Origin of the sequence: Halovenus anhuiensis, assembly GCF_037080055.1 — an archaeon.
Lineage (GTDB): Archaea > Halobacteriota > Halobacteria > Halobacteriales > Haloarculaceae > Halovenus.
Genome location: NZ_JBAOJI010000002.1, coordinates 388,099 through 443,456 on the forward strand (window position 1 = coordinate 388,099; position 55,358 = coordinate 443,456).

Here is a 55,358-nt window from a genome sequence, read left to right on the forward strand (position 1 = left end):
GAGCCCGTCCAGCAGTTCGTCGGCGTACTCTGTAATCGAGAGGAACCACTGGTCGAGTTCCCGCCGGCCGACGGGGGTGTCACAGCGCCAGCAGAGATCCCCGTCCTCGTGTTCGACGACCTGTGCGTCGGCCAGCACCGTCTCGCAGTCCGGACACCAGTTCACTTCGGCGGCCTTGTACTCGACCAGCCCCTCTTCGTAGAACTTCCGGAAGAAGTACTGATTCCAGCGGTAGTACTCCGGCTCACAGGTCGTAATCTCGCGGGACCAGTCGTAGCCGAAGCCGAGCGTTTCCATCTCCTCGCGCATCTGGTCGATACAGGCGTCGGTCCAGGACTCGGGATCGGTGTACCGCTCGTGAGCGGCGTTCTCCGCGGGGAGGCCGAAGGCGTCCCAGCCCATCGGATGGAGTACGTCGTCCCCGCACATCCGACGGTAGCGGGCGTAGGCGTCCGTGATCGCGTAGTTTCGGACGTGCCCCATGTGGAGTGTTCCCGAGGTGTACGGGAACATTCCGAGGACGTAGGTCGGATCCTCAGTCTCGGTCAGTTCGTAGACGTCTTCCCGATCCCACGCGTGTTGCCAGTACTCTTGGACCTGCGCGCTGTTGTAACTGCGTCTCGACATCGGTCGTTGTCGGAGATGCGTGCGGCGGGCATATGATTGTTCGGCCCCCGCGCCGGTCGTGCCAGCAACTCCCACGGACACGTAGCTATATAACGGATATATCTTTTCGTAATCACACATGGCGACACAGCCGAACATTCTCTGGATCAGTCTCTGAGTGTTCGTTCCGTTCACATCTCTCTGAGCGACTACGACCGGGGGACGACGCCGCCAATTCACAGTATCTACGGCGCGGGCGGGTACGCTCTCACCGACGACGTTGCGACGCTGCCGGAGTTACTCCCCGAGGAATACACCACGACGAGTATCGTCTCGAACCCGAATGCCGGCCCGGCGAAGGGACCCGACCGCGGATTCGACGACGTGCGATACGTCACACCGTCGACGATTCGGGAAGACGCCGGTTGCGGACGATGCTCAAATCGATCCCACAACTGTGGTCACACGGCGGTGGACTGACGACGGATATCGAGCGCCACGAGGGACTGCCCTCGCACATGATGGTCGACATCGTCAAGCGACTGCTCGCCGAACACGACGAGGAGATCAAAGACCACCTCTCGGATATGGGCTAACTCGTGTAGGCTCGTCTCGACGGCTGCTCGGTGAACGTGTGATCGTTCGACCATATACCGGTCAGTATCGCCAACTCTTTAGCTTCGTAATCGAGTATCAGGATATATGTCTACGGGTGAAACTGACGCCTTCTCCGTCGCTGCGCTGCGCGAGCGACTTCCGCTCGTGTTGTTCGGCGTGCTCGCACTCCTGTTCTTTTTCGACCTCCTTCGGCGGCTGTTCGTCGGCGCCACCCCACCCCACCGCCTTGGGGTGTTCCTCTGGGAGGGGCTCGTCTTCGGGATGGCCATCGGACTCGCAGGAATCGGGCTCGCGATGACCTACAGTATCCTCCAGTTCGCGAACTTCGCCCACGGTGATCTGATCACCGCAGGCGCGTTCGCCGGCTGGAGTGTCACGTTCGTGATGGTCGGACTCGGCCGGTTCGCGGCCGAAGCACTGGTTCTGGTCGGCGAACCGGCCAGCATCACGAGCGATCTCGGTATCGCCATCACGACTGAACCGCTTGCGATTCTCGTCGGACTCGTCGCCGCGTCGGCGTTTGCTGCCGTTCTCGCGCTCGGAATCGACCGCGTCGTCTTCCGACCGATGCGCACCCAGAGCGGCATTGCGCTGCTGATCGCCAGCGTCGGCGTTGCACTCGCCTTGCGGCAGTTCATCCGGATCGTCTACCAGCCGACGACACCGCCTGTCGTCAGTAGCTCCGCAGTCCCGTCGGTGTCGATTCCGCTCGGCACCGGCACCGTCTCGGTCAACGCCCACGAGGTGACGCTGTTCGTCGGGGCGGCGATGCTGATGGTTGCTGTCCACGTCCTTCTGCAGTATACGAAACTCGGCACCGCGATGCGCGCAATGGCCGACAACGAGGACCTCGCGCAGGTGACGGGGATCCCCACCGAACGCGTCGTCTTCTACACCTGGCTGATCGGCGGCGCGCTGACCGGGGCTGCTGGCTATCTCCTCGCCCTGGAACAGGGCTTTCTCGACCTGACGCTCGGCTGGGATCTCCTGTTGGTGATCTTCGCCGGCGTCATCCTCGGCGGAATCGGCTCGGTCTACGGCGCGATTGCCGGCGGACTCGTCATCGGTATCGTAAGTGAACTCTCGACGATCTGGATTCCTGCCGAGTTCACCACTCTCGCCGCGTTTACGATCATGATCGTCGTCCTGCTGGTGCGTCCGCAGGGCATCTTCGGAGGGGTGACCTCCGTATGAGCACGGAGTCCGCCAGCGACCGGCTCTCGGCGTGGGTCATGGCCAGCGACCGTCGCCTCCTCGGTACCGTCCTCGTCGTCACGTACGTGGTTTTCACTACACTTGCGCTGTTTTCCACGTCCAGCGTCGATGGCGTCTTCAGCACGGTCCGGCGCATCTCGTTTTTCGCGGCGGTCTATACGCTGGTCGTCCTCGCGCTGAATCTCCAGTGGGGTTACGCCGGCCTGTTCAACATCGGCGTCGCCGGATTCATGGCAATCGGCGTCTACACGATGTCGATTCTGACGATGCAGATCGGGCTCCCGTATCCGGTCGGCATCGTCGGCGCGGTGCTCGTCACCGCAGCGTTCGGTGCGGTGGTCGCGCTGCCGGCGTTGCGACTCCAGGCGGACTATCTCGCTATCGTGACACTCGCCTTCGCCGAAATTGTCCGGAGTATTCTCTCCTCGCAGCAGTTTTCCGAGTTCACCTTCGCCGGCTACGATCTCGGCTTCGGCGGTGCGACCGGGCCGGAGGCACCGCCAGATTTCCTGAAATTTTTCATCTACGAAGAGCCGTACAGCCTCGTCTCCGAGCCGAATGCGATCGGTGAGTTGTACTTCTCGCTGTTCGCACCGCTCGGCGTCGACGACTCGACCGCGGAGGCAATTCTATACGTGCTCTTGCTGGCCGTCGCCATCGGATTGTTCTACCTCCTGCTCGACCGCCTCGGCAAATCGCCCTTCGGCCGCGTACTCAAGGCGATCCGCGAGGACGAAACCGTCGCCCGAGCGCTCGGCAAGGATACCCGGCTGTTCAAGATCAAGGCGTTCACCCTCGGTGCTGCGCTGATGGGGCTGGCGGCGACGCTGTGGTATCTCGAAAGCGGCGGCGTCAGACCGGACAACTTCCGGCCGGAGACGACGTTTTTCATCTTCGTGGCGCTGATCATCGGCGGCGCGGGCTCGAACCTCGGGAGTATCGTCGGCGGCATCGTCTTCGGCACCTTCCTGCTACAGGGGCCGGAGATCATCGAACGGATCATCAACCAGCAGTTCAACCCCTCGGCGAGTCCCGAGACCATCTTCGACGCCTTCGGCGGACTTGATCCGCTGCTGGCCTTTACCGTCGAGAACCTCCCGTCGATCCGGATCATCTTGCTCGGGCTCTTCCTGATCTATCTGATCCAGCGACGGCCCGAGGGACTGGTCGGGGATCGCAAGGAGATCGCATCGAGCATCGACCTCGAAGACCGCGGAGGTGAGAACTGATGGCAACTGCACAACAGAACACCGAGACGAGTGCTGACGAGAAGCAAAACACGATCCTCGAAATCGAGTCGCTGCGCAAGACCTACGGCGGCGTCGTCGCGGTCGACGGCGCTTCCTTCGCTGTCGAGCGCGGGACGATCACCGGACTGATCGGACCGAACGGGGCTGGCAAGTCGACGACTTTCGATTGCATCACCGGCACCCAGCAGCCAGATGGCGGCACAGTCCGGTTCGACGGGGCCGATATCACGCGGCTCCGACCCGAACAGATCGCACAGCAGGGACTGCTCCGGACCTTCCAGATCGCCCGCGAACTCAGCGAGATGACTGTCCTCGAAAACGTCATGCTCGCTCCGCAGAATCAGCAGGGCGAGAAACTCTACCGCTCGGTGCTGCCCGGCCTCCGGGGTCAGGTGACCGAACAGGAGACCGAACTCCGCGAACAGGCCTGGGAAACCCTAGAGTTTTTCGAGATCGACCACCTCGCCCGCGACTACGCCGGCAACCTCTCGGGCGGCCAGCGCAAACTGCTGGAGATGGCGCGGGTGTTCATGACCGACCCCGAGATGGTGCTGCTGGACGAACCGCTGGCGGGGGTCAATCCCACACTCGAAGAGAAACTGCTCGACCGGATTCACGAACTCTCCGACCGCGGACACACCTTCCTGCTGGTCGAACACGACATGGACGTGGTGATGAACAACTGTGATCCGATTGTGGTGATGCACCAGGGACAGGTGCTCGTCGAAGACTCGGCCGAGCAGATCACCCAAGACGAGCGTGTCATCGAGGCCTACCTCGGTGGGGAGGTCGAACAATGAGCGACGAACGCGGCCAGCTCTCGGTCGAGGATCTCGATGCCGGCTACGGCGACCTGCAGGTGCTCGACGGCGTCGATATGGAGGTCGACGACGGCGAATACGTCGCCATCGTTGGCCCGAACGGCGCGGGAAAATCGACCGTCATGAAATCGGTGTTCGGGCTGACTGATCACATGGGCGGGCAGGTTATCTTCGACGATGAGGATATCAGCGGCCTCGATCCCAGCGAGATCATCACCCGAGGACTCAACTACGTCCCGCAAAACGAGAACGTCTTCGGCGGACTGACCGTCCAGGAGAACCTCGAAATGGGCGCGTACATCCTCGACGACGTGCCACAGGACCGACTGCAGGCGGTCTACGATCGGTTCCCGATCCTCGAAGAGCGCAAAACGCAGAAGGCCGGTTCGATGTCCGGTGGCCAACAGCAGATGGTCGCGATGGGCCGGGCGCTGATGCTCGATCCGGATCTGCTCTTGCTCGACGAACCGAGTGCCGGCCTCGCGCCGGATCTCGTCGACGATATGTTCGATCGGATCGACGGCATCAACGACGACGGGACGGCGGTGCTCATCGTCGAACAGAACGCAAAAGAGGCGCTGCGCCGCTGTGATCGGGGGTACGTCCTCGTGCAGGGACAGAACCGACACGAAGACACCGGCGAAGCCCTGCTGAACGATCAGCAGGTCCGAGAAGACTTCCTCGGCGGTTAGAGCTGGATCGTGTCGATCTCTTCGAGGCCGTCCTCGGTGAAGCCGAAGTACTCGTAGGCAATGTCGGCCTGATCACCGTTTTCGTCGTAGCTGATCTCGCCGGAGACGCCGCGGTAGTGAATGTCGTCGCCGTCGTTGGCCATCTCTGCGCCCTCGACGAGACTTTCGGGCGTGACTTCCTCGCCCGGTTCCTCGGTGACGTTTCTGATCTGATCGCGGATCGCCACGCCATCACTCCGATCATCGGCTGCCGCTGCTGCGAGTACCAGCGTCGCCGCAGCGTCGTAGGACTGCCGGACGAACGGTTTGCCGGCTGGCTCTTCGTCGTAGCTGTCCGCGAACAACTGCTGGAAGGTGTCGACTCCCGGACCACTGCCGATCGGTGCGGTCCCGCTCACGTCGCTCATATCGTAGCCGACGTCCTGGGGCAGACCGGAGTCTTGCAGGCCGTCCGAGACGAGGATGTCTACGTCGGAGTCGAACTCGCTGTAAAAGTCCGAGAAGATCCGAACGCCGTCTTCGGGGAACCCGACAACCAACAACACGTCCGGATCGTCTTCGAGCGCGTTCTCCAGCTGGGTGGTGTAGGAGGACTCGCCCTGTGCGAAGATGACTGGTTCGGATGCGCTTCCGCCCTGATCCTCTCGGAAGGATTCGACGAACGCACCTGAGAGGCCCTGCCCGTAGGCGTCATCCTGACCCATCGCTGCGACACTGTCGGCGTCGAGTCGCTCGGCCGCGATCTGTGCGAGCACTTCACCCTGGAAACTGTCCGGAACTGCCGTCCGGAAGGTGAAATCGCCTTCAAGTTCGGAGTATCCTGGGGCAGTGCTCGCCGGCGACACCATCGGAATCTTTTGCGGGATCGCCACGTCCTCTGCGACCTGCAGGCTCACGTTCGACGCCAGTGCCCCGACAATCGCCGGATAGCCGGCATCGTCGAGCGCTTCGGCACCGCTGACGCCGGTGCTCGCATCCGATCCGGTGTCCTCGAACTGCGTGTCGAGCGAGAGATCCGTGTCGGCATCATCGAACTGTTCTGTGACCAGCATCGCTGCGTCGCGGATGTCCGGACCCAGTTCCGACAACCCCCCGGAGACACCCATGAGCATGCCGATGCTAATTTCGTTTTCGCCACCGCTCGAAAGACAACCGGCGACAGCAACTGCACTGCCTGCGCCTGCCGCCTTGAGGAAATCGCGTCGACTTGGTCTTGTCATATCTACTGTGACAATTCGATACCAACGAATTAAATGTTTGTGTATTCTGTACCGCTCCGTCGCTAATTTTCATTAGAAAAGATGATATGTAAATTTGACTTGCTTGGATACGATTGTCTTCCGGGTGAAACCTGTGGCTTCTCGGTTTACTGAGCTATCGGACTCCTTTCGGTACCGTGCTCGGAGACAGACGGCAGCGAACCACTGGATAGCAACATTTTCACCCGCCTATCGACGAGTACGGGTATGCTCGGTATCGTCGTCTCCCGTGCCGACTCTGCCTCTGTCCACATCGGCGACCAACTGCGAGCGGTCGCCGACTGGGAGCAGTTCACCGACGAGAGCGGTCCCGACGCCGGCGGCGGCGGGACCGTCTACCGGACCGACGGGGCGGTCATCCGTGAATTCGAGGAGTGGCACCTCCACCTCGACCGTCCCGCAGCGATCTTCGACGATCCGGACCTCCTCGTCTTCGCCTCCCGACACAGCGGCGAGACAGGACCGCTGCTGACGGCTCACCACACCGGCAACTTCGGGCCGGCCGACCACGGCGGTGAACCCAACGCCCTCGCCCGTGCCTGTCCGAACGCCCACGATGCCGTCCTTGACGCGCTCCGCGAGCACGCTCCCGAGCGCTACGAGGTCGGTATGGAGTGTACCCACCACGGTCCGACGACTGTCGGCGCGCCCTCGATGTTCGTCGAGGTCGGCAGCGCACAAGCGCAGTGGGATGACCCCGAGGCCTGCCGTGCGGTTGCGAAGGCGATTCTCGACCTTCGCGACGTTTCTTCCGATCAACCTGCCGGCGACGGATCGACAGTCGACAGCGATCGCCGCCATCTCGTCGGTTTCGGCGGCGGCCACTACACTCCGCGATTCGAACGGATCGTCCGCGAAACTGGCTGGTCGGTCGGCCACATCGCCGCCGACTGGGGACTCGACGCCATCGAAGACGACAGAGACAGGCCCGCTGTCATCGAGGAAGCCTTCCAGCAGAGCGCGGCCGCCTACGGACTCGTCGAGGGTGACAAGCCGCGTCTCACCGAGATTATCGAGGAATACGGCTACCGCGCCGTCACCGAGACGTGGGTTCGCGAGACCGATGGCGTCGATCTCGATCTGGTCGAGGCCATCGAAGACGAACTCGGACAGATCGAGGAGGGGGTTCGCTTCGGCGACCGAGTACCGTCACACGAAGGCACCGATTTCGAGGTAACCTCACTCCCGGCGGAGTTGGTCGACGAAGCCAGTGGCATCGACCGCGAGGCAGCCTCCGACCGGATCGCAGCGCGGACGCTGGCCTTCCAGACCGAGGAAGGTGGCACCCGTCCGACCGAGACGGTCGTCCTCGCCGACGACGCCGAGCGCGCGGCGATCATCGACGATCTCGTCGAGATTCTCGCCGAGCGCTACGACGAGATCCACCGGAAGGACGGTCGAATCGTCGCTCGAACCGAGCAGTTCGACCCCGAGAAAGCGAAAACATTCGGACTCTCGGAGGGGCCGGCGTTCGGCCGCCTCGCTAGCGGCGAGGCTGTCGAAGTCGACGGTCGGACGATTCCGCCGGAAAAAGTACAGACCGAACGCGAAGTCAGCTTCGAGTTATAGGTCGAAATCGACCGGTGGCGTCGGGAACGATCCCTCGTCACTTCCGGGATTGTAGCCCTCGATGGCGGCGCTGACGATTTTGAACACGCCCTCCTGACTCCAGCGGGCGGTGTTGATGTGCAGATCGTAGAACGTGCGATTGTCGAGATCCAGATCGTAGTAGGCCTCGTAGCGGCCGGCCTCGTTGATCTCCCGGACGCTCATCTCGGCTGCGGTCTCCTCGCGGTCGCTGATTCGATCTTTGCGCACCTCTTCGGGTGCGTCGAGGTAGATTCGCAGGTCGGCACGTTCGCCGGCGAGCCAGCCTGCGAGCCGTGACTCCAGCACGAACGGCTTGCTCGATGTGCCCCACTTCTCGGCAATCGAGCGCAGGCGGCGATCCAGTTCGCGGTCGATTTCGTCGGACTCCTGAGCCTTCGCGGACAGTTCCGTCAGCCCCATCCCCCGTTCTTCGGCCAGTTCGCGGAAAATCTCCCCACCGGAGACGTACGGACAGTCGAGTGCGTCCGCCAGCCGGCTACACAGCGAGGTTGCCCCACAGCCCGGCGGCCCCGACACTGTCACGAAGAGGTTTGCATCGATCGGCGACACCTGAGTACCTTGCTCGACCATACCCTGCGGTCACACGCCAACAGTAAAAGCCGGGTGTTCTCCACTCGCTGTGGTGGGTGTTGACACGACAGCGCGGGTGCCCCGTTCCGATCCGAGATTTTCGCTAACGCTCAGAACTCGCTGCTCGCGGCGCGCTTCGCTTACCGCTTCGTTCCGATCCGAGATTTTCGCTGACGCTCAAATCTCGCTGCTCGCGGCGCGCTTCGCTTACCGCTTCGTTCCGATCCGAGATTTTCGCTGACGCTCAAATCTCGCTACTCCTCGAACCCGTCCTCAAACCGGAAGGTCCCATTCCGCTGGACGACTTCACCATCCACTTCGATCCGTGAATCCTCGGCCATGTCGACGATCATGTCGACGTGGACCGCGCTCTGGTTCTGTTCGTTGGCCTCACCGACGGTGTCTCCGTAGGCCCGGCCGACGGCCATGTGGACGGTATCGCCCATCTTCTCGTCGAACAGCATGTTGTAGGTGAACTGGTCGATGTCGCGGTTCATCCCGATGCCGAGTTCGCCGAGATACCGCGCGCCGTCGTCGGTTTCGAGCACTTCCGTTAGCACGTCTTCGTTCTTCTCGGCGGCGTGGTCGACCACCTTGCCGTTCTCGAATTCGAGATACACGTCGGTCACTTCCCGGCCCTGATGGTACAGCGGCTTGTCGAACAGGACTTCGCCGGTGACGCTCTCTCTGACCGGCGCGGTGAAGACTTCGCCACCGGGGAGGTTCTTTTCGCCGTAATCGTTCAGCGTTGGATTCCCGCTGATGTTCATCGTCACGTCGGTGGTGTCGCCGGAGACGATTCGCACCTCGTCGGCGGGGTCGAGAATCTCGACCATCTGCTGTTGGTGCTCGCGGACCGCCTCCCAGTCTTTGTTGATGGCGTCCCAGACGAAATTCTCGTAGGCGGCGGTGCTCATCTCCGCTAACTGGGCGTTTGCCGGGGCGGGATACTGCGTGAGACACCAGCGTTTCGAGAGTCGTTCGTTGAGAATCGGCTGTTTGGCCTGCGAGTAGTCGGCGTTGGTCTGTGGACTCACGTCGCTTGTTTCGGTGACGTTTTCGTTCGCCCGGATGGCGATGAACACGTCTGTCTCTTCGATCAACGCGAGTTCGTGTTCGGGCGTCTCGAAGTCCTCTTCGCGGGAGCGCAGATACGCACGGCTGAATCGGTCGTTGCCGTTCAGGGCGACGGGATTCGCGCCGTGGTCACCGATCACTTCGTGTAACGCGACCGCCAGATCGTCGGCCGCTGGCGGCGCGGCAATGACGACGTTGTCGCCTTCCTGCAAATCGACGGAATGCGTTGCAATAACATCTGCGTGTTCACGGACGCGTGGATCCATACCCGATGCAGGACCGGCAGCGCCAAACCGCTTTTGGGTCTACTTCCCTTCCATCCCGCGTTTGAACTCCTGTGTCGTCCGTCGGAGCATCAGGAAGACGAAAAAGATGAACAACAGAAACAGCCCGAGAATCGACATGACGATGATCGCGTTCATATCTGAGTATCTGTCGGCAAAGAAAAAAGAGGTTACGACCGCTGATTAGTTTCCACCAAGTCTCTCGCTGATCGCCGTCGAAACGTCTGAGAGATAGACGCCGCCCCAGATTGCGACGATCACGCCACCGATCGAATTGAAGGTGAGATCCTTGAGGGTATCCTCGATGCCGTACTGTGTGAGAATCCCCCGCGTCTCCAGCAGGTCAGCCGTGACGCCGATCGCGAATTCGAGCAGTTCCCAGAGCACACCGAACGCAAGTACGAAAATAAGGAGCACGACGCCCATGTACCTCCCCGGAATCGAGACCTCCTCGGAGTGCAGATCGACCGCTCGAACGGTCGCGTAGCCGGCCGCCGCGACGACCGACGCCGACAGCGAGTGTGTGAGGTGGTCCCACCACCATAGTGAGGTGTACAACGACCGACTCACGCCCGGAATTCCGACGATTCCGATCCCGTGCAGGAACGCCGCCGCCGTGATCCACAGGACCAGTTGGGGATCCATCGTCACATCGTAGTTGCGTTCGAGAATCGCCGGCAACTGGACGACGACCAGCGAGGCGGTCGTGTTGACGATGATCCCGGTGCTCCCGCGGTCGATACCGATGAAGAGCAATCCGACCAGTAGCAGTTCCATCCCACGGCTCAGTTGGCGCTGGCGTCGCTCGTTCGGCAGGAGCCGACTAGTTATCGACATCTCTCACCTCCTCGATGGTGTCTTCGAGTTCTTTCGGCACCCGCTTGGTCGGGGAGACGTATCGCCTGAAGTAGGTGCGGAACGTGACGGCCGCCGCGAACCCGGCCAGCGCGGCGTAGAGGAACTCGATCATCAGTTCGTCGTTCGTGAGGCCGAAACCCCGGTCGAGTAAAATCGCCGCGTACCATTCGAGCATGGCCCACAGTGCCGAGGCGGCCATCGTCGATGCGACGACGAGCACAATCGCAAATCCCGGCGACATCCGGATCGACGTGAACGAATCCAGTTCGACGACGATCACTAGCCCGACCGCCGCGATGGCGAGATAGCTGATGAACTGACTCGACAGTCGGTCTGCGCCGAGTGCGATGCCGATCAGCGGTAGCACCGCCATCGCGAGCACCTCCCACGGCAACATGATGTACCGTGAGCGATAGGCAATCGGAGGGATCAGGCCCAGAAGCACGATTATGACCGCGAAAAACGACCACAACGGCCCTGTCACGATCACACCCCCGACCCCAGCGAGTGCTGCGAGTCCGAGCAACAGCCAACTAATCGTCGCGTTCCGCTGGCGATCGGCCAGCAGATCAGACAACGCAGTACTGGACATAGCTGTCCATTCGACCGGCCTACGTTTAATATTGTATGTGCTACTCGTCGGGGATTACCCGACCAGCAGATAGACCACGCCGTAGCTCAGGAGTGCGATCGCAATCGCGGCAAGCGTCGTCAGCACGGTCCGTAACGCCCGCTTTGAGGTTCCTGCCAACCGATCGATAGCCGTCCTGACTGGATACCACCCGCGGACGGACGGGTGGCCGATCCCGCAGACGCCGCCGACGGCCAGAATCGATCCGACGAACTGGTAGGAGAGATGGATCGTCGGCGGTGCCATGAACACCGCGGTGACACCGTAGACGGCTCCGATGAGCGCCCGGCGGTCGACGAGTCGGTGTGGTCGGTAGCCCGCCTCCCGGGCGACGACAACCGCGGCCAGCGCCACCACTGCCAGTTCGAGTGCGAACGCACCGAGCAGGTGTAGCGTCGGATCGGAACTCAGGACGATTCGTTCGCTCAACAGCGACACCTCGAAGGGATAGAACAGCGCTGGTGGCTCGCCGGTGACCAGATCGCCCCACGGATGGGAGGCGATTCCCGCCGTCGCCGCGAGCGCGAGCAGACCCGGAGAAAGGTCGAGTCGCGACTGGGAGAGCTCCGCGATTCCGATCCCGACGAGGACGAAGGCACCGACGACGAAGGCTCCGATCAGCCCGCTGGCCTCGGCGGCCACGACGACCAGTCCCGCCAGGACTCCGGCCCCGAGGACCGCTCCGCCGCGTCGCCAGCCCGTCGCCGACCGGAGTGTCCAGAGGGCGAAAGCCGGACCTGCAAGCGCCGCGACGACCAGCGAGTGGGTCATCAGCCGGTGGGCCTCGTTGGCCGGTCCCCAGAACGCCTCGGGCTGCACGCCCGTGCTGGCCACTAACTCCGTGGGATTGGCTGCGACGGCGGCGTACAGCACGTCCACGTCCGGGAGTGCCGCGAACGCACCCGCGACGAGTCCCAGCGCAAGCGCCTGCTGGGAACTCAAGCCTCGCCACTGTGCGATGAGGGCCGCGAGGGCAAACGCCAGGAGTGCATGTCCGATGAACAACGTTTCTTGAATTACACAGCGAGTAGATATAAGTCTCGCGGCGAAACTGTGGTGTGTTCTCGTGGTACAGTCTCTCTACTCTACGAATCGACGATGTACGCCTCTAATCGCTGCCCGTGGCCTGTTTTTGTCTCATTTGGCACGGTTTTCCCAGTTGCTTGCCGGCCGCGTTGCGACCGAATCACATCGCTTAACGCCGTGGCCCGGCCAGTAGCGGCATGCACGTTCGGGAAGGGGCCGTCGAAATCGAGGTCCCCGAACAGGAGGAGGGCGTCGGTGACGGGGTCTTTTTCAACCCCGTCCAGGAACTCAATCGGGATCTGACTATCGCCGTCTTGCGGGCCTACCGCGAGCGCGAACCCCGCGCAGAGACGTATCTCGACGCGATGGCCGCCAGCGGCATTCGCGGCGTCCGCGCCGCCGCGGACGACTGGGAGGTGACCTGCTGTGATGTCGACGACGACGCGCTCGACCTCTGCCGGGACAACCTCGCGAGAAACGACCTCGACGCCGAAACAGTCCAGCGGGATGTCAACGCACTGTTGCACGAGGACTACTTCGACGTGGTCGACCTCGACCCCTTCGGCACGCCGATTCCCTTCGCCGATGCTGCGTTTCAGGGTACGCGCAATCTGCTCTGTGTGACCGCGACCGACACCGCGCCGCTGTGTGGCGCACACTTCGAGAGTGGTGTCCGGTCGTACAGTGCGGTTCCGCGCAACACCGAGTACCACGCTGAGATGGGCGTCCGGATTCTCCTCTCGGGGCTGGCCCGGACCGCCGCCCGCTACGACATCGCCATCCGGCCGGTTCTGACTCACGCCACCAACCACTACGTGCGGACCTATCTCGAACTGGACCGCGGCGCGCGAGACGCCAATGCGGTCGTCAAGGGACTCGGATTCATCTATCACTGCCGGCACTGCCTGCACCGCGAGACCGAAGCGGGACTGCTCGCCGACCCGCCCGAGGAGTGTGCCAACTGCGGCAGCGAGATTACGACCGTCGGCCCGGTCTGGCTGGATCGGACCAGTGATCTCGACTTCCTGCCCGACGTTCGTGAGGCAGTCGACGACGAGATGGGCACCGCCGACGAGGCGCGGGACCTGATCGACCGCCTCGGCGCGGAACTCGATCAGCCGACGCACTTCGATCAGCACCGACTCTGCGAGGAGTGGGGCGAACCAGCACCCGCAATGGACGACTTTCTGGAGGCGCTCCGTGAGGCTGGCTACGAGGCCTCCCGAACACACTACGGCGGGACGACGCTCAAGACGACGGCGTCGGTGGCCGAGATGCGGACCGCCACTGAACAGCTCTTTTAAGCGTTTCTCGCCGGGAAACACGGCCGAGTCGTTTTTGTGGTCGAACTGATATCAGCGGATATGTCAGGCCAACCGGCCGGTGTCGAGGACAGTGGAACCGAGGAACTCAGCGAGAACGTCCGCAGACTCATCGGTGTCGCGTCGAGCGTCGGCAACTTCGTCGCGCTGACGGCGGTCAGTTACTTCATCTTCGAGAGTAACTGGCTGGTCTTCGGGCTGGCGATGGGGCTGCTCTCGGGGGCCGGCTCGTTCTTCCTGATTCCGTGGATACTCCAACAGCAACAACCGCAACACGAATCGGACACCGACGAGTTCGAGGAGGAGGTTACGGCGACACACCGTGAGGACGACTCCAGCGGCGCCCGGACGGCCGCCTTCGGGGCCGGACTGGAAGCCGCCGCTATCGGTATGCTCACCGGTCGCCTCGTGCTTGAAGACGTGTTGCTCGGCGGTGGCGTCGGCGTCGCGGTTGGGCTCGCCGTATTCCTGCTCGCGTCGGTTCTCTTCGAATACGCGGGCTAACACCGATCCCTCGCGACCGCCGTTGCTCTATTTACTCCTTCTCGGGGCTTGGCACTACGCGAAGAAAATCACAAACAGACCGTCGTTATTCCTCCTGTGCGTCGACGACCGCCACACCGGCAAGATTGACGATATCTTTGACCTCGTCGCCTCGCTGGAGGACATGAACCGGCTTGTCCATGCCGACGAGCATCGGGCCGATGGCCTCTGCGCCGCCGAGGCGCTGGAGCAGTTTGTAGCCGATGTTGCCCGAATCCAGATTCGGGAAAACGAGCACGTTCGCCGGTTCGTCCAGTTCCGAGAAGTCGTAGGTGTCGTTGAGGATGTCCTCGACCAGCGCCGTGTCGGCTTGCATCTCGCCGTCGACCGGGAAGTCGACTCCCGGGTCGTCTCGCAGTGAGGCGGCGGCCTTTCGGATACTACGGGGTCCGTCCGCGCGAACGCTGCCGAAATCGGAGTACGAAAGCAGCGCAGCACGGGGTTCGATGTTGAACCGCCGGGCCAGTTCGGCGGTGTGTTTCGTGATTTCTTCGTAGGCGTCCTGATCTGGGTTCTGGTTGACCGTCGCGTCTGCGATGAAGATGACGCGATTCTTGAAGGTGAGCATGTAGACGCCCGCGGCGTAGTCCGCGTCCTCGGCGGTGCCGATGATCCGCAGCGGCGGGCGCAGCGCCGACGGGTAGTGATGCATCAGCCCGGAGAGGAGCGCGTCCGCATCGCCCATCTCGACCATCACGCTACCGAGGTGGTTGCCGTCTTCGATGAGGTCTTCGGCCTCACGACGCGTGACACCCTCGCGTTTGCGGAGTTCGTACAGCCGGTCGGCGTAGGGATCGAGGTTGTCCCTGTCGGGATCGACGATTTCGGGCTCGAAGCTCAGTCCGAGCCGTTCCATCGTCTCCCAGATCTCCTGGTGGTCGCCGAGCAGTACCGGCTCGGCGATTCCCTGATCGATGAGCTGGTAGGCCGCCCGGATCATCTTCTCGTCGTCACCGTCGGCCAGCACGACGCGTTTAGGGTCGCTCTTTGCCTTGTTGAGCACGACGCGCATCATCTCGCGGGACTTGCCCAGCCGCGCTTCGAGCCGCTCGGTGTACGCCTCCAGATCGAGTTCGCCCCGGGCCGCACCGCTTTCCATCGCCGCCTCGGCGACGGCCGGTGCGACCTCGAAGAGTACGCGCGGGTCGAGCGGCTTCGGGATGATGTAATCCGGCCCGAACTGCAACGGATCGTCGCCGTAGGCCTTGACGACGGCATCGGGCACGTCCTGGCGAGAGAGTTCGGCCAGCGCCTCTGCTGCCGCGACTTTCATCTCTTCGTTGATCTCCGTCGCACGCGCGTCGAGCGCGCCCCGGAAGATGAACGGGAAGCCCAGCACGTTGTTGACCTGGTTCGGGTAGTCCGACCGGCCCGTCGCCATGATGACGGTGTCGTCGCGGGCCGCCTTGGCTTTCTCGTAGTCGATTTCGGGGTCGGGGTTGGCCATCGCGAAGATGATCGGATTGTCGGCCATCGAGCGGACCATCTCCTCGTCGACGATGCCGCCGATCGAGAGTCCGACGAACACATCCGCATCTTCCATCGCGTCTGCAAGGTCACCCTCGGGCACGTCGGTGGCGAACTCCTGTTTGAACTCGTTCACGTCGCCGGAGTCGGCCCGATCCTGCGTGATGATCCCGCTCGAATCACACATCGTGATCCGGTCCTTGTCCGCCCCGAGCGAGACGTAGAATCGTGCCGTTGCGATGGCACTCGCGCCAGCACCCGAGAAGACGATATCGAGATCGGAGATGTCCTTGTCGCTGACCTCGACGGCGTTGAGCAGTGCCGCCCCGGAGATGATGGCGGTGCCGTGCTGGTCGTCGTGGAAGACCGGGATGTCCATCTCCTCGCGCAGGCGCGACTCGACCTCGAAACACTCCGGCGCTTTGATGTCTTCGAGGTTGATCCCACCGAAGGTCGGTTCCATCGCCTTGATCGAGGTGACCATCGCCTCGGGGTCTTCGTGGTCGAGTTCGATATCGAAGACGTCGATATCGGCGAAGCGTTTGAAGAGTACGCCCTTGCCCTCCATGACCGGCTTGCTGGCCTGCGGGCCGATATCGCCCAGTCCGAGCACCGCACTGCCGTTGGAGACGACACCGACCATGTTGCCCTTGGTGGTGTAGGTGTAGGCCTGTTCGGCGTCGTCGCGGATCTCCCGGCAGGGAGCGGCAACACCCGGCGAGTACGCCAGGCTGAGATCACGTTGTGTGTTCGTTGGCTTCGTCGTCGAGATCTCGATTTTCCCGGGCGGATCTTCCCGGTGATAATCGAGAGCGTCCTCGTCTAGTCCCATGCTCATATCAGGCCGCGGAGAGCCCAAAAGAGCATCGGAACCCCTGTCGGACTCTTTCCGACAGTTTGCTCGTGCGTTACCGGCCAGTGGGAAGAATGCCACAATTGAAATATCCGCACTCCTGAGGGTGCTGTATGGGCATTTCATTCCGTCACTATCTGGCTGCGACGACGGTCGGGACGTTCGCGCTCATCTTGCTGGGCGTCTACACCGGCAAGATCGGTGCCGGGCTGACCTGTGCGGGACGATGGCCGTTCTGTGACGGCTGGCTCGGACTCTTTCCGGCGACGTGGCCGAGTTTCGTCGAGTGGTTCCACCGCCTCGTCGCGATGGTCGTCGGCTTCATGATTCTCGGCGCGGGTCTGATCTCCTACCGTGGCGGGCACGATAGCCGGATCACCTACGCGCTGGGTGTCGCCATCCTCATGCTCCCGCTACAGATCCTCTTCGGGGCCAATACCGTCCTCAACTTCGGTATCACTGCCTCGATGCTCCACCAGACCGCCGCACAGCTTATCTTCGCCTCGCTGGTCTACGCGACGGCACTCGCCTTCTGGCAGGCCAGCAATACGCAGAACGGGCGAACGGACAGCGCAGTCGCCGGCGACTGATCCAACACGCCCCGCTGTTCCCGACCAGCCTACATAAAGTCCGATAGGCCCGCCTGTTCGTCGTCCTCGGACTCGTTGTCTACAGATTCCTCTGTCTCTGCCTCTGTCAGGTCGAGCTTATCGGCGTCATCCCCCTCTGACTGATCTGACTCGTCACTCGCCTCGTTGGTTGCCGTCGACTCGTCGGACTCTTCGGGTGTTCCCTCGAAGGCACCCTGTGAGGCGGCGACAGATTCGGCTTCGCGGAGTTCTTCGGCGTCTTCGACGATCGAGGCAACCTTGTTGGTGTTCTTGCCGCTGCCGGTCACGAAGGAGACGTGTTCTTCATCGAGTTCGTAGCGGGCGGCCATCGCCACGGTCAACTCGCGGTTGTTGCAGTGATGAGTCATCACCGCCAGTTGGGGCATGATCTTCCGGCGGGCGGTGGCCATGCTCACGCCGTTCGCTTCGGCGATCTGTCGGGCAATGTAATCGCGTTTGTCCCGCGTCCCACGCGAGCGGCCGAGTTTCGACCAGTAACTCGGCGGGCCGTAGCGGGTCCACCCGCCCTTGTCTTCCTGCCGAGCGGCGGCGACGCCGGCGGTCATGTTGTCCCCGGCGTATCGCCAGAAGGAGTAGTTCTGTGTCTCGCGGACGCGCCCGAGCCAGCGGTCGGCGTTCGCGAGGAAGTCGTAGGCGACCACCAACTCTTCTCCGTGGTAGTCTTTGGGCATGTTGTCCTCGATCCAGTTGATCAGATCGTCCGGCGTCTCGTCGACATCGTAACTCGCTTCGAGGGCTTCCTGTGGGCCAGCCTTCTTGATCACCGTATCGAGATAATCGAAGACGCCCTCGGTCGTGTCTCGTTCGCTGGTGACGACATCGTCGGGGGTGAGACGCTCTTTGCCCTCCGCGAGTGCCTGCAGATCCTTGATCGCCCCGCGGAGGTCGCCGCTGTTGGTTTCTGCGATCTGTTCGAGCGCCTCCGAATCGAACTCGATGTCTTCCTTGCGGCAGAGGTCACGGAGGACTGGCAGGATCGATCGTTTGGAAACACCGCGGAACTCGATGTCCTCGCAGGCGTTGCGGAGGCCGTTGGACATCTCGTAGAAATCGTTGGCGATGAGGATCATCGGCTGATTGGCCTCCTTGACGAGGCTGGTGATCGCCCGCGAACCGCCCCGGTCGGCGTTGCCGTGGATGTTGTCCGCCTCGTCCATGATGAGGAGGCGGCGGCCGCCACCCCCGGCGGTGAGCGTGCCGCTCTTTGCGGCTTCGCCGGCGACGCGTTCGATCACGTCTTTGGTTCGAGAGTCTGAGGCGTTCAGTTCGATGGTCGGCCAGCTCTTGTCGGCAGCGAGTGCGTGCGCTGCGGAGGTCTTGCCGACCCCGGGCGGACCGTGTAGAACGACGGCCTTGTGGTGGTCGTTCCACGTCTCGGCCCACTCTCGGAGTGCGTCGCGGGCCTTGTCGTTGCCCCGCAACTCCGACAGTGAGGAAGGGCGGTATTTCTCCGTCCAATCGGTCATTGGCGTGGCTTGGTCGGGGGCGCGCTTAGGGATTGTGGACAGTTACTCCTCAACTGACTCCAGGTCGAGTCGCGCTGTCACGTCCTCGTACGTGTCGTCGCTCGATACAATCCGATCTCTGTCAGATTCGACGAGGTCGCTCTGGGACTTCCCGCCCGAAATGTTAGTTATTTGAACAATATCTGTACCGTTTCGACATGTTTACGGCGAGCGCTGAGGGAGATGCAACCATGGCAAAAGTAAGCATCGTCGGTGCGGCAGGCACCGTCGGCGCGGCCGCAGGGTACACGATCGCACTCGAAGACATCGCGGACGAGGTCGTCTTCGTCGATATTCCCGAACAGGAAGATGTCACCGTCGGTCAGGCGGCCGACACCAACCACGGTATCGCCTACGACTCCAACACAGAGGTCCGACAGGGCGATTACGCCGACACAGCAGGCTCGGACATCGTCGTCATCACGGCAGGCCTCCCGCGGAGTCCGGGCGACACGCGACTGGACCTGGCCGACGACAACGCCCCGATCATGGAGGACATCCAGGACTCGCTGGCTGAACACAGCGACGACTTCATCACCGTGACCACCTCCAACCCGGTCGACCTGCTCAACCGCCACCTCTACGAGGCCGGCGACCGCGACCGCAACCAGGTCATCGGCTTCGGCGGTCGACTCGACTCCGCACGGTTCCGCTACGTCCTCTCCGAGCGATTCGACACGCCAGTCGGCAACGTCGAAGCGACGATTCTGGGCGAACACGGCGACGCGCAGGTTCCGGTCTTCTCGAAGGTCCGCGTCGACGGTACGGACCCCGAGTTCACCGAGGACGAACAGGAAGAGATTCTCGCCGACCTGCAGGAAAGCGCCATGAACGTCATCGAACGGAAGGGCGCGACCGAGTGGGGGCCGGCCCGCGGTGTCGCCCACATCGTCGACGCGATTCTCAACGATACCGGCGAAGTCCTGCCGTGTTCGATTCCGCTCGACGGCGAATTCGGCCACGAAGACGTCGGCTTCGGTGTCCCTGTCCGACTCGGCGAAAACGGTGTCGAGGAAGTCATCGAATGGGAACTCACCGACTTCGAGCGCGACCAGATGCAGGAAGCCGCCGATAAACTCTCCGAGCAGTACGAGAAAATCAGCTAACGCCTAGACGAAATTTCCCTTTTCGACCGCACCGGTACAGAACGGACAGCCGTTCTGAAGCACTGCCTTCCGCGTCGCCGGTGAGACGTTCATCTGCTCCCCACACGCCGGACAGACGAACGCTCGCGTATCGCTCCCTCGCATACCTATTCGTATGTCACCTTCCCCCAAAGCACTGCTTCCCGAGTATGTGGGTTGTTTTAAGTACGCTCGACAGTTGCGGAACGACGACCGTCGTTTTCGCCGCTGATCGCGCCCCACCGGTGCCGATCGACCGCCCGATTTGGACACCTCTTTGGTGCGCGTCGCGCGAGGATGACCCTCGCGTGACAGCGACTAATTGCGTTGTTCTCACGACTGATTCTCAAAACTTGGAGAATCGGTCTTCTTTCTGAGCGAACTCACAATATTGCCCAACCTCCAAAACCGCAAGAAGACAAGCTTTTTTCTGGCTGTGAAATCACTCATTTGGTGCTGAAAGCCGTCCGCAGTTCGAATTCGAATCTCAAATCTGCTAATCGAACATGGGGATTTATACGTAATTCTGTCATGGACTCGATTGGAATGCAACGACTCAAAGCAATGTTCAACGACGACAGCGCAGTCAGCCCAGTGATCGGGGTGATTCTCATGGTCGCAATTACAGTTATTCTCGCGGCCGTGATCGCCTCATTCGTACTTGGTCTGGGGGACCAGGGCGAACCGGCACCGAGTCCGACGATGGAGACGAGCGTAGACGCAAACGAAGTGAGTCTCGATGTTACGGGCGGTGATGACTTTGATGCTAGTGTTGCGACGATTGATTACACACTAAATGGCACTACTTACAGTGCTGATTTGGATGGCGGCAGTGCAAGTGAGATCACGGCAGGAGATACGATCACGATGAATACTGCCGGAACAGGTAATGAAATCCAGCTGAACGGTAACGGTCTTGGCGGCGACGCGCTCCCAGATAATAGCGATCCATCAGCCTCCGGAGCGACGTGGGAAGTTCAGATCATCTGGAACCCATCTGACCAAGACTCCACAGTGATTTACAGCGACTCCTCATCATAAGATGGGCTCACTAAATTTCACTAACGACGATGACCGCGCAGTCTCGCCAGTCATCGGCGTGATCTTGATGGTCGCGATCACCGTGATCCTCGCAGCCGTCATCGCGTCGTTCGTGCTTGGACTCGGACAGGGCAATGACCCTGCCCCGACACCGACGATCGAGTCGGACTTCTCGCCAGATGAGTTGGTATTCAGTGTCACTGGTGGCGATGACTTTGATTCGAGCGTCTCCGAGCTGCAAATCGATGTCACTGTTGGTGACTCCAGTGGCAATACTGAAGAGATCAGTACGACTGTGGCGCTAGATAACGGCGGTACTTCCTCGGAGAGCAGTGGTGGGAAGACCGTCAATGTGGATATGGGCGATGTGAGTGATGAGGTGACTGCCGGCGATTCAATCACAATCACTGCCAGTGAGGAGATCCGCGAATGGGACGCCCAGATCATCTGGAACCCATCGGATCAGGATTCGCAGGTTGTCTACGAAGACTCCTCGAACTGACCGACAACCGATTTTCACTTTTTACGTGTCAACAGAGTCAGTGGCAACACTACTGTCGCTCCGCGATACCCGTGTAATTGCTCTTCTAGCATCCGCCGAGCGCTGCGCGAACGGCGACGCCGTGAGCGCGAGGCGAGGCGGTTCACTCGGCGTGAGCGACGCGAGGTCGAATGGAGTGAGACCTCGAAAGCGAACGCCGAGGTGGTTTTTCCCCAAGTTTTTACGAGGAGCGGTTCGCTCGAAGAGCGAACCCGACGAAGTAAAAAGTGGTAGAATGGGATCGCCCGGATTTGAACCGGGGTCACAGGCACCCAAGGCCCGAAGGATACCAAGCTACCCTACGATCCCGCGCATTCAATACTCGCAGGGACGCGGTTGTAAGCGTTTCGTTGCTAGTTTACTCGCTCTCGATCGGCCGCCCTTCGGTTTCCCACTCCGTCAGACTCCCTTCGTAGAAGCCAACGTCGGGATAGCCGAGGTGGGTCAACACAGTGTAAGTGTGGCTGATCCGCCGGGCCGTGTTGCAGTACAGCAGAACCCGTTTCTCGGGGACGATGCCCTGCGCGTCGAGAATCGACTCCATCTCCGTGCGGGATTTCAGCCCGCGGGTTTCATCGTCGACCAACTCCCGCCAGTCGAGTCGGACCGCGCCGGGGATGTGGCCCTCCTCGTACTCCCAGCCCTCGCGGGTATCGACGATCACTGTCTCCTCGGCGTCGACCGCCGCTGCGACTTCCTCGGAATCGACCAGTGGCGTCTCTGCCGGCCGCTGGATCTCGTACTCGACCCGCTCGACTGCCGGGGTCTCGGAACTCACCTCCCGTTCCAGTTGCCACGCGCTGAAATCGCCGTCGAGCAGGTGGATCTGCTCCGGGGGGTGGCCGTACAGCAGTGCCGTTACCAGCGCCCGCGCCGCGAAGACGCCGTGGTGGTCGTCGTAGGCGACGATGTGGTCCTCGCGGGTGATCCCCGCGTCGCCGAACAACTCGGCGAAGACGCCCTCGCCGGGAAGCATTCCCTCGCCGCTGCCGCCCTCCGAGGCGTGCTCCTCTGCGCGAAACTCGTCGAACGGAATGTTCACCGCGCCGGGGATGTGGCCGATGCCGTCGTACTCCCAGCCCTCGCGCACGTCGATGATCCGGGCATCCTCGTGCTCGTCCAGCCACGCGGGCGAAACGACTCGCTCACTCATGGCTGGGTATTCGCTCCCGGCCCGCTTGAACGTGTTCGTTCCGGGGGATTCGAGGGTACCGGCAACTCTTGCAGGCTACTCGAAAGCCCGCAATATTGGGTGAGTTGTTTTTGGGGGGCCTGCTCTCGATTGGCGCTGAGCCCTCGAATTTTCCGCGAAATAAATCGGGTATTTTTGCCGAGAAGCTAAACGAGTGGAGACGCATGCCGCAATTAATACCGCTTTATGCATGGGGATCGTACTGGGTTATGTAATCATGAGTGAGAGCAATTACGCGAAAGACGTACTCGTTTCGGCGGACTGGGTTGAGGACCGACTTGAGGAGTTCCAGAGTGACGATCCAGCCCACCGACTCGTGGAAGTCGACGTCGACACGGAGCTGTACGACGAGAGTCACGCGCCGGGAGCGATCGGTTTCAACTGGGAGACCGACCTGCAGGACCAGACGCGGCGAGACATCCTCGACAAGGATGACTTCGAGGACCTGCTCGGTGCCCACGGGATCACCGAGGACTCGACGGTCGTCCTGTACGGTGACAACTCCAACTGGTTCGCAGCCTACACATACTGGCAGTTCAAGTACTACGGCCACGACGACGTGAAACTGCTCGACGGCGGCCGCGAATACTGGGACGAGAACGACTACCCGACGACCGACGAGGTCCCGAACTTCTCCGAGGTCGACTACAACGCCTCCGGTCCGCGCGAGTCCATCCGCGCCTACCGAGAGGATGTCGAGAACGCAATCGACCGTGGCCTGCCGCTGGTCGACGTTCGCTCGCCCGAAGAGTTCAGTGGCGAAGTGCTCGCCCCGCCAGGTCTCGACGAGACCGCACAGCGTGGCGGCCACATCCCAGGTGCGGAGAACATCTCCTGGGCCGCAGTCACGAACGACGACGGCACGTTCAAGACGCCTGAGGAACTGCAGGATCTCTACGCCGAATACGACATCGACGGCGACGAGACGACAGTCGCCTACTGCCGAATCGGCGAGCGTTCCTCTGTCGCCTGGTTCGCGCTGCACGAACTGCTCGGCTACGAGGACACGATCAACTACGACGGTTCCTGGACCGAGTGGGGCAACCTCGTGGGCGCTCCGATCGAGAAAGGCGAATAGCGAGGCCAACGGCCTCGAACGAAGCGGGGAGGCCTCGCCGACCCGCGAAGATAGCGAGATTCGAGCGACGCGAGAATCTCGGATTGCGCGAGCGGGGACCGACGAGACCCGCGAGCGAACGCAGTGAAGAGCCCGCCTCGACTCGGAACGGCGACCGCTTCGTGCGAGTCGTCTCCATCACTGACCGGGCGTCCGTGGGGGCACACGGTATTGAATCGACTTCTGGTACCGCTCCGGACGCCGGTCACCTTTCAGAACACAACACCTGCCAGTCGCTTCTCTCTGTACCTGGCCATCGTCCACACCGAAACCCCTAACACGACGAGAACGAACCTCAATATACGCACTCTGAGTCCCCTCCACCGATATGAGCACGAACCGAATCGAATACTGGAGTCGAGCCTATGGCCCACAGCTGTGGACACTGGTTCTGATCAACGCCCTCATCGGGATTCAGCTTCTCCTCGCCGTCCTCTACGGAGCGGCGTTCGGAACCTCGCTGCTCAGCTTTCACGTCTTCCTGATTCCGTTTATTTGGACGACCGTAAGCGTCATCGCCGTCTGGTACACCGACTCGGTCTCGCGGGGCTGGAAACCGACCGCGCTCGCCGGCGCTGTCGCGGTCGGCTATCTCTCGCTGTTTCTCTGGCTGTCCGGGACGGTCGGATTCACGCCCGAACAGGTCGAACCCATCACGGGTGATCTCGGCTTTGGAGTCGAGGTTGGTCGATCACTCGGCTGGGGCCCGATTCTCTACTACTCGGGCGAGTGGATCGGTGCCCGGATCATCCCCTACCAGATCATCGGCTATCTCGCGCTGTCCTATCTCGTCTACGTCACCGTCCTCGACGCGACGCGGTCGGCCAGCGCTGGGACACTCGGATTGATCCTCTGTCCGGGCTGCGCCGCCGCAGCACTCGTCCCAGCCTTTGGCGGTATCGCCGGCGTTTCGGCGGCGCTGTCTTTCTTCCTACAGTATAGCTACGAACTTGCGACGATCATGTTCGTCGTCGCGATGGGCTGGCTGTACTACCAGCCGTCGATCGCAACACTTCGTCAACAAACCTCCCAGCACCTCCTCCCGATCACCGCAGGGATCGCCGTCCTCGTCGGCGCGCTTCACTTCTTCCATCCGACCCACGGCTTCCCGCGACTCGTCCAGTATCTGCAGTTCTGGGTCGCGCCCGATCCCCGCCCGTTCGCGTTCACGCTGTCTGGGATTGCGATCTTCGCCGGTGTCGGCCTCGGCGTCGCTGATGTCCACCGGAAGAAACTCTACGCGCTCGGAATCGGCATGATGCTCACCTTCCTGCTGGGATACGGAGCCTGGCACACCGTCCTCGGTCACGGGACGTTCTGGCCGGCGATAGAATCGAACGCACACGCCGACGAAAGTCCGCTGGTGACGATCAGCGCACACCTGTTCAACGACGGCTACGCACTCGCGAGCAAACTGCTCGAACTCACGCTGCTGGGCGCGCTCGTGTTCTGCTATCGGCGGGCGTGAACGACAACGAGTGACTGTCTTCGGTTCTGCGCTCGGTTCCCCGAGCCGAGGTTGTCGCTCTGTGTCCGCTGAGTCCTCCGCAAAAACAGCGTCGTCCGGAAACCGACTCAGTTCGGCGACGGGCCGAAGCGGCCGAGTGCGACGATGCCGACCATGACTGCAACTGCGAGTCCGATTGCTGCGCCCATTCCAGTCACCACTTCGGTCTGTGATCGGACGCCGAATTCGGTCATGAGTCGGAACGAGACCGCGATCAGATACAGCGAGCCGAAGGCCACTGCCGCGGTGGCGACCGCGTGTGAATGTGGCTGTCCGCCCCGCCGCCCCAGTGCGTAGGCTCCAGCGACGATCAGCGACGAGTAGATTCCCACCTCGACCGCGAGGGCGGTCTCCTCGAAGTTCGCCCCGAGGAATACCGCCGCCAGGATAGCCAAAACAGCCCCAATCGCGCCGACGAGGGCCGCAAATTTCCATTTGTTCTCGAATGAAGTCGTGTTCATGCTGTTCTCTACCTCCGCTTATCGCCCGCACATTATAATTGTTTACGGACTCCCGCGGTATTGCGGGCCGTTTCACACCGAATCCGGAATGCTGACCGTATCGCCGGACTCGACTCCCGTCTCCGCGGCCCACCCCCGAGGGACTTCGAGGACGTACCGACCCTGGCCGGTGTACGGCGCGTCGTCGTCCGGCGGCGGCCGCGCGGAGTGGATTTCGGTGATTGTCCCCTCGCTGTCGATAAAGACGATATCGATCCCGAAAGACATGTTTCGCATCACGTAGGACTTGCTCCCCGAGTTTTCGTGGACGAACAACATCCCGGAGCCGTTTTCGAGTCGATTCGTTCGGCTCAGTCCGATCTGGCGTTTGGCTGGCGTATCCGCAATTCGTACGTCGACGCTGCCCAGTTCGGTGCCGTTGGCCGACTGGATCGTCACTGTCGTCTGGTCGTAGTCGCCGGTTTCGAGCAGCGGCAGCGGTGGGACGGACATGTACAACACGAGCAAGCCGCCGGCGACGACAACTGCGACGAGGAGTGATCCGGCCCTGCGCACACCGGAGCAAGGGGGTGCGGTCGCCTAAGCATTCCGCCCGAACAGTAAGCGTTATTCCGCGCCACCGGCTTGTCTCGAATACCGGGTTCGTGGTCTAGCTGGTTATGACGTGGCCCTTACAAGGCCGAGGTCGGCGGTTCGAACCCGCCCGAACCCACTTCTCCCGAACGCAACGCCGAGCGACAGCGAGGCGTGCGTGAGTGGAACGTGTGGCGGCGGCGTTCGAACCCAGAGGACGAGTGTAGCGAAGTCCTCGCGGTTCGAACCCGCCCGAACCCACTCTACAACCTTTTTCAGCGTCGGGTTTCCTCGTGAGCTGGTTCGAGAGAGCGGAGCTCTCTCGTCATCAGAAAGGCGCTACGCGCCTTTCGAACGACTTCGGCTCACTGCAGGAACCGCTCTCTGCTCACGGCGGCGAAGCCGCCGTTCGCATGGTCAGCGAGACCTCCGGTCTCGCTCGACTCGAAAAACGTGGGCGAAAAAGGCCGGAGGTTCGCTTTGCTAACCTCCGGTACAATCAGGCTTGCCAACAGCATGCACCGCTCCGCGCAAATTACTCTCCTGACGCCATCCTCTTAATCGCTCCCGCCGTACCGTTGAATACGATGTCCCCGTCCCGACGGAAGTTCCTGACCGCGACTTTCGCAGTCGGAACGGCCGGAATCGCCGGCTGTGTCGGCTCTGGTGACACTCCCAGTGGTGACCAGCCCAACGGTGATGGGAACACGACAACCGACGATGGCGAGGAAATCCACGCAAGCTACGAGACAACAGAGGTGAGCGCCGAGTCCGACGGGAAGGAACTCGGCTCTGTCACGGCAGCCATCGCTGACACCCAGGATCTCCGGTTTACGGGTCTCAGCAACACCAAATCACTCCCGGAGGATCGGGGGATGCTCTTTGTCTTCGAGACGGCAGACAGCCGGACCTTCGTGATGCGCGAGATGGATTTCCCGATCGATATCGTCTATGCCGATGTCGACGGGACGATCACTGAGATCCACCACGCGCCCGAACCCGGGCCGAACGAGGACGGCGAAAATCAGCGATATCCCGGCTTTGGCCAGTACGTCCTCGAAGTGAACTACGACTGGACTACTGACCGCGGAATCGAGGTCGGTGACCGACTCGTCTTCGATCTGTAATCAGGACACCTGCGCTGCGATATCCGTCGAGGAGATCATCCCGACGTAGTCTCCGCGTTCGACGACCGGCAGGTGTTTGATACCAAAGTTGGTCATCATCGCTGACGCTTCGCCAATCTGCAGATCTGGCGGCACTGTCTCGACGGATTCGGTCATCAACTCTGTCACGTCCAACTCGGAGGTGTCTGTCCCGCTCGCCACGGCGTCGAGAATGTCCGTGCTGGTGATAATCGACGGTGTGCTCGTCGTGACGATCAGTGCACTGATGTTGTCGTCACGCATCTTCGCTGCGGCGTCGCTCACTGTCGCGTCTCGGGAAATTGTCTCGACAGGCGAGGACATGATCTCCTTGACACGCGTTGGCTCCTCTGAACTCATATACTCTATTCTGTATCGGACGGTACATAAAACGCAAGGAGAATACCCGCGCCTTCAGGCCCGGGATGAATCTGACAACCCCCTCCATAATCCACCGCCGATAGCAAGGCTGGATATTCCCCGTTCTCAAACCAAATTTTTACAATAAAAACGAATATAATTGTTTATACAAACGTTCAGAATGCTGGAAGTCTACCGTACCCACCAAGCGAAAATCCTCAACCACCAGCAGGTAGAGGGACCGCTTGACCGGCACGGGTGGTCGGCCAGCAAACTCTGGAACGTCGCCAACTACCACTCCCGCGAAGTGTGGGAGAATTCGGGCAAGATTCCCGACCACGGCGACCTCAAAGACGAGTTGAAAGGTCACACCAAATACAAGGGACTGCATAGTCAGTCCAGTCAGCGCGTTCTGGAGGAACTCGCTGAAGCCTTCAACTCTTGGTATGAAAAGAGGAAGTCTGATGATCGAGCGAATCCGCCCGGCTACCGCAAGAAAAACTACTACGACGACCAAGGCCGTCGCGTCCACGAGGAACACCCTCGCAGTACGGTGACATGGAAACAGAACGGAATCAAACACGACAGCAAGAACAATCGCATCAGGCTCTCGAAGGGAGCGAACCACAAGGAACACCCGAAAGCATGGGAATATCTCCTTGTCGAATACGAATCCCGTCCCGGTGTCACCGTCGAGAATCTGCAACAAGTTCGCGCCGTCTACGATAAGGCAAAGGGACGCTGGGAACTTCACCTCGTCTGTAAAGACGAAACCGAGACACCCACTGCACCCGGCAACGAGACGGCAGGTATCGACCTTGGAATCTGTAACTTCGCCGCTGTCGCGTACAGTACCGAGGAAGCCGAGTTGTACCCCGGCAACTGCTTGAAGCAGGATGGGTACTACTTTCCGAAAGAAATAGCCAAGTGCGACGACCCAAGTGGTGACAGAGCCACTCGGTTGCAGCACAAGTGGTCGGAGCGCCGCACGCACTTTTTCCACAGCCTCGCCAAGCACATCGTCCAGCGGTGTGCCGAGGAGGGTGTTGGTCGCATCAACGTCGGAGACTTGGAAGGGGTACGTGAGGACGAAGGTGGAGAATCGAAGAATTGGGGTCGGCACGGAAATCTTGACCTACATGGGTGGGCATTCGACCGATTCACCAACATCCTTGAATACAAAGCGAAGGTTGAGGGCATCGAAGTCGTAGAAGTTTCAGAGCACAACACGAGCAAAACGTGTTGTCTCTGTGGTAGAGAAGAAGACAGTCAGCGTATTGAACGCGGCCTGTACGTCTGCGAGAAGTGTGATGCGGCGTTCAACGCTGACGTGAATGGGGCGGAGAACATCCGTCTCAACTTGAATCAAAGTAACTCTGAGTCTTCGGCCAGTTTGGACGAGGATAGGAGTACCGGCTGGTTGGCACAGCCTTCGGTCTACCTTCATAACTTGACTCGCGGATTCCAACCGCAGGAACAAGTGGTAGACTGCAAACCGTAATATCCCAACTCAGCGGTGCAGTGCCGTGGAATTCCTCCGTGTGAACGCGGAGGAGGATGTCAAGTTTGTTGGTTCACCGACTAATGTGGGTGAGTAACTCTCAGTACTGTTCCCGAACGACGACACAGTTGCTGTCGATGTACTGCCGCACGCGCTCACCGACGGATCCGCCCGCCGGCCAGTCGTCGCTCACGCCCAACCGGGTCGGGTCACCGACGTACACATCGACTGTTCCGTCCTCCGCCCGCGGAACCGTCACCCGCACGTAGAGGCCACTCGCGACGCCCTCGTACCCGTCGAGAGCGTCGATTTCCGGTGTCGAGAGAATCCGACCGGTCGTTTCGCCGCCGGGTGAGAGCGTCGGATATCGGCCGTCGACGCGGTGGAGGCCATCGAGAACAGCGCTGCTCCGATAGCTGAATCGCTCGAGAATGTCCGCAGTTCGCTCCCGATCGGTGAGCGTGCCGTACACAAAAACGTCCACAGTCGTGGGCTATCGTTCGTCGATGGGGGTCACCGTGCGACTCTCGGCGCCGACGTATCGGCCGCGCGGTCGGATGAGTCGGTTGTCCTCCTGATATTCCAGCACGTGTGCGAGCCAGCCGCCACAGCGGGCCATCGCGAAGATGGGCGTGTACATGTCGATCGGAATGCCGAGCTGGTAGTACACTGCGCCGGAGTAGTAGTCGACGTTTGGCGCGATGCCCTTTTCGGGGAGATTTTTCTCCTCGGTCAGGTACTGCTCGATGGCCGAGGTGTACTCGAGCCACTTGGTCTCGCCGGAGTCCTCGGAGAGATCCTCCAGTTTCGCCTGCAGGATTTTCGCGCGCGGGTCTTTGACGTTGTAGACGCGGTGGCCCCAGCCGGGGATGCGTCGACCCTGATCAGTCTGCTCGACGACCCACTCCAGTGGATCCTGCCCGGAGTCGTCGAGTTCCAGCAGCGTCTCGATGACGTCCTGGTTCGCGCCGCCGTGGAGCGGGCCGGACAGCGCACCGACGCCGCCGGTGAGACTGCTGTAGACATCGGCGTAGGTCGAGCCGATGACCATCGCGGTAAAGGTCGAGGCGTTGAGCCCGTGATCGGCGTGCAGAGTCAGCGCCATGTCGAAGGTTTCCTCGGCCACTTCGGTCGGCTGCTCACCGGTGAGCATGTAGAGGAAGTTGCCGGCGTACGACAGCGACGGATCGGGATCCAGCGGTTCCTCGCCGCGGCGGAGTCGGTCGTACGCGCCCAGAATTGTCGGAATCTTCGCGACGATGCGGCGACCTTTCCGGCGGGCGGCGTCCAGATTCTCGGGGTCGGCGTCGGATTCGGGCTCGCTGGCAGACAGCATCGAAACCCCCGTTCGGAGCGCAGCCATCGGGCGTTCGTCGTTTTCCGCAAGCGTTTCGAGTGTGTCGATGACACCCTGGTCGATGGCTTGCTCCTCGCTGAGTCCGTCGGCGAACTCCGCGAGTTCCTCACTGGTCGGGAGGTCGCCGTTCCAGAGCAGATACAGCACTTCCTCGAAGCTCGCGTTACGCGCGAGATCTTCGATGTCGTACCCCCGATAGACGAGCTTTCCGGCGTCTCCATCGATATAGCTCAACGACGACTCGGCAACGAGCACGCCTTCGAGGCCCTTCTTGAGTTGGTCGGACATTATATCCCTACTTTCCCATCGTATGGGATAAATCATTATCTTTCGATTCGTCGATGCGCCGCTCTGTTCTCAGTATGCCGAACTGATCAAATGATTATCCAGTTTGCCGCCACCACTGACGACAATACTCGCTCTGCGGTCTCAGTTTCCGAAATTTGTCCAGTTCGTCGCTGTCGCCGCTGGCCCGCGACTGGCGCCATCTGCGCCGGAGACCGAACGGCTAAAGACCGTGGGACCGTCGATTACCAGTAATGACGAGTTTAGGCACGGCGCGTGCCGACCCGGGTGAGGTAGATACCGGCAGATTGCCCGTCGGCGAGGGGCCCGACGGCAGTGAGGTCGCGTTGCCGGTTGCCGTCATCAACGGTGCGCGCGAGGGAAAGACGCTCTATCTGCAGGCTGCCAGCGACGGTGACGAACTCAACGGTGTCGGCGTCGTCCGGCGTGTATTTCCACAGATCGATCCTGACGACCTCTCGGGGACCATTCTGGCCGTCGGGATTGCCAACTACTTTGCCTTCCAGCACAACGAACACCGCAATCCGATCGACGACACGAAACTCAACCGGACCTACCCCGGCAACGAAAACGGCACCTCGACCGAACGAATCGCTGCCGCCACGTTCGACGCCGCGAGCCGTGCCGACCTCGTGCTCGACCTGCATCAGGGTTCGACCTCGCGGATGATCAACGAGGTCCGCGTACGGTGTGGCCGCCGCCACCGTCTCCACAAAGAGTGTCTCGAACTCGCGAAGGTGTTCGGCTGTGGCCACGTCCTCGATCAGAAAGGGCCGGAGGGCCAACTCGCCCGCGCGGCCCCCGACGACGGGGTTCCGACGGTCGATCCGGAACTCGGCGGCTCGGTCGGACTCGACGAACAGAGCGTCGAAAAGGGCGTCGAGGGCGTCTTCAACGTGCTCAAATACTACGACTTTCTGTCCGACCACGTTCGCACTGAATCACAGACCCGCGCCAGCGGGTTCGAGCAGTACGGTGCACCCACTGGCGGTCTTGTCGATTTCAAGGTCGAACTGGGCGACCGCGTGACGCGCAACCAGCCGCTATTCGAGGTAACCGATGTCTTTGGTGACCAGAAAGCGACCGTTTCGGCGGACTCGAACGGGATATTCTGGCGAACTCGCCGGCTGCCGCAGGTTGCGACCGGCGAGTACGTCTGTTCTGTCGGGACCGACATCGACACGTACTGAATCGACTCGGGTCCAAACGGTCCCGTACGTATTTGTGGCGTGGTGACATACCTGCTGATATGTCGGAACAGCCGGGAAATCCGGCGGCGCGCGAACTCGGCTACTGTCCGTGTTGTGGCTATCTCACGCTCACCGAGTCACAGCCAGGTTCCTACGAGGTCTGTCCGGTCTGTCACTGGATGGACGACCCGATCCAGTTCTCCGACGAAGAGTACGTCAGTGATACGAATCACGTGTCACTACAGCGGGCGCGGAAGAATTTCGAGGAATTCGGAGCCGCAAGCGAGGGGGTCATCGAGGACACGCGCGAGCCGGACGGTGAACCGCGAGACCCGAACTGGCCGTATTAGTCGTCGTCTTCCGCGTCGTCTTTGATCTCGCCGAGTTTGTCCAGCAGTTCGTCCTGAGAGGCGTCGGACTCGAAGGACACCTCGCCCTCGTGGGTGTGTTCATGGACGGAGACCCCTTCGTTGTCGTCGAGGTCTTCTGTATCGCGGTCCTCCTGCTCGGATTCATCGTAGCTTCCAAAACCCATACGTTTCATACTTGCGGAGGCCCACTGAAAATCTCTCCGGTTTTTGAGATTGTAGGCTTTACCCTGGATCTGTTCTCATTTGTCCGGATCTGCTCGGTAAAGCGCGTTGTTCGTCGGCAATCGCTGGCTTCTCCCGCAGAAATTGCCGCAATGTTTGTTTTGGCCTACAGTGAGATTCCCTCGCCGAGTTCGGGAGCGGTGGTCTCGAAGCCATCGGCAGCGAGGCGGTCGGCGTAGCCCGCACAGTCGTCGCCGTGGTTGACGATGATCGGCGTCTCCCGATAGTCGTCCAGAAACGCACGAAGGCCCTCGCGGTCCGCGTGTGCGGAGAAGTCGTACTGCTCAACCTGCGCGCTGACCGGCAGCACGCGACCGTCGAACTCCGCGCGACCAGTCTCGACCAACTCCCGGCCGGGCGTCCCCTCGACCTGATAGCCGGTCAGCGCGATCTTGTTCGTCGGATGCTGGCGGATCCGCGGAATGTACGAGACTGCTGGCCCGCCACCGAGCATCCCCGCCGTCGTCAGGATTACCGTGTTCTTCTCGGTGAGGCGGGCGCGCTGGCCGTCTTTGCCGGTCACGAAGCGGGCGTTCGAGACGGCCCGACGGAGCGCGTCCGGATCGCGGACGTAGTCGGGATACTGCCGCAGCGTCCGGGTGATGTCTTTGGCCATTCCGTCGAGATAGCAGTCGATATCGTTTCGCGCACAGATCAGCAGGATCTCCTGTGCCCGGCCGATGGCAAAAACTGGCACGACGACGGTGCCGCCCTGCCAGACCGTCGTCTGGATGCTCTCGACGAACTGTTCTTCGAGGCGCTCCCGATTCGAGTGAGTCACGTCGTGATACGTACTCTCGGTGATGACAGCATCGACATCGGCGCGGGCGGTCGTCCTCGATACGAGCCGTTGGTCTTCGGTGTGGAAATCGCCCGTGTAGAGCAGTCGCGTCTCGCTGTCATCGATAAGGACGTGCGCGCTGCCGGGGATGTGGCCGGCGTTGAAGAAGGTGATCTCGTGGCCCGCCGCCTCGAAGGACTCGCGGTAGCCGTGCGTCTCCGAGACCTGCGTGAGTCGGCGGACGTGGGTCTCGGTGAACGGACACTGCGGCGTGTTGCCGTGCAGTTTCAGTGTGTCCTCGGCGAGTCGGAGGGCCAGCGCCCGCGTCGGTGGGGTCCAGTGGACCGGCGGGCGCTTCGAGCCAGTCAGCAGCGCCGGCACCGCGCCCGCGTGGTCGAGGTGACCGTGGCTGACGATCACCGCTTCCGGGTCGACATCCCCGACCGGATACTGCGGCGGGGTGTCGGTCTTGATACCGTAGTCCAGTAGCAACGAGTCGTTGACGAGCAGTGCGCTCCGGCCCACTTCGCCGGCACCGCCCAGAAACTGGACATCCATCAGGAAGACAGCACCAGCGGTTCGTACCACTCCCGGTTCGCCCGATACCACTCGACGAACTCCTCGACGCCCTCGCGGATGGTGTGGGTCGGCTCGTAATCCAACAGTTCGGCGGCCTTCTCGGTGCCAGCGTGGGTGTGTTCGGCGTCGGCGTCGTGGCGTTCGGCGTACTCCAGGTCCAACTCGGGCGCGAGCAGATCGCGGATCTCCTCGGCCAGCACGCGGATCTCGATGTTGTCCGTGCTGCCGATGTTGAGCGCCTCCCCGTCGGCGGCGTCACTGTGCAGCAGCGTCTTGTTCGCGGTCACAACGTCTTCGATGAACGTGAAATCCCGTGTCTGGGTGCCGTCGCCGTAGATGACGGGTGATTTGCCGTTGAGACAGCGCGAGACGAAATTCGAGATGGCCATGTTCGGTCGCATTCGCGGGCCGTAGACGGTGAAATACCGCAGGGCGACGGTGTTGATGTCGTAGACCTCGTTGTACGCACAGACGTACCGTTCGCCGGCCAGTTTCGACGCGCCGTAGGGGCTGACCGGTGTCGTCGGATGTTCTTCGTCGTACGGTAGGTACTTCGGCTTGCCGTAGACCGACGAGGAGGAGGCGTAGACGACCCGTTCGACATCCTCCGCACGCGCGGCGTCGAGGATGTTGAGCGTCCCGTCGACGTTGACCTCGTTGTACTTCCGTGGGTCTTCGACACTCGGGCGGACGCCGGCCTGGGCCGCCTGGTGATAGATCATGTCGACACCGGAGACGACCTCGCTTACCGTCGCCTCCTCGCGAACGTCTCCGTCGATGAACTCGTAGGAACCCTCGCCGTCTGCTGCGAGTTCCTGACAGCGCTCGATCGTGTGCTCTTTGATCCCGAGATCGTAGAAGGGATCGAGGTTGTCGAGGACGCGCACGTCGTGGCCGTCCGCGACGAACTGCTCGGCCAGGTGGCCGCCGATGAATCCTGCTCCGCCGGTGACGAGAATCTCCATACGTGATCCTCTCCCGGAACGACAAAAAAGAGACCGGATTCTCCCATCCCAATCGCCGCGGGTATTATGCGGCTCCCAGCCGTACCCTGTTCCGTGTCAGATAGCGCCTTTATGCCCGGTTTTCAGTCGCTCGATACCGAACTCAGCGATCACGACCTTCCGGTCGAGGGAGAGATTCCGGCGTGGCTCTCGGGAACACTCCTCCGCAACGGTCCGGGCAAGTTCGACGGCAACGGCACCCGCCTTCGACACTGGTTCGACGGCCTCGCGATGATCCGCAAATACGAGTTCGACGAGGGGGGCGTCACGTACTCGAATCGGTTCCTCCGCACCGGTGCCTACGACGACGCGATGGCTGGCCGCCCGACTGGCCAGTTCGCCACCGACAAGAGCGGCATCGGCAAAGTCCTCGGCTGGCTCAAACGCCTTGGCCCGCCGGAACCGACCGACAACGCCAACGTCCACGTCGCCCGTCTCGACGGCGAGTACGTCGCCCAGACGGAGGTGCCGCGCTGGGTCGGGTTCGACGACGACCTCGACACCAGCGGCCCCTTTGCCTTCGACGATTCTCTCGATATGGACATGATCACGGCCCATCTGGTCGCCGACCCGACAGGCGGCCACGTCGGCCACGGCCTCTCCTTCGGTCGCACCCACGAGTACGTTTTCTTCGAGATTCCGCCCGACAGCCGTCGACGCGAGGAGATCACCTCGATCCCGACCGACTCACCCGCATACATCCACAGTATCGGTGTCACCGAAGACCGACTCGTCCTCGTCGAGACGCCGCTCCGGATCGACATTCTCCGGGCGCTGTCGCCGTTCACGGAGGGCTTTTTCGAGTTGCTCGACTGGAAGGAGGATCTCGATACTCGCTTCGTCGTCATCGACCGGGCGAGTGGTGAGACCGTCGTCGACCGGACTGTCGATCCGTTTTTCACCTTCCACGTGATCAACGCCTACGACGACGGCGACGAGATCGTCCTCGATCTGGCGGCCTTCGAGGACGCGACAATCGTCGATGCGCTCTCGCTGGAGACGCTCGCCGAGGAGGGGTTCGACGCTGCGCCGCCGGGTCGACTCGTCCGGTTTCGCATCGGCTCCGACGGCAATATCTCGCGGCGACGGCTCTACGACGGCGGGATCGAACTCCCGACGGTCCGGGCCGACCGCCAGACCCGCGAGTATCGCTACGCCTACGGACAGGCGACCGACCGCGAGGGCGCGAACGGACTAGTGAAGGTCGATACCGAACGCGAGACGGCGGCGGAGTTCTGGCAGCGAGATCTGTACATCGAGGAGCCGTGGATGGTCCCCCGGCCAGACGGTGAGGCGGCCGACGACGGTGTCGTCCTCGCGCCGGCGCTGGATGTCGACGCCGAACAGTCCGTGTTGCTGGTGCTCGACGCGGGCACACTCGACGAACTGGCTCGTGCGCCGGTCCCGCATCACAACCCCTTTGGCTTCCACGGGCGATTCTTTCCTCAGTAATGGACGCCGATAGAGTCGCGATTGTGACACTTCTATTCCTGTTTCTCGGTGGCTCATTGCTCGCGGCGCTGTTGGCAATCGATTCCTCGCTGGTCCCTGCCGCAGTCGTGATCTATCTGCTCGTCGCCGTCCTGCTGGCCGCTCGAATCCGTCGAGCGGCCTCGATCTGGGCGGAGTGACCGGCGAAACGCCGAAAGCCACGCTCCCCCTACAGAGGGTATGCCGACGATAATGTTCGAGGACCGAGAAATCGAGTGCGAGGCGGGTGCGAACCTGCGTGAGGTGCTGCGCGAGGCAGATCTACCGGTGTACAACGGCCGTTCGAAGTACTTGAACTGTCACGGCCTCGGCAGTTGTGGTACCTGCGCGGTCGAGATCGACGGCGACGTGAGCGAGCCGACGGCTATCGAGAAAACTCGACTCTCCGTTCCGCCGCACGACTCCGACAGCGGCCTGCGACTCTCCTGTCAAACGACTGTCGAGGGCGACCTCGTCGTGACGAAACACGACGGCTTCTGGGGCCAGCACGTCGAAGACTGATCGTCGGCCGAGAACCGCAACCGTGTTGACCGTCCTCGCCCGAACGCGAGCCAATGGGTCCGTCGGGAGAGACGCGCGCGACGCTGTGGGTGTTGCTCGCATCGGCGACGCTCACGGTGATGGCCGGCGCGATTCTCGGCCCGGTCGTCCCGTCGATTCAGTCGAACCTTGGCGTCTCCGGGTCGCTGGCTGGTCTGATCATCACCACTCACGGCGCACTGATCGTCCTCGTCAGCCCGATTGCGGGGGCAATCATCGACCGAATCGGCCCGCGCCGCCCCTACATCTTCGGCCTGCTGTTGTACGGGGTCGGCGGCGGTGCGGGACTGGTCATCGATTCCTTTCTCCCGCTGCTTCTCTCTCGGGCGGTTCTCGGCGTCGGCGTGGCTTTCATTTATACGGGGCTGACGGTGCTCATCTACACGATCTACGAGGGCCAGCGGATGGACCGGACGCTCGGCCTGCGCTCCAGCGCCAACAGCCTCGGCGCGGTCGTCTGGCCGCTTCTCGGTGGTGTCCTCGGCGCGCTCACGTGGCAGGCTCCCTTCGGTGTCTACCTGCTCGCCGTCCCCCTCGGCCTGCTCTCGGTTTTCACGATTCCCGAACCCGCGCAAAACAGCGGCGACACCGATTCCGCCGACGGACTCGCGGGGATCCTCGCAGTCTTCCGAGCACGACCGGCCATCCTCTCGGTGTATCTGCTGTACTTCGGGACGAACGCCCTCCTCTACAGTATCGTCGTCTTCTACCCGCAACTGCTGAACGGCCTCGGCGTCACCTCCTCTGTCGGAATCAGTCTCTATCTCTCCGCGAACGGGCTGGCCGGTGGTATCTCCGCTGCCCTGTACGACCGATTGCTCGACCGGACGACGCGGCACCGACTCGTCGGAATTGCCTTCCTGCTGTGGATCGTCGGCTTCGCCAGTGCGGCCGTCGCCACCTCGGCGCTGCTGGCGATCCCTGGTGTCCTCGCGTTCGGGTTGGGCCTCGGGCTGGTCTTCCCCTCTGCCTTCTCGTGGATCGAAGCGCTCGCGCCGGCGGACAAACAGGGACAGCTCAGTTCGTATCTCGCTTCGGCAGGCTACACCGGCCAGTTTCTCTCCCCGGTGCTGTTCAGTCCTGTCATTCCGCTGTTCGGCATTCGAGGTGTGTTCGGCGCGGCCGCGGCGGTCGCGGTCCTCAGTGCAACTGCACTCGTGGTTGGACTACTTCGGCGATAAAAAGTGAAGTTCAGCAGACGACCGATCAGTTCGAGGCGATGACGTCGTCGATGCGGACGATCATCGTCGATGCCTCGGTCGCGCTCTCGATGGCCTCGTGTTTGACAGCGGCGGGGTCGAGCACGCCGTGTTCGATGGGGTCGGCGATGATCCCGGTCTGGCCCTCGCTGATGAGGCCGGCGGTCGCGCCGGTGTCGTGTTCGGCGCGCAGATCGACGAGCGCGTCGATCGGATCCATGCCCGTGTTCTCCGCGAGCGTGCGCGGGAGCACGTCGATGGCGTCGGCGTAGGCCTCGACGGCGAGCTGTTTGCGGCCCTCGATGCCGGCCGCCTGATCGCGGATCTGGTCGGCGATGTCGATCTCGATGGCACCCGCACCGGCGACGACACCGCCGGCATCCAGTGCAGCGGTGACGACATCGAGTGCGTCCTTCAGGCTGCGTTCGAGTTCGTCGACGACGTGGTCGGTCGAACCGCGGGCGAAGACCGTGACGGCCTTGCTGGCTGCGCCGCCCTCGATGAAGACCATCTCGTCGTCACCGTACTTCTCGACGCTGACGTTCTCGGCGCTGCCGAGGTCTTCGTCCTCGATGGCGTCGACGGAGCCGACGCGGCTGGCGCCGGTCGCTGCGCGGATCGATTCGATATCGTCGCCGTCGACATCCTCGAAGACGAGCAGATCGTGGCCGACGAGGTCGGCGGTGAGCCGGTCGTCGATGTCGCCGTCGACGAAGACGACGTCCGCGTTCGTCTCGGCGAGCGTCTCGGCGTACTGCTGAAGTTGGCCGGTTTCGGCCTCGATTGCGGCGTTCAGCTGATCGACGTTCGAGACCTGGTACTCGGCGTCGACGTTGGCTTCCTTGATTTCGAGGTCGTCCTCGACGACGGCGATCTGGGCGTCCTGCACCGAGGCAGGCATCTCTTCGCTCAGTCGCTCCTCGTCGATGATGACCCCCTCGACGAGTTCGGTCGCACTGGAAGTCGCGCCGACCTGCGTGTGGACGGTGATCGACGAGCGGTCGACACCGCCCTCGGTGCTGACCTGACCGACTGCGTCGACGACCGTTCGGGCGAGATCTTCCGCCGCGAGGTCACCGGTCCCCTTCCCGGTCATGCTCGATTTGGCGACCTGCAGAAGCTGATCGTCGTCCGGTTCCGTCGCGATGACGGCATCGTCGATGGTCGATTCTGCGATCTGGGCTGCCTCGTGGTAGCCCTCGACGATGGTCGTCGGGTGGACGTCCTCTTCGAGCAGACTCTCGGCCTGCGAGAGGAGTTCACCCGCGAGAATGGATGCCGTCGTTGTGCCGTCACCGACCTCTTCCTCCTGGGTTTCGGCGACTTCGACGAGCATCTGTGCGGCGGGATGCTCGATGTCCATCTCGTCGAGGATGGTCGCACCGTCGTTGGTGATGACGACATCCCCGTCGTCGGAGACGAGCATCTTGTCCATGCCGCGTGGACCGAGTGTGGTCCGTACCGATTCGCTAACTGCCTTTCCGGCGGAAATATTCGACGACTGGGCGTCGTCACCCCGCGTACGCTCTGTATCCTCACTGAGAATAAACATAGGCTGTCCACCCATGCGTCGCTGGCCAGACTGTGACATTGGTAATTACCTCACTTGAAACGTCGTTTGCGGTTCTATATAAATGTTTGCTTTCCTTGCCGCGCTGTCTTCGGCCGTGATCACAGATCCCCGGGTTCGGGGGCAGGATCGTCCGTCCCCGGTCGGCCGCCGGACAGCCAGCGCATCGGTGCGTGGGAATTTATACCAGTTCGCGACTGCCGACCGTTTTCGCAGGATAACTGTCCGGCAGCCGCGGGCTAGTACCGTTTCGCACAGCGATACATTGCAAAAACGGTATATGTTAATTCACGAAATTAAACAGGTATGACCGAGTCCCACGGCGAATCGCCGCTGAGTGAAGACAAATCGAACACCGAGACCGATGGACTGCCACGCCGCCGATTTCTCCAGACATCTGCGGCGGCCGTGACGGTGGCCGGACTCGGACTGAGTGGTTCCGCAGCGGCACAGACGGGGTCGGTGCCGCGATACGCAGATTTCGTCCCCGACGACGACCGACTGGTTCTCAACAACGGGGCAATCCGGTTTTCGGGCATTGACCTGCAAGCGTACTTCGAGTTGCTCACCACTACAGGGGACAACGACCAACAGAACGACGACTCGACGGTACCATTCCAGTTCGAGCCACAGGCGTTTGGTATCTTTGGCACCACTCCCGCGCTCTCTCTCTACGGACAACTCAATATCGAACAACAAATCACCGGCGCAACACTCTCTCAGGGCGAGGGTCAACCGGACCCAGCGGATCTTCCAGATAACTCACCGACGGATCAGATTTTGGCAATCTCGCTCCCTCGTACAGAAGACCAAGTCGGTTCTTTCGGGGCACAAATCAGCCTCGGATCGTACGATGCCGATGGCATTGCCACAGCAGTTGAGGAGAGCGATTTCACCGAATCTGATACCGACGGCATCTTCGTCGGTAGCGATCCAAGAGTAAGCGGGATCCAGGCTGACCCGCAAGTGGCTATCACGTGGTCTTCAGAGTACGTGATCTCCGCCCGATCCGTCGACCTTGTCGGGACCATCGAGGCGGCCGCACAGGGGCAATCGCCTCGGCTCTACGAACAGAACGATGCGGTTGCCCGCCAACTCTCCGGTGCTGGCGGTGGTGAGTTCCACACGACGTATATCTCCCGAAACGGGGAACTCCAACTCAACCGGGCGGACCAGGCGTTCAACATCGACTACTCGCCGGTCCAAAACGGCCAGCTACAAGGATATTCCCAGTCGTTCTCGTACGATACCGAGACCGGAACCGCGTCCGCAGTCACCGTGTTCAGCCATCCCAGTGCCGGCGCTGTCGACCAGAGTGCATTCTCCAGTGTCGGTACTGGTGACGATGCGACCAATCGTGACGTATCGACGAGCGGTCGATTTGTCACAATCGAAACGTCGTACGCCATCCCCAACCTCGACGGATCGGACGATGGAAGTGACGATGGGTCTGATAACGGAAGCGATGACGGGTCTGATGGCGGAAGTGACGACGGATCAAACGACGGAAGCGACGACGGGTCCGACGGAAACATGGACAACAACGACGGTTCTGATGATGGAGGCGACGATTCTGACGGTGACGGATCGGACAGCAACGACGACGCCGATTCGGAGAGCGAAGACGACTCGGAGAGTTCGGACGACGGCGGACCCGGATTCGGGATTCTCTCGGCCGTGACCGGTCTCGGCGGTGTGGGTTACATGCTCAAGCAGCGACTGGAGCACGACGACCTGGAGTAACGGTATCAAGAGTTGAACAGCCAGTCCGGGAGTTAAGTACCCCCGACTCCTTGGCCGGGATAGATGCTGGAGTTGGAGCACGGATTTCGTGTCGTGGACACGCACGTGGTACTGGAGCCGGACGAGACCCGGCGACCTCGCGGTATGGGCGACGCCGAACAGATCGAACGGGAGATGGAACAGGCGGGGATCGTCCAGTCGCTGGTCTTTCCCGGTATCCGCGATGGATCCTACGTCAAAGCGAACAACGCAACCGCGCGGATGGCGGTCAACCGACCGTTCCGGCCGCTCGCCCGGATCAACGGCGCACGCGAACCGGGCCAGGGTGCGACTTCCCGACTGCGAAACCTCGCCAGTTCGCGCTCGGAGGCACACACCTCACCGGCGGACATCGAGCAGTACGCCTACGAGGACCGCTTTTTCGGGTTCGTCGTCGACCCCGCCGCGGACGGGATGCCCGACGAAGAGATTCTCGACGAACTGGAATCAGCCGGACTGCCGGTGATCACCTACGGCGGCGAGGGTTGTCCGCCCTCGGTCATCGAGGAGTCGCTCTTACAGTACGACTTCCCGCTGATCATCGCACATCACGGGGGCTATCCATCCAACGAACAGATGATGGACGAGGCCATCGATATGCTCGACCGCTACGAGAACTGCTTTCTCGACACGAGTTTCGTCCGCCTGCGAGACCCGCTCGAACGCGCGCTGATGGAACACCCCTCACAGGTCGTCTTCGGCAGCGGTGCGCCCGGCGTCCACCCGAACGTCGCCGTCATGGAGATTCTGACCCTCGACGTGCCCGAAGACGCGATGCGGAAGGTCTTCTCGAAAAACGCGAGTCGACTGTACGAGGTACTGGCTCCCTGAGTTAACAGCGGTAACCGATCCCGATAGACATACGTAGCAGGCCCGACAGATGCGAGTATGTCGAAATTCAGCCTCGATGGTCGCAACGCCATCGTCACAGGTGCCAGTCAAGGTATTGGAAAGACAGTCGCCGAAACGCTCGCCGAAGCGGGCGCGAACGTCTCGATCTGTTCGCGAGCACAGGAACGAGTTGATCCCGTCGCCGAAGGCATCGAGGAAGACGGCGGCACGGCTTTCGCCATGGAGTGTGACGTTCGGGACGCCGAGGCTGTTCAGGAGTACGTCGACGCCACCGTCGAGGAGTTCGGCGGCGTCGATCTGCTGGTCAACAACGCCGGCGGCGAGTTCGTCGCCCCGTTCGAGGACATCAGCGAAAACGGCTGGAAATCCATCGTCGACCTGAATCTCCACGGGAGCCGTCACTGCATTCAGGCCGCCGGAGAGTACATGCGCGAGAACGACGGCGGCGACATCATCAACATCTCCAGTGTCAACGGCCAGCACGCCGCGCCCAACGAGAGCCACTACTCCGCCTCCAAAGCGGCGATCATCCGTCTCACCGAGACGCTCTCGACAGAGTGGGACAAATACGGCATCTCGGTCAACTGCATCGCGCCCGGCCTGATCCAGACGCCCGGCGTCGCCGAAACACTCGGTATCGACGAGAGCGACATGCCTCCCCGCGACGAGGTCCAGCGCCGGATCGGCCACACCGAAGATGTCGCCGATGTCGTCCAGTTCGTCGCCAGCGACGCCGCCGCCTTCATCAACGGTGAGACCATCACCGTCAAAGGCACGCCCCGACCGGGCAACTCGATGAGCACGGATCTCGGTCTGGATAACTGAGAGCCCTCGCCCGAATTTTTCCGAACACAACGTCGACGTTTCCGACAGCCAACGGGTCACTCTTCGAGAGCGATCCCGCAAAAGCGACTCGACAGTCGCTCATCTGCCTGTTTCCAGGCGGGCGAGACCATTTCACACGATTTTTTGTCTGAATTACTGAATGTGGGAAGCTATTTCAATCCCGAGTTAATAGTACGTCGAAATGAGTGAGGAGAGGACAGAGACACGGCTCCATCAGCGGACACTCGGGGAGGACATTCGCGGATTCGGTGATCTGCTCGGCGAGATTATCCGCGAGCACGGCTCTCCGGAAATCTTCGAGCGCGTCGAGCAACTCCGGACGGGTTCGATCGAATACCGCGCCGGCGAGCGTGACTCCCGCAAGGCGTTGCGGTCGGCCGTTTCGGAACTCGACACTGACCACCAGCGAATGCTCGCGCGTGCGTTCACGACGTATTTCGAGTTAACCAACCTGTCGGAGGAGCGCGAACGGATTCGCGTCCTCCGACAGAAATCCCAGGCCGGCACGCTCGAAGACAGCCTCGAAACCGCCGCGGCTGAACTCGCCGGTGCCGACCCCGAAACGGCCCAGCAGATTCTCGACGACGTGCTCATCCAGCCGACCTTTACCGCGCATCCGACCGAAGCACGTCGAAAGACGATCAAGGCGAAACTCCGCTCGATTGCGACCGATCTCGAAACGCTCGACGAGCGCCGTCTCACCGACAAAGAACAGTCCCAGGTCGAACGCGACATCGAGGCGGAAGTGCTTGGCCTGTGGCAGACCGAACAGGTCCGCGAGCGCCGCCCCGAACCCGAAGACGAGGCTCGAAACGTTCAGTGGTATCTGGTCAACACGATCTTCGATATCGTCCCCGAAGTCTACGACGAACTCGAAACCGCCGTCGACGAACACGTCGACGCCGACATCGAGGTCCCGAAACTGCTCGAATTTCGCTCGTGGGCAGGAAGCGACCGGGACGGCAATCCGTACGTGACGCCGGAAGTAACGGACGCGACGCTCGACCACCAGCGCGAGGTCGTCATCGAACGCTACCGCGAGCAACTCGCCGAGATGTCTAGTGTGCTGAGCCAGGACGGCGACCGGATCGATGTTGGCGAGGAGATTGCCGGCTCGGTCGACGCCGTCGACGACGCCATCCCGGAGGCCCGCCGGGAGGCGAACAAGCGCTATCCGGACGAGCCGTACCGCCAGAAGGTGATGGTGATGCGCGAAAAGCTCAACCGTGTCGGCGACATTCGCCCCGGCGGCTACACCGACGCCGAGGAGTTCTACGACGACCTCGCGACTATCGCCGAGAGTCTGCGCGAAAACGACTGCGAGGTCATCGCCGAGGCCCACGTCGAGAAACTGATGCGACAGGTCGAGACCTTCGGGCTGACACTCGCCAGCCTCGACCTGCGCGACCACCAGGAGAACCACACGACCGCCGTCGCCGAAGCCCTGGACCGCGAGGGTATCCCCTACGCCGACCTCGACGAAGACGAGCGCGTCGAGACGCTGACCGAGGCAATTTTACAGGAGACACCGGTCATCGAACTCGACGAGCGGGCGGCCCTCTCCGACACCGCTGCCCGCGTGCTGGAGCGGTTCGAGCGATTGGCCGAGTGGCAGCGCGAATACGGCCAGCAGGCCATCGACACCTACTGCATCTCGATGACCGACGAGCCCAGTCACGTGCTGGAAGTGCTCTTCCTGGCCGATCAGGCCGGCGTCGTCGACCTGCCGGACTACAGTGGGCTGGATATCGTCCCGCTGCTGGAGACCGAACGAGCACTTTCGGGTGCCCGCCGGATCATGGGCACACTGTTCGAGAACGCGGCCTACGAGCAGAACCTCGCCGCCCGTGGCAACACCCAGGAGATCATGCTCGGCTACTCCGACTCGAACAAGGAGAACGGCTTCCTGGCGGCGAACTGGTCGCTGTACGAGAACCAGCGCCATCTCGCGGAGATCACCGACGACTTCGACGTGACGCTCCGATTATTCCACGGCCGCGGTGGCTCCATCTCCCGCGGCGGCGGGCCGATGAACGACGCGCTGAAAGCGCTGCCGTCGAGTACGATCACCGGCGACGTGAAGTTCACCGAGCAGGGCGAGGCCATCTCCGAGAAGTACGGCAATCCCCGAATCGGCGAGCGCGAACTCGAACAGATGCTCAACGCCCAACTCTCCGCCCGGAAAGACGCCCTCGAACACCCGACGGAGGACCTTGATCCCGCGTGGATCGATGCGATGGAGACGATGGCTGACGCCGCCCGCGAGGAGTACCGCTCGCTTCTGAACACCGATGGCTTCGTCACCTACTTCGGGCAGGCGACGCCAATCGACGTGATCGAAGGCCTCAACCTCGGCTCCCGGCCGGCCTCTCGATCCGAGGAGCGCTCGGTCGAGGATCTCCGAGCAATCCCGTGGGTGTTCTCCTGGACGCAGTCTCGCTGTATCCTCCCTGGCTGGTACGCGCTGGCGACGGGTATCGACGCCTATCTCGACGACGGCGGCGATATCGAGACGCTCCGGGAGATGTACGACGCCTGGCCGTTCTTCCAGACGACACTCGACAACGCGGCCCAGGCAATCGGCCGGACCGACCTCGATGTTGCCCGTGAATACGCTGCCCTGGCCGACGACGACCTGCGCGAGCAGTTCTTCCCGCGCCTCGAAGCCGAGCACGAACGCGCCGTCGACCTCGTCACGACGATCACCAGACGGGACGAGCCGATCGACCGCGAGTGGCTCCGAGAGAGCCTCGACCGCCGGAATCCATACGTCGACCCGCTCAATCTCCTCCAGACCCATCTCCTCAGCAAGGACGAGCGCTCGACACTCGAAGAACAGACGCTCCGAATCACCGTCAAAGGCATTGCTGCCGGCATGAAAAACACGGGCTAGCCGAGCGCGCGCCTGACTGCGCTGGCGAGCGTCGCGAACTGTTCTGTTGCCGGTGCTGACTCGTCGAGTGCCCGCACCGGCTGGCCTGCTCGCTGTGCCCGGGCGACAGTCTCGGAGTCGGGGATCTTGTGGATCGGCGCACCGAGTGTGTCTGCAAGCCGGCGCTGTCGGTCCGTCTGGCTGCCGATCCGCTCGGGGTCGACCCTGTTGAGCGCGACTCCCACCAGCGGCGTCTCCAGTACCCGAGCGAGTTCGCGGGCCCGCACGGCGTCGGCAATCGCCGGTCGTGTCGGTCGAGTCACCAACAGGCAAGCCTCCGCCGCCAACAGTGGCAGTCCGGCATCGCTGCGCATCCCCGCGGGCGTATCGATCACGACAGTCCCATACCGTCTGGCGACCGCCTCGACCGTTTCGACCAGCGCCGTCGGCTCGGCAGCCCGTGCTCCCGCAAGCGACCGGCCACACGGGATCATCGAGACCGGTCCGAGATCCTGAACCGCTTCCAGCGGCGCGGCGCGACCGGCGAGCACGTCGTGGAGGTCGGGACCGCGCGCCGTCGGTAGATCGGCCATCCCGAGGTCGGAGTCGATCGCTACCGCGTCGAGTTCGGCCGCCAGATTGTACGCGACCGTCGATTTACCGACCCCACCCTTCCCGGCCGTCACCGCGAGGATCATGTCACCCGGTCCAGGCGCTCGACTGGGATTTCGACCGCTTCGAGGCGGCTGGCCAGTGTCTGCTGGCGCGTTTCGACTCGTTCGAGCCGAGCGCGGTCAGCCCGGAGCTGCCGTTCGAGCCCGCCGACCGCCTCGATCCCGCCTGCGGCAGTCACGGCCTCCCGCGCCTGATCGACGGTTCCCGGATCGGCTAGCTGCTCGGCTGCCGTGATCCGCCGGTCGAGTGCCTCGAAATAGGCCTCGACTGCCGGCGGGAGCGCCGTCGGCACCGCGTTCTTCCCGTTGTTCGCTCCAGCCTCCGGCTCCGCTCCGGGTTCGCCCTCGGTGCTGGCTGGAGATGATTCCAGTCTATCCCCGGCTTCGTCCTCCTTTCGTCCAATTCCGGCGGATTCAGCGTTGTCTGCTGGCGAGACTGTCGAGACCGCCGCCGTCTCGTCGTGGGTCGGAGAATCACCGGCCGGCACGGCGTCTCGCGGGGGTACTCCGTCGCCGAGCGCGCGGATCACGTCCCGTGGGTCGATGTCGTCGTCTTCTGCCGGCGGCTCTGTCTGCAGATCGACCGGTGGCTCGACCGGCTCCGCCGGGGATGCAAATCCGACGACGAGGCGGTCGTCAGCTTCGACTCGTCCCTCGAAGCGCTCCCCGTCCCACCCGGCTTCGGGTCGACCCTGTCGCCGCGGCGGCCAGACCGGACTCAGCTTGCTCTCGATTCGGACCCGCTCGCTCCGCTCGGCGGTGACGACGAGTTCGACGAGCGTCACGCCGTCGACAGTCTCACACGTCCAGTCGAGTGTCGCCATAGCGGGGCTGGTCCCGGGATCGGATATAAACCGTCGGGGTCAGACACAGATTACCGGCCCGCCGAGATACTCGTGTGCGACTGCTGCCGACTCGAAGAGATCGGCTTCGAGGACGAGTGGCGCACTGTACTCCGCAACCCGGGCGACGGCGAGTCCTGCGAGGACCGGCCGACAGTCCAACGGTCTCTCGGGTTGCCCGTCAGCAAACTCTCTGACTGCGGCCCGAAACTCGCTTTCGAGTTCTTCGACCAGCCAGCGGCGGGCGTCCCGGCGGCGATTCGCCAGCCGGTCTTCGAGGCGGAATCGCCGCTCTCGCTGGTTCCGACCCTGTCGGGCCCGCTCGCGTGCCTGTTCGTGGCACTGGGTCGTGGCAGTGGCCGCCGTCTCGGCCTCGGCTAACTCTCGAATCTGCGCTTCGAGTCGGCGTTCGAGTTCGGCTGTTTCGAGACCCCGCTCCCGGCAGGCCGCCAGCCGTCCCCGCGTCGTCGCCACTGCCTCCTGCAACCGCTCGCGCTGCTCGCGTTCGTCGGTCTGCTCTCGACGGCGCTGTTCAAGGTTCGCTTCCTCGACCGACATCACTGCCAGTTCGTTCTCGATCCGCCTGATCTCCTCGTCGTGTGGCGTTTCGAGACTTCGCGTTCGGCCTGCCGCAGCGAGTGCTGTTCGTGTGCGAAGTCCCATCTCCGGGTGGATGTATCCGACGTAGTCGTGGACCGCCGTCGGCGCTTCGCAGTCGACAACGATCGATTGGGTGTCGCTCCCGCCGTCGGCCTGTGGGCGCTCTCTGATCGCGTCGTGCAGTCGCTCGGCCTCGACGTGCTGTTCGACCGTGAGTGTTGATCCGACCCGGACGACCGCGCCGACCCGACAGATCATAGCTCCGACTGTTTCATCTGCTCGGGACCTGGCAACTTCCGACCGGTGGCGAAGGAGGTGTACGGCACCGCTGGCTGCTCACGCCGTTCGTAAGCCTCTGCGGCCTCACGGACCGCGTCGGGTACCGCGGCGAACTCGTTGAACGGCCGGGTCCGTTCGATCTGGACGGCTTCGCCGTGTTTCTCCCTGAGCCGGACCGCCTGAAACGCGGCGAACTCTGTCTCGGCCAGCAGGGCGGCACGACCGAACTCCCGGACGGCTGTCTCCTCGTGTGTCCGGCAGACGTTTCGCAACGACTGCCTGGCATCCCGTGAATAGGTGACGACCAACAACACACCCGGCTGATATGTGACAACCCACCTAAAACTATCTATTTCTGACTGGTCGAGCTACGCCGTCGACTCCAGCAGTTCGCGGGTCCGGACCGACGGCTCACCGTCGCCGAGTGCAACCCGCGCGTCGAACAGCGAGGCGATGGCAGCGACGTCTTGATCACTGTGGGCGTCGGGATCGATGTGGAAATGTGCGCGGGCCCCTGCGGCGTGAATCTGGCCGGTGATGGCGTGTAAGAATTCGTAGGCCGTCTGGACGTCGACGTACTGGAGCATCGAGGTGAGCGAATCGAAACAGACCAGCACCCGGTCGTTGAACTCCGAGAGAAACTGTCCGATGCTGATACCCAGTCCAGTCAGATCGCTGGGCGTCGAGACCGACTCGGTCACGACGGCGTCGTCCTCGACGGCGGCCGACGCGTCGCCGACGGTGATCACGCCCACGTTGTCGACAGATTCTCCGTCTAATTGTGCAACACAGGCACTCGCCTGTCGGGTGAACGTGACGAACAGCACGTTCGGCTCCGACCCCTCGTCGACCAGAAGCGACGTACAGACATCCCGTCCGCCCCCGATCGACGGTTCTTCGAGCAGGATGTTCGTCGCGCCGTCTAACTCTGTAGGTATCCCTGCCATTCCTCAACCCAATTACAGTGACATAATCAGTCCTGATATAAACAGCTTTGTCTTCGTTCTCCCGGAGCGTCAGAAATCGACGCCGGTCTCCGATCCCTCGGTCGCGCCCTCGAGTCCGTCTTCCTGGGTCTCCGCCGCGAGGTGGTCGCTCAGTTCAGCGTCGGTTACCCGCTCCTCGTAGGCGATTCGAAACCGCTGGCTCACTCGCCGCGACCGGGCCTGCGCGTCGAGGACGGCTCGGACCCGCCGAATCTCCTCGGCAGTCGCGTCCATCTCTTCCGACAGGGTCTCCGCCGACTGGTCGCTCTCACTGATCACCTCGACTGTCTCCTCGTCGAGACGGGGCTCTTCCTCACGGAGCAAGTGCAGTTCCATGCGGGCCGCGAAGACCGTTTCGTGGTCGAGTCCCAACTTCTCGGCCAGTTCGTCGTCGTCTTTACCCTCGTAAAACTCCTCGATCAGTTGGATCCGTTCGCTGTCGGACAGCGAGAGCTCGAAGCCGAATTTCTCGCGTAACTGTTCGAGCACCTCCGCTAATTCTCCCCCCGAGTCCCCCAGCAACGACCCCCGGCTCTCGGTCTGGGATTCGGTGACCGACTCCTCGTCGGAGACCGAGAGGAAGATATCCCGTAGTTCCTCGGTTTTATCGTCCATTGTTGCATCCTCTCGTCGAGACTCGTATAAAAAAGCTGGTGATCCTCGTCACTGAATCATCGCGACGTCGATATCCTCGGACTCCTCCGGATCGCCGACGAACTCCGTGATGATCTTGCTCTCCGCGCGGTGAAGCGTCTCGCTGACCGTCGATTTCGCCCGGTCGACGCTGTCGGCCAGTTCCGTCAGCGAGCAGGTCCGTGGCGTGTCGTAGTAGCCCTCCGTGATCGCCGTCTCGATGATCTGTTCCTGTGCGTCGGTGAGTAACTGATCGTCGGCGACCTCCTGCTGGATGTAATCGATAGTAAAGGAGAGGCCGAGTGCCCGTAGTTGCGTGCCGAGTTCGGAGAGTCGATCACTCGGCGCAGTTACCTCCCAGGTGAGCGTGCCGTCACTGAGTTCGACCGGCATCTCGAGCGGAACTCCCGAGTCACGGGCCGCGAACAGCAGGAGGGGCTGTTCGGTCTCGAACTGTACCAGCGCGCTCTCGCCGGGGTCGTTCAGGATATCGAGATCCATGATATCCTCAGACGCGCGCATGTCCGCGAGCAGCGCGTCGAGATCCATGCTGTGGATCTCTGCGAGGCCGACCCCAGCGTCATCGTTGGACAGCGCCGCGAGAATCCTGAACCGCCCGTCTGGATACTGTCGACTCAACTGTCCGATCCAGATGGATTCCGGGAGTGTGATCTGGAGGCGTGCTTCTGGCATACGAGTCAGTACCCGCTCCAGCACCCAATCTCTCCACCCCGAATATATTGGGGGGTTTATACATAGCAGTCGGCTGGGCTACTCGCTGACAGTGATATCTCCACTCGAATCGATTGTCACGTCGTATCCTTCGATGGTGAACGTCTGCTCTCCGTCTTCGCCGTCCAGCAGTTCCCGAAGCCTGTTGCGGTCGATATCGATCTCTTTGATGTCGGCTTCGTCGAGATCCGTCGCCGTGGCGAGCGCGTCCGTGATCGCTGCGCGTGCCGGCGTCGGCGCAACCCACTCTTCGTCGGTATCCTGCATAATGTAGATCTGTCCGTGTTCGGGACTCATAACTGTGGATAGACGCATCTTGTATAAATGCCTCCCGAGCAATTTCACAGTGAGAAGTCACGCTAGCGGTGACTCGGTTTCACGTGGAAAATGCCGGTTGGAGGGGATGAACGATCGGTCAGGATTGTCAGAGGCACGGTCCGGGTTACACTCCCCCAACCTCGGCACTGACGCTTGTGGCGGTGTACGTATATCAATGCTGCCGGTTATTTCATGCCGTTTATATACTAGTTGTATGATGGCGTAATATCAACTGTCCGGACAGTCGACGCAGGTCCGTCTGGCGGTTTCCCCTATAGGTTTTCCTGTTGATAGCTTCCGTCGTACTCGCCGACGTGGTCGGCATCGGCGAGGACGAGTTGGGCGATTCGCGCGCCGGGTTCGAGTTCGATTTCATGATGGACTTCGAGCAATCCCTCGCCGCGGCCCTCGTAGCCCGCGTCCCAGACCGCCGTATCGAGCATGCAGGAGTTCCGAAGCAGCGACGACCGGGGATACAGAAAGCCGATGTGCCCCTCGGGGATGTGGATGCGCTCGGCGTACCGGACGATGTAGCCGCCCGTCGAGAGCGCGTAGGCCTCGTTTTCGGGGTCGAGTTCCTCGCGCTCGCCGATGGTCTTTCCGTCGCGGCTGATCCGCCCCGCCGTCGTCTGCTCGAATACCGTTCCAAGTGTCAGGTCGACGCCGTTGGGCTGGATTTGCTCGTCTCGCAACTCGCCGAGATGGTCGGCGACGAACGCACCGCTTTTGAACATACCTGTGCATCGATAGCAAGCTCAAAAAACACTGCTGGTTCCGCCGTCTCACTACCGTGGTTTCAACTGACTCTCTGTGGTATTTAGTGGCTGCAGTCGGCAACAGGGACTGTGCGACTCGATAACACGGGCGGACAAATACGCACGAACAACATGATTTATGCGTACGGATAGTCGAAGTGCAAACGCTATGGGACAGACACTAACGGAAAAGATCCTCGATGACCACCTCACAGAGGGTGAACTCGAACCCGGTGAGGAGATCGGCATCGAGATCGACCAGGTCCTGACACAGGACACGACCGGTACGCTCGTTTGGCTGCAGTTCGAGGCGCTCGGCCTCGACGAGGTTCAGACCGAGCTTGCCGCACAGTATTGCGACCACCAGACTTATCAGTTCGACTTTAAGAATACGGACGATCATCGCTTCCTGCGATCTGCGGCCGGTACCTTTGGCGCGTACTTCTCGCGACCCGGTAACGGTATCTGTCACAACGTCCACCGAGAGAACTTCGCCGCGCCCGGCAAGACGCTGCTGGGTTCGGACAGCCACACGCCGACCCCGGGCGGCCTCGGCCAGCTCGCGATCGGTTCGGGCGGTCTCGATGTCGCTGTCGCGATGGGTGGGGGATCCTACTACATCGAGATGCCCGAAGTCACCGAAGTTCGACTCGAAGGCGAACTGCCCGAGTGGGCAACCGCCAAAGACGTCATCCTCGAGATGCTGCGCCGACTCTCCGTCAAGGGCGGCGTTGGCAAGATCTTCGAGTACACCGGTCCGGGTGTGGAGAGCCTCTCCGCGCCGGAGCGGATGACGATCACCAACATGGGCACCGAGCTCGGTGCCACCTCGTCGATCTTCCCGACCGACGAGCAGACCAAAGACTACCTCGAACGCGTCGGCCGCGGCGAGGAGTACGAGGAGCTCCAGCCTGACGAGGACGCCGAGTACCACGATCAGGTCACCATCGACCTCTCGGAACTCGAACCGCTCATCGCCCAGCCGTCGATGCCGGACAACGTCGTGCCGGTCAGCGAGGCTGAAGGCGAGGACGTCGAGCAGGTCATCGTCGGGTCCTGTACCAACGGTGGCTACGTCGACATCCTCCCGGCCGCGAAGATGCTCGAAGGTCGCTCTGTCAACCTCTCGACGGAGATGATCGTCGCGCCCGGTTCCAAGAAATCCAGCGAGATGCTGGCCCGACAGGGCTGGACCGCCGAGATGATGGCCGCTGGTGTCAACTTCTCCGAGGCGACGTGTGGTGCCTGTATTGGCATCGGCCACGTCCCCGGTTCGGACTCCGTCTCCCTCCGAACGTTCAACCGGAACTTCGAGGGTCGCTCGGGAATCGAAGACGACAACGTCTACCTCTGCTCGCCGGAAGTGGCGACCGCAGCAGCCATCAAGGGCGAAATTGTCGATCCCCGAGACCTCGCCGACGAACTCGGCGACCTCGAAGCGCCGGGACTCGAACTGCCCGAGGCCTACGAGGGCGCAGAGAACGACATCATCGAACCGGAGAACGCTGTCGACGACGACCTCGTCAAAGGGCCGAACATCGGCGACGTGCCGCTGAAAGAGCCCCTTGACGCTCATCTCGAAGGCGAAGCGCTGCTGAAGATGGACGACAACATCACGACCGACCACATCATTCCTGCGACTCAGGACATCCTGATGTACCGGTCGAACATCCCGAAACTGTCGGAGTTCACGCTCTCGCGAGTCGACGACACCTTCGCAGAGCGCGCACTCGACAGCGACGGCGGCTTCCTCGTCGCCGGCGAGAACTACGGTCAGGGCTCCTCGCGTGAGCACGCGGCGCTCTGTCCGATGTACCTCGGCGTCGAGGGCGTCCTCGCACAGAGCTTCGCTCGGATCCACCGCGCGAACCTCTTCAACTTCGGTCTCCTGCCGCTGGAAATCGACGAGGACACCTACGCCAAGATCGACCAGGGCGACGACATCGAGATTGTCGACGACGTTGCCGAGGCTGTCGCCTCCGGTCAGGAAGAGTTCACCATCCGCGTCAACGACGACTGGGAAGCAACGGGCATCCTCGAAGCGTCCGAGCGCGAGCGAGAGATCCTCGCAGACGGTGGGAAACTCTCTCACGTCAAACAGCAGCACGAAGGCGACGACTCCGGCGCGTACGCAGACGACTAAGTCGCTTACCACACTTTCTTGTTTTTTCACCGCCGCCAGCCGCGGCGCCCTCGATCAGTCGGCTCTCCCGAGACACTCGATGCCGGTAAACTCGAAGCGAGCGCCGCCAGACTCACTCTCTGTGGCTGTTACCGACCAGTCGTGGGCTGAGGCAATTTGTCCGACGATCGAGAGTCCGAGTCCCGTTCCGCCCGCGTTCGTCGTCGTTCCGGACTCGAACACCTCCTCGCGTAGATCGTCGGGAATTCCAGGTCCGTCGTCTTCGATGTAGAATCCGTCCGGGAGCGGACCGACCTGGACAGTCACGCCTTCGCCCCCGTGTTCGATAGCGTTGCGCACGCAGTTTTCCAGTAACTGGAGTAGCCGGTCTCTGTCCGCTTCGAGGCCTCTGTCTTCCACCTCGATGGTTGCTTGTTTGGTATCGACGTGCTCCCAGGCGTCGCGAACGACGGCTTCGAGTTTGACTGATCTGGTGTCGCCGATTTCCTCGCCCTGTCTGGCCAGTGTCAACACGTCGTCGATGATCGATTCCATCCGTTCGAGGGACTGTTCGATTTTCTCGAAGTTCTCTTCATCACCAGTCTCTTTGGCGAGTTCGGCGTGACCTCTCGCGACGTTGATCGGATTGCGGAGGTCGTGGCTGATGACACCCGCAAACTGTTCGAGTTTCTCGTTGGTCGCTTTCAACTCCTCGTTGGTCGCTTCGATTTCCTGTTCCCGTTCTTTCCGGGCGGTGATCTCGCGTGCGTTGGTCACTATTCCCTCGACGAATGGATTATCGAGGAGGTTCCAGATCTCCGACTCCATGTACAGCCACTCGCCGTCGCCGCCGATGAGTCGATATTCGACCCGGCGTTTTTCGCCCGGGTTGTCGATCAGTTCCTCGAACGCGTCTCTGACCACCGACTGGTCGTCCTCGTGGATGAACTCGAAGGCGTCCTGTCCGGTCGCAAACTCCGGGTCGACGCCGATGATCCGACGGACAGATGGGCTGACGTAGGTGACTGTGCCGTTTCGATCCACGACCGTGAT

Annotated in this window: 58 protein-coding genes and 2 tRNA genes (2 of these 60 only partly in view); 28 read left to right on the plus strand and 32 right to left on the minus strand. The window is 61.9% G+C overall.

The window, feature by feature from the left end; all coding sequences use genetic code 11:
* Nucleotides 1-627 carry the 5' portion of a leucine--tRNA ligase gene (gene leuS, locus V8P86_RS07795; RefSeq protein WP_336326689.1) on the minus strand. 2,007 nt of this gene lie to the left of the window's left edge, so the window shows 627 of its 2,634 coding nt (coding positions 1-627); the start codon lies at nt 625-627; its stop codon lies beyond the left edge, outside the window.
* A 413-nt stretch (nt 628-1,040) separates the two neighbouring features.
* Between leuS and V8P86_RS07800 the strand changes: the two genes are divergently transcribed.
* The 5 genes from V8P86_RS07800 to V8P86_RS07820 all read left to right on the plus strand — a co-directional run bounded on the left by V8P86_RS07800 (nt 1,041) and on the right by V8P86_RS07820 (nt 5,202).
* The gene (locus tag V8P86_RS07800; RefSeq protein WP_336326690.1) at nt 1,041-1,202 is read left to right on the plus strand and encodes a hypothetical protein; all 162 of its coding nucleotides are present in this window, start codon (nt 1,041-1,043) and stop codon (nt 1,200-1,202) included.
* 106 nt (nt 1,203-1,308) lie between these two features.
* The gene (locus V8P86_RS07805) at nt 1,309-2,418 is read left to right on the plus strand and encodes a branched-chain amino acid ABC transporter permease (protein WP_336326691.1); all 1,110 of its coding nucleotides are present in this window, start codon (nt 1,309-1,311) and stop codon (nt 2,416-2,418) included.
* The gene (locus V8P86_RS07810) at nt 2,415-3,668 is read left to right on the plus strand and encodes a branched-chain amino acid ABC transporter permease (RefSeq protein WP_336326692.1); all 1,254 of its coding nucleotides are present in this window, start codon (nt 2,415-2,417) and stop codon (nt 3,666-3,668) included. Before V8P86_RS07805 ends, V8P86_RS07810 begins: the two co-directional genes overlap by 4 nt.
* Nucleotides 3,668-4,489: an ABC transporter ATP-binding protein gene (locus V8P86_RS07815; RefSeq protein ID WP_336326693.1), complete on the plus strand. Its 822-nt coding sequence runs from the start codon at nt 3,668-3,670 to the stop codon at nt 4,487-4,489. Before V8P86_RS07810 ends, V8P86_RS07815 begins: the two co-directional genes overlap by 1 nt.
* Nucleotides 4,486-5,202, plus strand: a complete 717-nt coding sequence (locus V8P86_RS07820) for an ABC transporter ATP-binding protein (protein WP_336326694.1) — start codon at nt 4,486-4,488, stop codon at nt 5,200-5,202. The genes V8P86_RS07815 and V8P86_RS07820 overlap by 4 nt, the downstream gene beginning before the upstream one ends.
* On the opposite strand, the gene V8P86_RS07825 is transcribed toward V8P86_RS07820, so the two are convergent.
* A complete protein-coding gene (locus tag V8P86_RS07825; RefSeq protein WP_336326695.1) occupies nt 5,199-6,422 on the minus strand; it encodes an ABC transporter substrate-binding protein in 1,224 nt (407 codons plus the stop codon). The genes V8P86_RS07820 and V8P86_RS07825 overlap by 4 nt on opposite strands.
* 246 nt (nt 6,423-6,668) lie before the next feature.
* On the opposite strand from V8P86_RS07825, the gene V8P86_RS07830 reads away from it, so the two are divergent.
* Nucleotides 6,669-8,030 carry a D-aminoacyl-tRNA deacylase gene (locus tag V8P86_RS07830; RefSeq protein ID WP_336326696.1) on the plus strand — a complete coding sequence of 454 codons (1,362 nt, stop codon included), beginning with the start codon at nt 6,669-6,671 and terminating at the stop codon, nt 8,028-8,030.
* On the opposite strand, the gene cmk is transcribed toward V8P86_RS07830, so the two are convergent.
* The 6 genes from cmk to V8P86_RS07855 all read right to left on the minus strand — a co-directional run bounded on the left by cmk (nt 8,025) and on the right by V8P86_RS07855 (nt 12,497).
* Nucleotides 8,025-8,642, minus strand: coding sequence for a (d)CMP kinase (gene cmk, locus V8P86_RS07835; protein ID WP_336326697.1), 618 nt, complete (start codon nt 8,640-8,642; stop codon nt 8,025-8,027). The genes V8P86_RS07830 and cmk overlap by 6 nt on opposite strands.
* 254 nt (nt 8,643-8,896) lie before the next feature.
* On the minus strand, nt 8,897-9,985 hold the full coding sequence (locus V8P86_RS07840; RefSeq protein ID WP_336326698.1) for an aminopeptidase: 1,089 nt from the start codon (nt 9,983-9,985) through the stop codon (nt 8,897-8,899).
* 39 nt (nt 9,986-10,024) lie between these two features.
* The gene (locus V8P86_RS19085; protein ID WP_503629727.1) at nt 10,025-10,141 is read right to left on the minus strand and encodes a DUF7859 family protein; all 117 of its coding nucleotides are present in this window, start codon (nt 10,139-10,141) and stop codon (nt 10,025-10,027) included.
* A 45-nt stretch (nt 10,142-10,186) separates the two neighbouring features.
* Nucleotides 10,187-10,840 (minus strand): DUF2238 domain-containing protein, encoded by a 654-nt coding sequence (locus V8P86_RS07845; RefSeq protein ID WP_336326699.1) that lies wholly within the window; start codon nt 10,838-10,840, stop codon nt 10,187-10,189.
* Nucleotides 10,827-11,453, minus strand: coding sequence for a hypothetical protein (locus tag V8P86_RS07850; RefSeq protein WP_336326700.1), 627 nt, complete (start codon nt 11,451-11,453; stop codon nt 10,827-10,829). The genes V8P86_RS07845 and V8P86_RS07850 overlap by 14 nt, the downstream gene beginning before the upstream one ends.
* A 54-nt stretch (nt 11,454-11,507) precedes the next feature.
* Complete coding sequence (locus V8P86_RS07855) at nt 11,508-12,497, minus strand: metal-dependent hydrolase (protein WP_336326701.1); 990 nt, start codon at nt 12,495-12,497, stop codon at nt 11,508-11,510.
* Nucleotides 12,498-12,715: 218 nt separating this feature from the next.
* On the opposite strand from V8P86_RS07855, the gene V8P86_RS07860 reads away from it, so the two are divergent.
* A complete protein-coding gene (locus V8P86_RS07860; RefSeq protein ID WP_336326702.1) occupies nt 12,716-13,822 on the plus strand; it encodes a tRNA (guanine(26)-N(2))-dimethyltransferase in 1,107 nt (368 codons plus the stop codon).
* A 60-nt stretch (nt 13,823-13,882) separates the two neighbouring features.
* The gene (locus tag V8P86_RS07865; protein WP_336326703.1) at nt 13,883-14,344 is read left to right on the plus strand and encodes a hypothetical protein; all 462 of its coding nucleotides are present in this window, start codon (nt 13,883-13,885) and stop codon (nt 14,342-14,344) included.
* 85 nt (nt 14,345-14,429) lie between these two features.
* Here the strand turns inward: V8P86_RS07865 and V8P86_RS07870 are convergent, their stop codons facing one another.
* Nucleotides 14,430-16,682: an NADP-dependent malic enzyme gene (locus V8P86_RS07870; RefSeq protein ID WP_336326704.1), complete on the minus strand. Its 2,253-nt coding sequence runs from the start codon at nt 16,680-16,682 to the stop codon at nt 14,430-14,432.
* 134 nt (nt 16,683-16,816) lie between these two features.
* On the opposite strand from V8P86_RS07870, the gene V8P86_RS07875 reads away from it, so the two are divergent.
* Nucleotides 16,817-17,293: a COX15/CtaA family protein gene (locus tag V8P86_RS07875; protein ID WP_336326705.1), complete on the plus strand. Its 477-nt coding sequence runs from the start codon at nt 16,817-16,819 to the stop codon at nt 17,291-17,293.
* A 29-nt stretch (nt 17,294-17,322) separates the two neighbouring features.
* Here V8P86_RS07875 and V8P86_RS07880 read toward each other — a convergent pair whose 3' ends face one another.
* Nucleotides 17,323-18,801 (minus strand): replication factor C large subunit, encoded by a 1,479-nt coding sequence (locus V8P86_RS07880; protein ID WP_336326706.1) that lies wholly within the window; start codon nt 18,799-18,801, stop codon nt 17,323-17,325.
* A gap of 230 nt (nt 18,802-19,031) precedes the next feature.
* Between V8P86_RS07880 and mdh the strand changes: the two genes are divergently transcribed.
* Complete coding sequence (gene mdh / locus V8P86_RS07885; protein WP_336326707.1) at nt 19,032-19,946, plus strand: malate dehydrogenase; 915 nt, start codon at nt 19,032-19,034, stop codon at nt 19,944-19,946.
* A gap of 3 nt (nt 19,947-19,949) precedes the next feature.
* Here mdh and V8P86_RS07890 read toward each other — a convergent pair whose 3' ends face one another.
* Nucleotides 19,950-20,090, minus strand: coding sequence for a DUF7560 family zinc ribbon protein (locus tag V8P86_RS07890; protein ID WP_336326708.1), 141 nt, complete (start codon nt 20,088-20,090; stop codon nt 19,950-19,952).
* A gap of 420 nt (nt 20,091-20,510) precedes the next feature.
* Here V8P86_RS07890 and V8P86_RS07895 point away from each other — a divergent pair, with 420 nt between their 5' ends.
* Nucleotides 20,511-21,005, plus strand: coding sequence for a type IV pilin domain-containing protein (locus V8P86_RS07895; protein ID WP_336326709.1), 495 nt, complete (start codon nt 20,511-20,513; stop codon nt 21,003-21,005).
* A 1-nt stretch (nt 21,006) separates the two neighbouring features.
* Nucleotides 21,007-21,507 (plus strand): type IV pilin domain-containing protein, encoded by a 501-nt coding sequence (locus V8P86_RS07900; RefSeq protein ID WP_336326710.1) that lies wholly within the window; start codon nt 21,007-21,009, stop codon nt 21,505-21,507.
* Between the two features lie 275 nt (nt 21,508-21,782).
* On the opposite strand, the gene V8P86_RS07905 is transcribed toward V8P86_RS07900, so the two are convergent.
* Nucleotides 21,783-21,855 (minus strand) — tRNA-Pro (locus V8P86_RS07905).
* Between the two features lie 49 nt (nt 21,856-21,904).
* Nucleotides 21,905-22,699, minus strand: a complete 795-nt coding sequence (locus V8P86_RS07910) for a sulfurtransferase (protein ID WP_336326711.1) — start codon at nt 22,697-22,699, stop codon at nt 21,905-21,907.
* 256 nt (nt 22,700-22,955) lie between these two features.
* Between V8P86_RS07910 and V8P86_RS07915 the strand changes: the two genes are divergently transcribed.
* Both V8P86_RS07915 and V8P86_RS07920 read left to right on the plus strand, forming a co-directional pair.
* Nucleotides 22,956-23,816 (plus strand): sulfurtransferase, encoded by an 861-nt coding sequence (locus V8P86_RS07915; protein ID WP_336326712.1) that lies wholly within the window; start codon nt 22,956-22,958, stop codon nt 23,814-23,816.
* Between the two features lie 367 nt (nt 23,817-24,183).
* Nucleotides 24,184-25,323: a DUF7546 family protein gene (locus V8P86_RS07920; protein WP_336326713.1), complete on the plus strand. Its 1,140-nt coding sequence runs from the start codon at nt 24,184-24,186 to the stop codon at nt 25,321-25,323.
* A 107-nt stretch (nt 25,324-25,430) separates the two neighbouring features.
* Here the strand turns inward: V8P86_RS07920 and V8P86_RS07925 are convergent, their stop codons facing one another.
* Both V8P86_RS07925 and V8P86_RS07930 read right to left on the minus strand, forming a co-directional pair.
* Entirely contained in the window at nt 25,431-25,823 is a 393-nt protein-coding gene (locus V8P86_RS07925) for a hypothetical protein (protein ID WP_336326714.1), read from the minus strand.
* Between the two features lie 72 nt (nt 25,824-25,895).
* On the minus strand, nt 25,896-26,378 hold the full coding sequence (locus tag V8P86_RS07930; protein ID WP_336326715.1) for a DUF192 domain-containing protein: 483 nt from the start codon (nt 26,376-26,378) through the stop codon (nt 25,896-25,898).
* An 83-nt stretch (nt 26,379-26,461) separates the two neighbouring features.
* Here V8P86_RS07930 and V8P86_RS07935 point away from each other — a divergent pair.
* Together V8P86_RS07935 and V8P86_RS07940 are read left to right on the plus strand one after the other, a co-directional pair.
* Nucleotides 26,462-26,535: transfer RNA gene (locus V8P86_RS07935), tRNA-Val, on the plus strand.
* A gap of 448 nt (nt 26,536-26,983) precedes the next feature.
* Nucleotides 26,984-27,523 (plus strand): DUF192 domain-containing protein, encoded by a 540-nt coding sequence (locus V8P86_RS07940; protein WP_336326716.1) that lies wholly within the window; start codon nt 26,984-26,986, stop codon nt 27,521-27,523.
* Here V8P86_RS07940 and V8P86_RS07945 read toward each other — a convergent pair whose 3' ends face one another.
* Complete coding sequence (locus V8P86_RS07945; RefSeq protein ID WP_336326717.1) at nt 27,524-27,901, minus strand: CBS domain-containing protein; 378 nt, start codon at nt 27,899-27,901, stop codon at nt 27,524-27,526.
* Nucleotides 27,902-28,082: 181 nt separating this feature from the next.
* Between V8P86_RS07945 and V8P86_RS07950 the strand changes: the two genes are divergently transcribed.
* Nucleotides 28,083-29,402 carry an RNA-guided endonuclease InsQ/TnpB family protein gene (locus tag V8P86_RS07950; RefSeq protein WP_336326718.1) on the plus strand — a complete coding sequence of 440 codons (1,320 nt, stop codon included), beginning with the start codon at nt 28,083-28,085 and terminating at the stop codon, nt 29,400-29,402.
* Between the two features lie 100 nt (nt 29,403-29,502).
* Here V8P86_RS07950 and V8P86_RS07955 read toward each other — a convergent pair whose 3' ends face one another.
* The gene (locus V8P86_RS07955) at nt 29,503-29,886 is read right to left on the minus strand and encodes a gamma-glutamylcyclotransferase family protein (RefSeq protein WP_336326719.1); all 384 of its coding nucleotides are present in this window, start codon (nt 29,884-29,886) and stop codon (nt 29,503-29,505) included.
* 9 nt (nt 29,887-29,895) lie between these two features.
* The gene (gene citZ / locus V8P86_RS07960) at nt 29,896-31,047 is read right to left on the minus strand and encodes a citrate synthase (protein ID WP_336326720.1); all 1,152 of its coding nucleotides are present in this window, start codon (nt 31,045-31,047) and stop codon (nt 29,896-29,898) included.
* Between the two features lie 251 nt (nt 31,048-31,298).
* On the opposite strand from citZ, the gene V8P86_RS07965 reads away from it, so the two are divergent.
* Together V8P86_RS07965 and V8P86_RS07970 are read left to right on the plus strand one after the other, a co-directional pair.
* Entirely contained in the window at nt 31,299-32,255 is a 957-nt protein-coding gene (locus V8P86_RS07965) for a succinylglutamate desuccinylase/aspartoacylase family protein (protein ID WP_336326721.1), read from the plus strand.
* Between the two features lie 59 nt (nt 32,256-32,314).
* Complete coding sequence (locus tag V8P86_RS07970) at nt 32,315-32,605, plus strand: CPCC family cysteine-rich protein (protein WP_336326722.1); 291 nt, start codon at nt 32,315-32,317, stop codon at nt 32,603-32,605.
* Here the strand turns inward: V8P86_RS07970 and V8P86_RS07975 are convergent.
* The 3 genes from V8P86_RS07975 to V8P86_RS07985 all read right to left on the minus strand — a co-directional run bounded on the left by V8P86_RS07975 (nt 32,602) and on the right by V8P86_RS07985 (nt 35,173).
* Nucleotides 32,602-32,790: a DUF5786 family protein gene (locus V8P86_RS07975; RefSeq protein ID WP_336326723.1), complete on the minus strand. Its 189-nt coding sequence runs from the start codon at nt 32,788-32,790 to the stop codon at nt 32,602-32,604. The genes V8P86_RS07970 and V8P86_RS07975 overlap by 4 nt on opposite strands.
* Before the next feature lie 164 nt (nt 32,791-32,954).
* Nucleotides 32,955-34,187, minus strand: coding sequence for an MBL fold metallo-hydrolase (locus V8P86_RS07980; RefSeq protein ID WP_336326865.1), 1,233 nt, complete (start codon nt 34,185-34,187; stop codon nt 32,955-32,957).
* On the minus strand, nt 34,187-35,173 hold the full coding sequence (locus V8P86_RS07985) for an SDR family oxidoreductase (RefSeq protein ID WP_336326724.1): 987 nt from the start codon (nt 35,171-35,173) through the stop codon (nt 34,187-34,189). Before V8P86_RS07985 ends, V8P86_RS07980 begins: the two co-directional genes overlap by 1 nt.
* 93 nt (nt 35,174-35,266) lie before the next feature.
* Here V8P86_RS07985 and V8P86_RS07990 point away from each other — a divergent pair, with 93 nt between their 5' ends.
* From V8P86_RS07990 to V8P86_RS08005, 4 genes are read left to right on the plus strand one after another with little or no spacing between them, the layout of a single operon-like run.
* Nucleotides 35,267-36,664, plus strand: a complete 1,398-nt coding sequence (locus tag V8P86_RS07990; protein WP_336326725.1) for a carotenoid oxygenase family protein — start codon at nt 35,267-35,269, stop codon at nt 36,662-36,664.
* The gene (locus V8P86_RS07995; protein WP_336326726.1) at nt 36,664-36,843 is read left to right on the plus strand and encodes a hypothetical protein; all 180 of its coding nucleotides are present in this window, start codon (nt 36,664-36,666) and stop codon (nt 36,841-36,843) included. The genes V8P86_RS07990 and V8P86_RS07995 overlap by 1 nt, the downstream gene beginning before the upstream one ends.
* Nucleotides 36,844-36,883: 40 nt before the next feature.
* Nucleotides 36,884-37,204, plus strand: coding sequence for a 2Fe-2S iron-sulfur cluster-binding protein (locus V8P86_RS08000; protein WP_336326727.1), 321 nt, complete (start codon nt 36,884-36,886; stop codon nt 37,202-37,204).
* 53 nt (nt 37,205-37,257) lie between these two features.
* Nucleotides 37,258-38,424, plus strand: coding sequence for an MFS transporter (locus V8P86_RS08005; RefSeq protein ID WP_336326728.1), 1,167 nt, complete (start codon nt 37,258-37,260; stop codon nt 38,422-38,424).
* A gap of 25 nt (nt 38,425-38,449) precedes the next feature.
* Here the strand turns inward: V8P86_RS08005 and thsA are convergent, their stop codons facing one another.
* Nucleotides 38,450-39,994 (minus strand): thermosome subunit alpha, encoded by a 1,545-nt coding sequence (thsA, locus tag V8P86_RS08010; protein ID WP_336326729.1) that lies wholly within the window; start codon nt 39,992-39,994, stop codon nt 38,450-38,452.
* Between the two features lie 324 nt (nt 39,995-40,318).
* Between thsA and V8P86_RS08015 the strand changes: the two genes are divergently transcribed.
* The 4 genes from V8P86_RS08015 (at nt 40,319) to ppc (ending at nt 46,385) form a co-directional block, all read left to right on the plus strand.
* On the plus strand, nt 40,319-41,755 hold the full coding sequence (locus V8P86_RS08015) for a hypothetical protein (protein WP_336326730.1): 1,437 nt from the start codon (nt 40,319-40,321) through the stop codon (nt 41,753-41,755).
* A 63-nt stretch (nt 41,756-41,818) separates the two neighbouring features.
* Nucleotides 41,819-42,625: an amidohydrolase family protein gene (locus tag V8P86_RS08020; protein WP_336326731.1), complete on the plus strand. Its 807-nt coding sequence runs from the start codon at nt 41,819-41,821 to the stop codon at nt 42,623-42,625.
* 57 nt (nt 42,626-42,682) lie between these two features.
* Nucleotides 42,683-43,471 carry an SDR family NAD(P)-dependent oxidoreductase gene (locus tag V8P86_RS08025; protein ID WP_336326732.1) on the plus strand — a complete coding sequence of 263 codons (789 nt, stop codon included), beginning with the start codon at nt 42,683-42,685 and terminating at the stop codon, nt 43,469-43,471.
* A 202-nt stretch (nt 43,472-43,673) separates the two neighbouring features.
* Nucleotides 43,674-46,385, plus strand: a complete 2,712-nt coding sequence (gene ppc, locus V8P86_RS08030; protein ID WP_336326733.1) for a phosphoenolpyruvate carboxylase — start codon at nt 43,674-43,676, stop codon at nt 46,383-46,385.
* On the opposite strand, the gene V8P86_RS08035 is transcribed toward ppc, so the two are convergent.
* The 9 genes from V8P86_RS08035 to V8P86_RS08075 form a co-directional block, all read right to left on the minus strand.
* A complete protein-coding gene (locus V8P86_RS08035; RefSeq protein ID WP_336326734.1) occupies nt 46,382-47,062 on the minus strand; it encodes a P-loop NTPase in 681 nt (226 codons plus the stop codon). The genes ppc and V8P86_RS08035 overlap by 4 nt on opposite strands.
* On the minus strand, nt 47,059-47,862 hold the full coding sequence (locus V8P86_RS08040) for a DUF7857 domain-containing protein (RefSeq protein WP_336326735.1): 804 nt from the start codon (nt 47,860-47,862) through the stop codon (nt 47,059-47,061). The genes V8P86_RS08035 and V8P86_RS08040 overlap by 4 nt, the downstream gene beginning before the upstream one ends.
* 39 nt (nt 47,863-47,901) lie before the next feature.
* Nucleotides 47,902-48,738, minus strand: coding sequence for a DUF7856 family protein (locus tag V8P86_RS08045; protein WP_336326736.1), 837 nt, complete (start codon nt 48,736-48,738; stop codon nt 47,902-47,904).
* Entirely contained in the window at nt 48,735-49,073 is a 339-nt protein-coding gene (locus V8P86_RS08050; protein ID WP_336326737.1) for a DUF7855 family protein, read from the minus strand. The genes V8P86_RS08045 and V8P86_RS08050 overlap by 4 nt, the downstream gene beginning before the upstream one ends.
* 54 nt (nt 49,074-49,127) lie before the next feature.
* On the minus strand, nt 49,128-49,706 hold the full coding sequence (locus V8P86_RS08055; RefSeq protein WP_336326738.1) for a DUF7504 family protein: 579 nt from the start codon (nt 49,704-49,706) through the stop codon (nt 49,128-49,130).
* Nucleotides 49,707-49,775: 69 nt separating this feature from the next.
* Nucleotides 49,776-50,360, minus strand: a complete 585-nt coding sequence (locus V8P86_RS08060; protein WP_336326739.1) for a conditioned medium-induced protein 4 — start codon at nt 50,358-50,360, stop codon at nt 49,776-49,778.
* Between the two features lie 48 nt (nt 50,361-50,408).
* Nucleotides 50,409-51,071: a helix-turn-helix domain-containing protein gene (locus tag V8P86_RS08065; protein ID WP_336326740.1), complete on the minus strand. Its 663-nt coding sequence runs from the start codon at nt 51,069-51,071 to the stop codon at nt 50,409-50,411.
* Nucleotides 51,072-51,149: 78 nt separating this feature from the next.
* Nucleotides 51,150-51,407 (minus strand): HalOD1 output domain-containing protein, encoded by a 258-nt coding sequence (locus V8P86_RS08070; protein ID WP_336326741.1) that lies wholly within the window; start codon nt 51,405-51,407, stop codon nt 51,150-51,152.
* Nucleotides 51,408-51,700: 293 nt separating this feature from the next.
* On the minus strand, nt 51,701-52,162 hold the full coding sequence (locus V8P86_RS08075) for a deoxyuridine 5'-triphosphate nucleotidohydrolase (protein WP_336326742.1): 462 nt from the start codon (nt 52,160-52,162) through the stop codon (nt 51,701-51,703).
* 190 nt (nt 52,163-52,352) lie between these two features.
* On the opposite strand from V8P86_RS08075, the gene V8P86_RS08080 reads away from it, so the two are divergent.
* Entirely contained in the window at nt 52,353-54,326 is a 1,974-nt protein-coding gene (locus tag V8P86_RS08080) for an aconitate hydratase (RefSeq protein ID WP_336326743.1), read from the plus strand.
* Nucleotides 54,327-54,380: 54 nt separating this feature from the next.
* Here the strand turns inward: V8P86_RS08080 and V8P86_RS08085 are convergent, their stop codons facing one another.
* A protein-coding gene (locus tag V8P86_RS08085; protein WP_336326744.1) for a histidine kinase N-terminal 7TM domain-containing protein crosses the window boundary here: on the minus strand, nt 54,381-55,358 show its end. The gene runs 1,089 nt beyond the window's last position; only the last 978 of its 2,067 coding nucleotides appear in the window; its start codon lies beyond the right edge, outside the window; the stop codon is at nt 54,381-54,383.

Bases quoted from the DNA above. Each gene is read 5' to 3' on its own strand.
- V8P86_RS07800 (WP_336326690.1), top strand. From the start codon at position 1,041: ATGCTCAAATCGATCCCACAACTGTGGTCACACGGCGGTGGACTGACG.
- V8P86_RS07805 (WP_336326691.1), top strand. From the start codon at position 1,309: ATGTCTACGGGTGAAACTGACGCCTTCTCCGTCGCTGCGCTGCGCGAG.
- V8P86_RS07810 (WP_336326692.1), top strand. From the start codon at position 2,415: ATGAGCACGGAGTCCGCCAGCGACCGGCTCTCGGCGTGGGTCATGGCC.
- V8P86_RS07815 (WP_336326693.1), top strand. From the start codon at position 3,668: ATGGCAACTGCACAACAGAACACCGAGACGAGTGCTGACGAGAAGCAA.
- V8P86_RS07820 (WP_336326694.1), top strand. From the start codon at position 4,486: ATGAGCGACGAACGCGGCCAGCTCTCGGTCGAGGATCTCGATGCCGGC.
- V8P86_RS07825 (WP_336326695.1), bottom strand. From the start codon at position 6,422: ATGACAAGACCAAGTCGACGCGATTTCCTCAAGGCGGCAGGCGCAGGC.
- V8P86_RS07830 (WP_336326696.1), top strand. From the start codon at position 6,669: ATGCTCGGTATCGTCGTCTCCCGTGCCGACTCTGCCTCTGTCCACATC.
- cmk (WP_336326697.1), bottom strand. From the start codon at position 8,642: ATGGTCGAGCAAGGTACTCAGGTGTCGCCGATCGATGCAAACCTCTTC.
- V8P86_RS07840 (WP_336326698.1), bottom strand. From the start codon at position 9,985: ATGGATCCACGCGTCCGTGAACACGCAGATGTTATTGCAACGCATTCC.
- V8P86_RS19085 (WP_503629727.1), bottom strand. From the start codon at position 10,141: ATGAACGCGATCATCGTCATGTCGATTCTCGGGCTGTTTCTGTTGTTC.
- V8P86_RS07845 (WP_336326699.1), bottom strand. From the start codon at position 10,840: ATGTCGATAACTAGTCGGCTCCTGCCGAACGAGCGACGCCAGCGCCAA.
- V8P86_RS07850 (WP_336326700.1), bottom strand. From the start codon at position 11,453: ATGTCCAGTACTGCGTTGTCTGATCTGCTGGCCGATCGCCAGCGGAAC.
- V8P86_RS07860 (WP_336326702.1), top strand. From the start codon at position 12,716: ATGCACGTTCGGGAAGGGGCCGTCGAAATCGAGGTCCCCGAACAGGAG.
- V8P86_RS07865 (WP_336326703.1), top strand. From the start codon at position 13,883: ATGTCAGGCCAACCGGCCGGTGTCGAGGACAGTGGAACCGAGGAACTC.
- V8P86_RS07870 (WP_336326704.1), bottom strand. From the start codon at position 16,682: ATGGGACTAGACGAGGACGCTCTCGATTATCACCGGGAAGATCCGCCC.
- V8P86_RS07875 (WP_336326705.1), top strand. From the start codon at position 16,817: ATGGGCATTTCATTCCGTCACTATCTGGCTGCGACGACGGTCGGGACG.
- V8P86_RS07880 (WP_336326706.1), bottom strand. From the start codon at position 18,801: ATGACCGATTGGACGGAGAAATACCGCCCTTCCTCACTGTCGGAGTTG.
- mdh (WP_336326707.1), top strand. From the start codon at position 19,032: ATGGCAAAAGTAAGCATCGTCGGTGCGGCAGGCACCGTCGGCGCGGCC.
- V8P86_RS07890 (WP_336326708.1), bottom strand. From the start codon at position 20,090: ATGCGAGGGAGCGATACGCGAGCGTTCGTCTGTCCGGCGTGTGGGGAG.
- V8P86_RS07895 (WP_336326709.1), top strand. From the start codon at position 20,511: ATGCAACGACTCAAAGCAATGTTCAACGACGACAGCGCAGTCAGCCCA.
- V8P86_RS07900 (WP_336326710.1), top strand. From the start codon at position 21,007: ATGGGCTCACTAAATTTCACTAACGACGATGACCGCGCAGTCTCGCCA.
- V8P86_RS07910 (WP_336326711.1), bottom strand. From the start codon at position 22,699: ATGAGTGAGCGAGTCGTTTCGCCCGCGTGGCTGGACGAGCACGAGGAT.
- V8P86_RS07915 (WP_336326712.1), top strand. From the start codon at position 22,956: ATGAGTGAGAGCAATTACGCGAAAGACGTACTCGTTTCGGCGGACTGG.
- V8P86_RS07920 (WP_336326713.1), top strand. From the start codon at position 24,184: ATGAGCACGAACCGAATCGAATACTGGAGTCGAGCCTATGGCCCACAG.
- V8P86_RS07925 (WP_336326714.1), bottom strand. From the start codon at position 25,823: ATGAACACGACTTCATTCGAGAACAAATGGAAATTTGCGGCCCTCGTC.
- V8P86_RS07940 (WP_336326716.1), top strand. From the start codon at position 26,984: ATGTCCCCGTCCCGACGGAAGTTCCTGACCGCGACTTTCGCAGTCGGA.
- V8P86_RS07945 (WP_336326717.1), bottom strand. From the start codon at position 27,901: ATGAGTTCAGAGGAGCCAACGCGTGTCAAGGAGATCATGTCCTCGCCT.
- V8P86_RS07950 (WP_336326718.1), top strand. From the start codon at position 28,083: ATGCTGGAAGTCTACCGTACCCACCAAGCGAAAATCCTCAACCACCAG.
- citZ (WP_336326720.1), bottom strand. From the start codon at position 31,047: ATGTCCGACCAACTCAAGAAGGGCCTCGAAGGCGTGCTCGTTGCCGAG.
- V8P86_RS07965 (WP_336326721.1), top strand. From the start codon at position 31,299: ATGACGAGTTTAGGCACGGCGCGTGCCGACCCGGGTGAGGTAGATACC.
- V8P86_RS07970 (WP_336326722.1), top strand. From the start codon at position 32,315: ATGTCGGAACAGCCGGGAAATCCGGCGGCGCGCGAACTCGGCTACTGT.
- V8P86_RS07975 (WP_336326723.1), bottom strand. From the start codon at position 32,790: ATGGGTTTTGGAAGCTACGATGAATCCGAGCAGGAGGACCGCGATACA.
- V8P86_RS07980 (WP_336326865.1), bottom strand. From the start codon at position 34,187: ATGGATGTCCAGTTTCTGGGCGGTGCCGGCGAAGTGGGCCGGAGCGCA.
- V8P86_RS07985 (WP_336326724.1), bottom strand. From the start codon at position 35,173: ATGGAGATTCTCGTCACCGGCGGAGCAGGATTCATCGGCGGCCACCTG.
- V8P86_RS07995 (WP_336326726.1), top strand. From the start codon at position 36,664: ATGGACGCCGATAGAGTCGCGATTGTGACACTTCTATTCCTGTTTCTC.
- V8P86_RS08000 (WP_336326727.1), top strand. From the start codon at position 36,884: ATGCCGACGATAATGTTCGAGGACCGAGAAATCGAGTGCGAGGCGGGT.
- V8P86_RS08005 (WP_336326728.1), top strand. From the start codon at position 37,258: ATGGGTCCGTCGGGAGAGACGCGCGCGACGCTGTGGGTGTTGCTCGCA.
- thsA (WP_336326729.1), bottom strand. From the start codon at position 39,994: ATGTTTATTCTCAGTGAGGATACAGAGCGTACGCGGGGTGACGACGCC.
- V8P86_RS08015 (WP_336326730.1), top strand. From the start codon at position 40,319: ATGACCGAGTCCCACGGCGAATCGCCGCTGAGTGAAGACAAATCGAAC.
- V8P86_RS08020 (WP_336326731.1), top strand. From the start codon at position 41,819: ATGCTGGAGTTGGAGCACGGATTTCGTGTCGTGGACACGCACGTGGTA.
- V8P86_RS08025 (WP_336326732.1), top strand. From the start codon at position 42,683: ATGTCGAAATTCAGCCTCGATGGTCGCAACGCCATCGTCACAGGTGCC.
- ppc (WP_336326733.1), top strand. From the start codon at position 43,674: ATGAGTGAGGAGAGGACAGAGACACGGCTCCATCAGCGGACACTCGGG.
- V8P86_RS08035 (WP_336326734.1), bottom strand. From the start codon at position 47,062: ATGATCCTCGCGGTGACGGCCGGGAAGGGTGGGGTCGGTAAATCGACG.
- V8P86_RS08040 (WP_336326735.1), bottom strand. From the start codon at position 47,862: ATGGCGACACTCGACTGGACGTGTGAGACTGTCGACGGCGTGACGCTC.
- V8P86_RS08045 (WP_336326736.1), bottom strand. From the start codon at position 48,738: ATGATCTGTCGGGTCGGCGCGGTCGTCCGGGTCGGATCAACACTCACG.
- V8P86_RS08055 (WP_336326738.1), bottom strand. From the start codon at position 49,706: ATGGCAGGGATACCTACAGAGTTAGACGGCGCGACGAACATCCTGCTC.
- V8P86_RS08060 (WP_336326739.1), bottom strand. From the start codon at position 50,360: ATGGACGATAAAACCGAGGAACTACGGGATATCTTCCTCTCGGTCTCC.
- V8P86_RS08065 (WP_336326740.1), bottom strand. From the start codon at position 51,071: ATGCCAGAAGCACGCCTCCAGATCACACTCCCGGAATCCATCTGGATC.
- V8P86_RS08070 (WP_336326741.1), bottom strand. From the start codon at position 51,407: ATGAGTCCCGAACACGGACAGATCTACATTATGCAGGATACCGACGAA.
- V8P86_RS08075 (WP_336326742.1), bottom strand. From the start codon at position 52,162: ATGTTCAAAAGCGGTGCGTTCGTCGCCGACCATCTCGGCGAGTTGCGA.
- V8P86_RS08080 (WP_336326743.1), top strand. From the start codon at position 52,353: ATGGGACAGACACTAACGGAAAAGATCCTCGATGACCACCTCACAGAG.